The sequence below is a fragment of the Vibrio sp. R78045 genome (genome assembly GCF_042466085.1).
In the GTDB taxonomy this organism is placed as follows: Bacteria; Pseudomonadota; Gammaproteobacteria; order Enterobacterales; family Vibrionaceae; genus Vibrio; species Vibrio cyclitrophicus.
Window position 1 is genome coordinate 288,358 of sequence record NZ_JAXHBS010000013.1, and the last position, 57,671, is coordinate 346,028.

50 protein-coding genes and 2 pseudogenes (2 of these 52 only partly in view) are annotated in these 57,671 nt (G+C 42.7%); 32 read left to right on the forward strand and 20 right to left on the reverse strand.

Annotation, left to right across the window (positions count from 1 at the left end):
- Nucleotides 1–1,716 carry the 3' portion of a bifunctional protein-serine/threonine kinase/phosphatase gene (locus tag SJY39_RS11800; protein ID WP_016793628.1) on the forward strand. Its footprint begins 75 nt before the window's first position, so only the last 1,716 of its 1,791 coding nucleotides appear in the window; the start codon falls outside the window, past its left edge; it ends in the stop codon at nucleotides 1,714–1,716.
- Nucleotides 1,717–1,729: 13 nt separating this feature from the next.
- Here the strand turns inward: SJY39_RS11800 and cra are convergent, their stop codons facing one another.
- Nucleotides 1,730–2,734, reverse strand: coding sequence for a catabolite repressor/activator (gene cra, locus SJY39_RS11805; protein WP_016769191.1), 1,005 nt, complete (start codon nucleotides 2,732–2,734; stop codon nucleotides 1,730–1,732).
- A 393-nt stretch (nucleotides 2,735–3,127) separates the two neighbouring features.
- Here cra and fruB point away from each other — a divergent pair, with 393 nt between their 5' ends.
- Genes fruB through fruA form a run of 3 tightly spaced genes read left to right on the forward strand, consistent with a single transcriptional unit; the run spans nucleotide 3,128 to nucleotide 7,024 of the window.
- Nucleotides 3,128–4,261 carry a fused PTS fructose transporter subunit IIA/HPr protein gene (fruB, locus tag SJY39_RS11810; protein ID WP_016769190.1) on the forward strand — a complete coding sequence of 378 codons (1,134 nt, stop codon included), beginning with the start codon at nucleotides 3,128–3,130 and terminating at the stop codon, nucleotides 4,259–4,261.
- Between the two features lie 9 nt (nucleotides 4,262–4,270).
- Entirely contained in the window at nucleotides 4,271–5,248 is a 978-nt protein-coding gene (gene pfkB, locus SJY39_RS11815; RefSeq protein ID WP_016769189.1) for a 1-phosphofructokinase, read from the forward strand.
- Between the two features lie 15 nt (nucleotides 5,249–5,263).
- Complete coding sequence (gene fruA / locus SJY39_RS11820; protein ID WP_016793627.1) at nucleotides 5,264–7,024, forward strand: PTS fructose transporter subunit IIBC; 1,761 nt, start codon at nucleotides 5,264–5,266, stop codon at nucleotides 7,022–7,024.
- A gap of 167 nt (nucleotides 7,025–7,191) precedes the next feature.
- Here the strand turns inward: fruA and SJY39_RS11825 are convergent, their stop codons facing one another.
- Complete coding sequence (locus SJY39_RS11825; RefSeq protein WP_016793626.1) at nucleotides 7,192–7,515, reverse strand: DOPA 4,5-dioxygenase family protein; 324 nt, start codon at nucleotides 7,513–7,515, stop codon at nucleotides 7,192–7,194.
- A gap of 181 nt (nucleotides 7,516–7,696) precedes the next feature.
- Entirely contained in the window at nucleotides 7,697–8,554 is an 858-nt protein-coding gene (yghU, locus tag SJY39_RS11830) for a glutathione-dependent disulfide-bond oxidoreductase (RefSeq protein ID WP_016785129.1), read from the reverse strand.
- 289 nt (nucleotides 8,555–8,843) lie between these two features.
- Between yghU and SJY39_RS11835 the strand changes: the two genes are divergently transcribed.
- Nucleotides 8,844–9,188, forward strand: a complete 345-nt coding sequence (locus SJY39_RS11835) for a YajD family HNH nuclease (RefSeq protein WP_010428973.1) — start codon at nucleotides 8,844–8,846, stop codon at nucleotides 9,186–9,188.
- Nucleotides 9,189–9,336: 148 nt separating this feature from the next.
- Here SJY39_RS11835 and SJY39_RS11840 read toward each other — a convergent pair whose 3' ends face one another.
- Nucleotides 9,337–9,717, reverse strand: a complete 381-nt coding sequence (locus SJY39_RS11840; RefSeq protein ID WP_016785128.1) for a hypothetical protein — start codon at nucleotides 9,715–9,717, stop codon at nucleotides 9,337–9,339.
- Nucleotides 9,718–10,311: 594 nt separating this feature from the next.
- Between SJY39_RS11840 and SJY39_RS11845 the strand changes: the two genes are divergently transcribed.
- The 3 genes from SJY39_RS11845 to SJY39_RS11855 all read left to right on the forward strand — a co-directional run bounded on the left by SJY39_RS11845 (nucleotide 10,312) and on the right by SJY39_RS11855 (nucleotide 15,783).
- Entirely contained in the window at nucleotides 10,312–11,550 is a 1,239-nt protein-coding gene (locus SJY39_RS11845) for an OFA family MFS transporter (protein ID WP_010428970.1), read from the forward strand.
- Nucleotides 11,551–11,607: 57 nt separating this feature from the next.
- Nucleotides 11,608–13,272, forward strand: a complete 1,665-nt coding sequence (locus SJY39_RS11850; RefSeq protein WP_010428968.1) for a VRR-NUC domain-containing protein — start codon at nucleotides 11,608–11,610, stop codon at nucleotides 13,270–13,272.
- Between the two features lie 156 nt (nucleotides 13,273–13,428).
- Nucleotides 13,429–15,783, forward strand: a complete 2,355-nt coding sequence (locus SJY39_RS11855) for a fatty acid cis/trans isomerase (RefSeq protein WP_016793625.1) — start codon at nucleotides 13,429–13,431, stop codon at nucleotides 15,781–15,783.
- Between the two features lie 131 nt (nucleotides 15,784–15,914).
- Here SJY39_RS11855 and SJY39_RS11860 read toward each other — a convergent pair whose 3' ends face one another.
- Nucleotides 15,915–16,853 carry a LysR family transcriptional regulator gene (locus tag SJY39_RS11860; protein ID WP_010428964.1) on the reverse strand — a complete coding sequence of 313 codons (939 nt, stop codon included), beginning with the start codon at nucleotides 16,851–16,853 and terminating at the stop codon, nucleotides 15,915–15,917.
- Between the two features lie 93 nt (nucleotides 16,854–16,946).
- Here SJY39_RS11860 and SJY39_RS11865 point away from each other — a divergent pair, with 93 nt between their 5' ends.
- The 3 genes from SJY39_RS11865 to SJY39_RS11875 are packed head-to-tail and all read left to right on the forward strand — an operon-like array spanning nucleotide 16,947 to nucleotide 20,987.
- Nucleotides 16,947–18,272, forward strand: coding sequence for a cytosine permease (locus tag SJY39_RS11865; protein ID WP_016793624.1), 1,326 nt, complete (start codon nucleotides 16,947–16,949; stop codon nucleotides 18,270–18,272).
- Between the two features lie 5 nt (nucleotides 18,273–18,277).
- A complete protein-coding gene (locus tag SJY39_RS11870; RefSeq protein WP_016792342.1) occupies nucleotides 18,278–19,402 on the forward strand; it encodes a DUF917 domain-containing protein in 1,125 nt (374 codons plus the stop codon).
- 4 nt (nucleotides 19,403–19,406) lie between these two features.
- Nucleotides 19,407–20,987, forward strand: a complete 1,581-nt coding sequence (locus tag SJY39_RS11875) for a hydantoinase/oxoprolinase N-terminal domain-containing protein (protein ID WP_016792341.1) — start codon at nucleotides 19,407–19,409, stop codon at nucleotides 20,985–20,987.
- Between the two features lie 130 nt (nucleotides 20,988–21,117).
- Here SJY39_RS11875 and torS read toward each other — a convergent pair whose 3' ends face one another.
- Nucleotides 21,118–24,174 carry a TMAO reductase system sensor histidine kinase/response regulator TorS gene (torS, locus tag SJY39_RS11880; protein ID WP_016792340.1) on the reverse strand — a complete coding sequence of 1,019 codons (3,057 nt, stop codon included), beginning with the start codon at nucleotides 24,172–24,174 and terminating at the stop codon, nucleotides 21,118–21,120.
- 92 nt (nucleotides 24,175–24,266) lie between these two features.
- On the opposite strand from torS, the gene torT reads away from it, so the two are divergent.
- Entirely contained in the window at nucleotides 24,267–25,337 is a 1,071-nt protein-coding gene (torT, locus tag SJY39_RS11885; protein WP_016792339.1) for a TMAO reductase system periplasmic protein TorT, read from the forward strand.
- Nucleotides 25,338–25,399: 62 nt separating this feature from the next.
- Nucleotides 25,400–25,855 (forward strand): methylglyoxal synthase, encoded by a 456-nt coding sequence (locus SJY39_RS11890; protein WP_010428948.1) that lies wholly within the window; start codon nucleotides 25,400–25,402, stop codon nucleotides 25,853–25,855.
- Nucleotides 25,856–25,976: 121 nt separating this feature from the next.
- Here SJY39_RS11890 and SJY39_RS11895 read toward each other — a convergent pair whose 3' ends face one another.
- Entirely contained in the window at nucleotides 25,977–26,327 is a 351-nt protein-coding gene (locus SJY39_RS11895) for a VOC family protein (RefSeq protein WP_010428944.1), read from the reverse strand.
- Between the two features lie 88 nt (nucleotides 26,328–26,415).
- A complete protein-coding gene (gene helD / locus SJY39_RS11900) occupies nucleotides 26,416–28,491 on the reverse strand; it encodes a DNA helicase IV (protein ID WP_016792338.1) in 2,076 nt (691 codons plus the stop codon).
- Between the two features lie 176 nt (nucleotides 28,492–28,667).
- Here helD and yccS point away from each other — a divergent pair, with 176 nt between their 5' ends.
- The 5 genes from yccS to SJY39_RS11925 all read left to right on the forward strand — a co-directional run bounded on the left by yccS (nucleotide 28,668) and on the right by SJY39_RS11925 (nucleotide 34,244).
- A complete protein-coding gene (yccS, locus tag SJY39_RS11905; RefSeq protein WP_010428937.1) occupies nucleotides 28,668–30,851 on the forward strand; it encodes a YccS family putative transporter in 2,184 nt (727 codons plus the stop codon).
- A gap of 353 nt (nucleotides 30,852–31,204) precedes the next feature.
- The gene (locus tag SJY39_RS11910; RefSeq protein WP_010428935.1) at nucleotides 31,205–31,390 is read left to right on the forward strand and encodes a hypothetical protein; all 186 of its coding nucleotides are present in this window, start codon (nucleotides 31,205–31,207) and stop codon (nucleotides 31,388–31,390) included.
- Nucleotides 31,391–31,511: 121 nt separating this feature from the next.
- Nucleotides 31,512–31,832 carry a hypothetical protein gene (locus SJY39_RS11915; RefSeq protein WP_010428933.1) on the forward strand — a complete coding sequence of 107 codons (321 nt, stop codon included), beginning with the start codon at nucleotides 31,512–31,514 and terminating at the stop codon, nucleotides 31,830–31,832.
- Nucleotides 31,833–31,994: 162 nt separating this feature from the next.
- Nucleotides 31,995–33,254, forward strand: a complete 1,260-nt coding sequence (locus SJY39_RS11920) for a hydroxymethylglutaryl-CoA reductase (RefSeq protein ID WP_016793623.1) — start codon at nucleotides 31,995–31,997, stop codon at nucleotides 33,252–33,254.
- A 78-nt stretch (nucleotides 33,255–33,332) separates the two neighbouring features.
- Nucleotides 33,333–34,244 carry a LysR family transcriptional regulator gene (locus SJY39_RS11925; protein WP_016793622.1) on the forward strand — a complete coding sequence of 304 codons (912 nt, stop codon included), beginning with the start codon at nucleotides 33,333–33,335 and terminating at the stop codon, nucleotides 34,242–34,244.
- 61 nt (nucleotides 34,245–34,305) lie between these two features.
- Here the strand turns inward: SJY39_RS11925 and SJY39_RS11930 are convergent, their stop codons facing one another.
- From SJY39_RS11930 to SJY39_RS11940, 3 genes are all read right to left on the reverse strand, one after another.
- Complete coding sequence (locus SJY39_RS11930) at nucleotides 34,306–35,202, reverse strand: YjjW family glycine radical enzyme activase (RefSeq protein ID WP_016769177.1); 897 nt, start codon at nucleotides 35,200–35,202, stop codon at nucleotides 34,306–34,308.
- 72 nt (nucleotides 35,203–35,274) lie between these two features.
- Nucleotides 35,275–36,840, reverse strand: a complete 1,566-nt coding sequence (locus tag SJY39_RS11935; protein WP_016785116.1) for a YjjI family glycine radical enzyme — start codon at nucleotides 36,838–36,840, stop codon at nucleotides 35,275–35,277.
- Nucleotides 36,841–37,168: 328 nt separating this feature from the next.
- A complete protein-coding gene (locus tag SJY39_RS11940; RefSeq protein WP_010428918.1) occupies nucleotides 37,169–37,768 on the reverse strand; it encodes a class I SAM-dependent methyltransferase in 600 nt (199 codons plus the stop codon).
- A 161-nt stretch (nucleotides 37,769–37,929) separates the two neighbouring features.
- Between SJY39_RS11940 and SJY39_RS11945 the strand changes: the two genes are divergently transcribed.
- Nucleotides 37,930–38,808 (forward strand): LysR family transcriptional regulator, encoded by an 879-nt coding sequence (locus SJY39_RS11945; protein WP_008218872.1) that lies wholly within the window; start codon nucleotides 37,930–37,932, stop codon nucleotides 38,806–38,808.
- Between the two features lie 60 nt (nucleotides 38,809–38,868).
- On the opposite strand, the gene SJY39_RS11950 is transcribed toward SJY39_RS11945, so the two are convergent.
- Complete coding sequence (locus SJY39_RS11950; RefSeq protein WP_016769174.1) at nucleotides 38,869–39,219, reverse strand: hypothetical protein; 351 nt, start codon at nucleotides 39,217–39,219, stop codon at nucleotides 38,869–38,871.
- Between the two features lie 283 nt (nucleotides 39,220–39,502).
- On the opposite strand from SJY39_RS11950, the gene SJY39_RS11955 reads away from it, so the two are divergent.
- The gene (locus tag SJY39_RS11955; RefSeq protein WP_010428909.1) at nucleotides 39,503–40,399 is read left to right on the forward strand and encodes a cation diffusion facilitator family transporter; all 897 of its coding nucleotides are present in this window, start codon (nucleotides 39,503–39,505) and stop codon (nucleotides 40,397–40,399) included.
- Nucleotides 40,400–40,438: 39 nt separating this feature from the next.
- Here the strand turns inward: SJY39_RS11955 and yddG are convergent, their stop codons facing one another.
- Nucleotides 40,439–41,368 (reverse strand): aromatic amino acid DMT transporter YddG, encoded by a 930-nt coding sequence (gene yddG, locus SJY39_RS11960; RefSeq protein ID WP_010428906.1) that lies wholly within the window; start codon nucleotides 41,366–41,368, stop codon nucleotides 40,439–40,441.
- 190 nt (nucleotides 41,369–41,558) lie between these two features.
- A complete protein-coding gene (gene yjjG / locus SJY39_RS11965) occupies nucleotides 41,559–42,233 on the reverse strand; it encodes a pyrimidine 5'-nucleotidase (protein WP_010428904.1) in 675 nt (224 codons plus the stop codon).
- Between the two features lie 89 nt (nucleotides 42,234–42,322).
- On the opposite strand from yjjG, the gene SJY39_RS11970 reads away from it, so the two are divergent.
- Both SJY39_RS11970 and SJY39_RS11975 read left to right on the forward strand, forming a co-directional pair.
- Nucleotides 42,323–42,610, forward strand: coding sequence for a hypothetical protein (locus tag SJY39_RS11970; protein WP_155759356.1), 288 nt, complete (start codon nucleotides 42,323–42,325; stop codon nucleotides 42,608–42,610).
- A gap of 237 nt (nucleotides 42,611–42,847) precedes the next feature.
- Nucleotides 42,848–43,285: pseudogene (locus SJY39_RS11975) on the forward strand (iron-containing alcohol dehydrogenase); the annotation flags it as partial.
- A 666-nt stretch (nucleotides 43,286–43,951) separates the two neighbouring features.
- Here SJY39_RS11975 and SJY39_RS11980 read toward each other — a convergent pair.
- Nucleotides 43,952–44,983 carry an IS110 family transposase gene (locus tag SJY39_RS11980; protein ID WP_102338956.1) on the reverse strand — a complete coding sequence of 344 codons (1,032 nt, stop codon included), beginning with the start codon at nucleotides 44,981–44,983 and terminating at the stop codon, nucleotides 43,952–43,954.
- A 305-nt stretch (nucleotides 44,984–45,288) separates the two neighbouring features.
- Here SJY39_RS11980 and SJY39_RS11985 point away from each other — a divergent pair, with 305 nt between their 5' ends.
- Nucleotides 45,289–46,026 (forward strand): hypothetical protein, encoded by a 738-nt coding sequence (locus SJY39_RS11985; RefSeq protein ID WP_016793275.1) that lies wholly within the window; start codon nucleotides 45,289–45,291, stop codon nucleotides 46,024–46,026.
- 23 nt (nucleotides 46,027–46,049) lie between these two features.
- Here SJY39_RS11985 and SJY39_RS11990 read toward each other — a convergent pair.
- Nucleotides 46,050–46,417 (reverse strand): annotated as a pseudogene (locus SJY39_RS11990) (regulator).
- 361 nt (nucleotides 46,418–46,778) lie between these two features.
- On the opposite strand from SJY39_RS11990, the gene SJY39_RS11995 reads away from it, so the two are divergent.
- From SJY39_RS11995 to SJY39_RS12010, 4 genes are all read left to right on the forward strand, one after another.
- Nucleotides 46,779–47,339 carry a hypothetical protein gene (locus SJY39_RS11995; RefSeq protein WP_102338682.1) on the forward strand — a complete coding sequence of 187 codons (561 nt, stop codon included), beginning with the start codon at nucleotides 46,779–46,781 and terminating at the stop codon, nucleotides 47,337–47,339.
- A gap of 272 nt (nucleotides 47,340–47,611) precedes the next feature.
- Complete coding sequence (locus tag SJY39_RS12000) at nucleotides 47,612–48,031, forward strand: hypothetical protein (protein ID WP_102338683.1); 420 nt, start codon at nucleotides 47,612–47,614, stop codon at nucleotides 48,029–48,031.
- A 92-nt stretch (nucleotides 48,032–48,123) separates the two neighbouring features.
- Nucleotides 48,124–48,822, forward strand: a complete 699-nt coding sequence (locus SJY39_RS12005) for a DUF2971 domain-containing protein (RefSeq protein WP_102338684.1) — start codon at nucleotides 48,124–48,126, stop codon at nucleotides 48,820–48,822.
- Between the two features lie 327 nt (nucleotides 48,823–49,149).
- Entirely contained in the window at nucleotides 49,150–49,746 is a 597-nt protein-coding gene (locus tag SJY39_RS12010) for a tyrosine-type recombinase/integrase (protein ID WP_016792302.1), read from the forward strand.
- A gap of 164 nt (nucleotides 49,747–49,910) precedes the next feature.
- Here SJY39_RS12010 and SJY39_RS12015 read toward each other — a convergent pair whose 3' ends face one another.
- The 4 genes from SJY39_RS12015 to SJY39_RS12030 are packed head-to-tail and all read right to left on the reverse strand — an operon-like array spanning nucleotide 49,911 to nucleotide 52,802.
- Nucleotides 49,911–50,141: a hypothetical protein gene (locus SJY39_RS12015; protein ID WP_151416982.1), complete on the reverse strand. Its 231-nt coding sequence runs from the start codon at nucleotides 50,139–50,141 to the stop codon at nucleotides 49,911–49,913.
- Nucleotides 50,142–50,507 carry a type II secretion system pilot lipoprotein GspS-beta gene (gspS2, locus tag SJY39_RS12020; RefSeq protein ID WP_390241968.1) on the reverse strand — a complete coding sequence of 122 codons (366 nt, stop codon included), beginning with the start codon at nucleotides 50,505–50,507 and terminating at the stop codon, nucleotides 50,142–50,144. It abuts the gene before it with no gap.
- Nucleotides 50,464–51,600, reverse strand: coding sequence for an alanine/ornithine racemase family PLP-dependent enzyme (locus tag SJY39_RS12025; protein WP_102338687.1), 1,137 nt, complete (start codon nucleotides 51,598–51,600; stop codon nucleotides 50,464–50,466). Before SJY39_RS12025 ends, gspS2 begins: the two co-directional genes overlap by 44 nt.
- Entirely contained in the window at nucleotides 51,597–52,802 is a 1,206-nt protein-coding gene (locus tag SJY39_RS12030) for a DUF1611 domain-containing protein (RefSeq protein WP_102338688.1), read from the reverse strand. Before SJY39_RS12030 ends, SJY39_RS12025 begins: the two co-directional genes overlap by 4 nt.
- A gap of 657 nt (nucleotides 52,803–53,459) precedes the next feature.
- On the opposite strand from SJY39_RS12030, the gene SJY39_RS12035 reads away from it, so the two are divergent.
- From SJY39_RS12035 to SJY39_RS12055, 5 genes are all read left to right on the forward strand, one after another.
- Nucleotides 53,460–54,683 (forward strand): hypothetical protein, encoded by a 1,224-nt coding sequence (locus SJY39_RS12035; RefSeq protein WP_372275678.1) that lies wholly within the window; start codon nucleotides 53,460–53,462, stop codon nucleotides 54,681–54,683.
- 384 nt (nucleotides 54,684–55,067) lie between these two features.
- Nucleotides 55,068–55,580: a GNAT family N-acetyltransferase gene (locus SJY39_RS12040; RefSeq protein ID WP_102338695.1), complete on the forward strand. Its 513-nt coding sequence runs from the start codon at nucleotides 55,068–55,070 to the stop codon at nucleotides 55,578–55,580.
- A gap of 50 nt (nucleotides 55,581–55,630) precedes the next feature.
- Nucleotides 55,631–55,861, forward strand: a complete 231-nt coding sequence (locus SJY39_RS12045; RefSeq protein ID WP_390242497.1) for a magnesium transporter — start codon at nucleotides 55,631–55,633, stop codon at nucleotides 55,859–55,861.
- A 516-nt stretch (nucleotides 55,862–56,377) separates the two neighbouring features.
- Complete coding sequence (locus SJY39_RS12050) at nucleotides 56,378–56,692, forward strand: hypothetical protein (RefSeq protein WP_102338697.1); 315 nt, start codon at nucleotides 56,378–56,380, stop codon at nucleotides 56,690–56,692.
- Nucleotides 56,693–56,695: 3 nt separating this feature from the next.
- Nucleotides 56,696–57,671 carry the 5' portion of a DUF4041 domain-containing protein gene (locus tag SJY39_RS12055; RefSeq protein ID WP_102338698.1) on the forward strand. The gene runs 467 nt beyond the window's last position, so 976 of the gene's 1,443 nt are visible here — the first part of the coding sequence; it begins with the start codon at nucleotides 56,696–56,698; its stop codon lies beyond the right edge, outside the window.

Genomic DNA, 57,671 nt, shown 5'->3' on the forward strand with positions numbered 1-57,671 from the left:
TATTCGAATAAAGGCGTACGTGATGAAAACCAAGATGCAATCATTGTAAAACACCCCAAAACTCGCGCAGAGCAAGAGTTAAAAGGCAGTGTTGCTTGTATAGCGGATGGTGCAAGTTGCAGTGAATACGGTCAAAAAGCCAGCCATACCAGCGTGATGCAATTCATTGATGACTATTACTCAACCCCGCAGAGCTGGAGTATTCAGCGTTCAGCTCAAAAAGTCCTAACCTCGCTCAACTCTTGGCTTTTTAACACTTCAGTCTCAAATATCCACTCCACTCAACAAGTTAACCATAATGCGCTCGTTTCCACTTTTAGCAGTGTGATCCTAAAATCAAACACCGCCCATATATTCCATGTCGGCGACAGTCGTATTTATCTATTGAGAGATGGCGAATTACGTCAGCTTACTCGCGATCATACCCGCAAGAATATGGGACAGAAACACTACCTAACACGAGCTTTAGGTATGGATAACCAACTCAACGTTGATTACCAAACACTACCGATTAAAAAAAATGACTGCTTCATCCTTACATCAGATGGCGTGCATGAGTTTGTTTCCCCTAACACCTTCAAGGAACACATCGACAAACCCGGAGCGGATTTCGAATATGCAGCACAAACCATCTGTAACACCGCTTTAAGCCACAATAGCTCTGATAACGTGAGCTGCTTGATTGTGCAAGTCAGTCATCTACCTAAGCCTTCGCTCATTGAGTTCCATGAAAAGCTCGCTAAACGAGCCATCCCACCCGCTTTAAAGCTCGGGCAAAGCATCGACAACTATATGGTACTCGAAGTCCTATATGCAGGTTCAAGAAGCCATGTATACCGTGTCATGCACAAAGAGACACAAACCGAATTCGTCCTCAAGGTACCTTCGGTTCAGTATCACGACAGCCCAGCACAACTGAGCGCGTTTTTTAACGAGCAATGGGCAGGAATCCTACTGAACAACAAGAAAGTAATGAAGGTCTACCCGACGCCAGAACACTCGCAATTCCTATATCAAATTTGTGAATGGGTAGAAGGCATCACGCTGAGACAGTGGATGTACGACAATCCAAAACCTTCACTCAAACAAGTGCGCGATATACTCGATAAGATCACACAAGGTATCCGAGTGCTACAACGTGCAGATATGGTGCACAGAGACTTAAAACCTGAAAACATCATGATTCAACGTGATGGCGAGATTAAAATAATTGATCTTGGGGCTGTGTTGGTAAGAGGTATTGAAGAAGGAAGTAAATCAGAGCAAGACTCGGTACCATTGGGCGCTGTTAATTACATTGCACCGGAAACCATAAAGCACAATACCGCAACCACAAGTTCGGATCTATTCTCTATTGCAGTCATCGGGTATGAAATGCTCACAGGCGAACTGCCCTACTCTGAGATGTCTGCACAATCGCTCAAGCAATCTCGTCATCATCAATGGGAATACCAATCGCTGACACAAAAGCGTACTGACATACCAGCTTGGGTTGATTTGGTTTTACAAAAAGCGTGTGCCGAATCGCCAAGCGAACGCCATCAAGTGTTAGGGGACTTTGTGGCCGACCTTTACACACCTAACCAAAGCTTGGTAAAAAGCAAAGCCAAGCAACCTTTGATAAACCGAAACCCGATCCAGTTTTGGAAAGTTTTAGCCTTGTTGCTCGGCATTATTGCGATAGTAGAACTAGGTTTGTTGTTAAACCCAAGCTAGATACGTTTACGAATTAGCCTCGCCTAACTAAGCTTCTTGGCACTAATTCAATACCCGCTTGATAACGTTTAGCAGAAGCGTTCAAAGCCAGAGCAAAAGCACTATCCGCAATTACTTCAAACTGCTGCGGAAGTGAATGGACCTTAAAAGGCAAGAAATCGAGCAGTCGGTTATCACCAAAGGTCGCCAACTTCACTTGATTAACCAGTTCTGGCTTTTCGACCATTACATCAAGTACACCCTCTAACAAGGTGTATGACATGGTGACAATCGCATCGGGCACTGCGTCTTTTGCAATCCAACCTTCAAAAATTTCACGCCCAGATTCTCGGTCAAAGTGCTCGCCGTAACCCACAACGATAGGTTTGTTTTCTGACAGCCCGACTTGTTGACCATACGCTTTGTTTGCCGCTTCGAAACCCAACTGACGTTCACGTGAGATGTTCAGATCTGGCAATGCACCTATCAAACCAACACTCTCAATACTGTCATCAAGAATAGAATGCGTCAGCTCAAACGCAGCTTCAAAATCTTCACTGATCACACAAGCAAAATGCTCATCATCTAATGGACGATCAATCGCGATTACGGGGGTGCCTGAGTTTTGCAGCTTCAAGTAAAACTCATTAGCGTCTGGCATAGAGCTCGCCACCAGCAAGGCATCAATACGACGACTCACCAAAGCGTCAGCGACTTTACGTTCGGTTTCAGCATCATCATCTGAACAGCCGATCAGGATTTGATAGCCCACTTTACGTGAGTTCTGCTCTATCAATTTTGCTAAACGCGCGTAACTGCTGTTTTCAAGATCAGGAATAATCAAACCAAATGAACGACTATTACCAGCACGCAGCGACGAAGCAGCATGATCTGGACGGTAGTTGTACTCATCAACGACTGCCATCACTTTCTGCTGAGTCTTTTCGCTGATTCTGTATTTCTGCGCCTTGCCGTTGATCACATAGCTAGCAGTGGTTTTCGACACACCAGCTAGTTTGGCAATTTCATCAAGTGTCATATGGGTGACCTGTATTTTGTGCGTAGGATCATATAACCAATATTCTGATCCTTGGATTAGTTGAATTATATGCTGAATCGATTCAGTATAAAAGCTGAAAGGATTCAGCAAAATCTGAAAAGTGACTTCAATCATCCTTTTGAATGAATTGAGAGCCATTTGTCGTTAATAAGCTTTTCATTATTTACGAATCGCAACCGAAGCAAATTAACGACACGCAGCAAACTATTTTGAAAACCAAAATCGGCTTTGCTGAATTTTTTTACACTAAATGCTGAACCGATTCAGCCAGGGTAAAACAAAGAGCAAGCAAAGAGTAAAGTTCACTAATTCTTGCTCTAAACTGAATCGTAGCGAAACACAAATTCTCAAGCGATACGCTAAAGAGGCACCATGCTTAAATTATCAAAATCTGACATTACTCTAGGCCAAACTGCCGAAGACAAATTCAAAGCAATCCAAAACATTGCTGGCGACTTAACGGCGAAAGGCTTAGTTGAATCTGGCTACGTTGAAGGAATGCTGAACCGTGAAAACCAGAACTCTACGTTCCTAGGTAACGGCATCGCGATTCCTCACGGAACCACTGATACTCGTGGCCTAGTAAAAGAGACAGGCGTTGCGGTACACCACTTCCCTGAAGGTATTGATTGGGCAGATGGCAACCGTGTTTACGTTGCGATTGGTATTGCGGCTAAATCTGACGAGCACTTAGGCATTCTTAAGCAACTGACCAAAGTTCTCGCTGCAGACGGTGTCGAAGAGAAGTTAAAGCAAGCGAAATCAGAAGACGAAATCATCGCTCTACTGAACGGTGAAGTTCAACTTGAAGCCGATCTAGACGCTTCTTTAGTGCAGCTACTGTTCCCTGCAAGCGACATGATTCAAATGTCTGCAGTAGCGGGCGGCCTACTTAAGAATACAGGTTGTACGGACAACGCATTCGTTGCTGACCTCGTAACAAAAACACCGACTCACCTAGGCCAAGGCCTTTGGTTGTTGGGCAGCGACAAAGGCGTAACTCGCACTGGCGTATCGTTCGTTTCAACGGCTAACCATTGTGAGTACGAAGGCACACCCGTTAAAGCATTGGTAGCGTTCGCCGCTTGTAACAGCGCTCACCAATCTATTTTAGCGAACCTAAGCAAAATGATTTTCGAAGGTAAACAGCAACAACTGTTGACTGCTGACATAGCACAAGTCATTGGCCTTCTAAGAGATGAAGCGGTTTCTACAGCGTCTCAAGACGATGACAACTGCGCGGTATTTAAAATCAAAAATGCTCACGGCTTACACGCTCGTCCGGGTGCAATGCTAGTCGCTGAAGCGAAGAAATTCGAGTCAACCATTCGCGTTTCAAACCTAGATGGTGACGGAAAAGAAGTGAATGCGAAGAGCTTGATGAAAGTGATCGCTCTTGGCGTTAAACACGGCCATCAGCTTCAGTTTGTTGCTGAAGGTGAAGATGCAGCACAAGCTCTTGAATCGATTGGCAAAGCTATCGCTTCAGGCCTTGGTGAAGGTTAAGGAATCGATATGTCTGATAAACAAATCAAAGCCGTTACCGTTACGCTAAACCCTGCTCTAGACCTGACTGGCGCTATCGACGCACTTAACGTGGGTTCAGTCAGCCTAGTGAACAAAGGCTCTCTACATGCAGCAGGCAAAGGTGTAAACGTAGCAAAAGTACTTTCAGAGCTTGGCGCGAAGGTTACCGTAACTGGTTTCCTTGGTCGTAATAACGAAGAAGCATTCTGCCAACTGTTCGAACAGATGGGCGCAACTGACCGTTTCATCCGTGTTGATGGCGCGACTCGCATCAACGTGAAATTGGTAGAAAACTCAGGCCAAGTAAGCGACATCAACTTCCCAGGTGTTCCTGTTGATGCTGACGCTATCAAAGCGTTTGAAGAAACCTTGTTAGAGCTTGCTGAAACACACGATTACTTCGTGATTGCAGGCAGCTTGCCACAAGGCGTATCACCAGAGCTTTGCGCTTCTTGGGTACAACGCTTGCGTGACCTAGGTAAAAAGGTGCTGTTCGACAGCAGCCGTGACGCACTTAAAGCCGGTATCAATGCACAGCCTTGGTTGATTAAGCCAAATGATGAAGAGCTGTCTCAGCTTTTCAATGCAGAACTAACCACACGCGACCAATGCCAACACGCAGGCCAAGCCCTCAGTGAAAAAGGCATCGAGAACATCGTGGTGTCACTTGGCGCTGAAGGCGTGATGTGGCTAAACCAAGGTGAATGGCTACATGCTCAACCGCCGCGCATGCAAGTGGTAAGCACGGTTGGCGCAGGCGACACATTAGTCGCTGGCCTATGTTGGGGTCACATGCAACAGATGCCAAAACCAGAACTTATTAAATTCGCAACCGCCTTATCTGCTCTAGCAGTTTCACAGGTAGGCGTGGGCATTACCAGCCAACAAGAGCTGGATTCAGTACTACAAAATATCCAATTACAGTCGCTTAGTGCTCCAACTAACCAGTTAGACACAAGCAAATAGGACAAAAGGTTTATTATGAATATTACCATTATCACGGCTTGCCCTAGTGGCGTAGCAAACAGCATCATCGCAGCAGGCTTGTTAGAGCAAGCAACAAAAGCACTGGGTTGGAACGCCGCTATTGAATGTCAATCAAGCGTGCTACCTGACTCAACCGTATCACAAGACACTATCGACAGCAGCGACGTTGTGGTTATCGCAGCTAACACAAACGTTGATAAAGAACGTTTTGTTGGTAAAAAAGTGTACCAAGCGGCTATCTCTGAATGCACTGCAGATGCAAAAGCATTTCTAGAGAAAGCGGTAGCAGAAGCAACAGTACTAGACGCTTCTCAAGTTGAGACTACAGTGGAAGTGACTGGTACATCAGTAAACTCTTCTACAACGGCAAGCACAGGCAGCAAAAAGATCGTAGCGATTACGGCTTGCCCGACTGGCGTTGCACACACCTTTATGGCAGCTGAAGCGCTTGAAGCAGAAGGTAAACGCCTAGGTCACCAAATTAAAGTGGAAACTCGCGGCTCTGTAGGTGCGAAGAACCAACTGACAGACCAAGAAATCGCAGATGCTGACCTTGTTATCATCGCGGCAGACATCGATGTTCCTTTGGATCGTTTTAACGGCAAAGCGCTATACAAAACGACAACGGGTCCTGCGCTTAAGAAAACAAAGCAAGAGATGGAAAAAGCGTTCGCAGAAGCTAAACCATACCAACACACTGCTTCTTCAAATTCAGCACCTGCTGACGAGAAGAAAGGCGTGTACAAGCACCTAATGACAGGTGTATCGCACATGCTTCCTGTAGTTGTTGCGGGTGGTTTGATCATAGCTCTGTCTTTCGTATTCGGTATCGAAGCGTTTAAAGAAGAAGGCACACTAGCAGCAGCATTGATGACTATCGGTGGTGGTTCTGCATTCGCTCTAATGATTCCTGTTCTTGCTGGTTTCATTGCATTCTCAATTGCTGACCGTCCGGGTCTGGCTCCAGGTCTAATCGGCGGTATGCTGGCTAGCTCAACGGGCGCAGGTTTCCTAGGTGGTATCGCAGCAGGTTTCATTGCCGGTTACGCAGCGAAATTCATTGCCGACAAGGTTCAACTTCCACAATCCATGGAAGCCCTCAAGCCAATCCTGATCATTCCGTTTATCGCGAGTTTGTTCACTGGTTTGGTGATGGTTTACATCGTGGGTGGCCCTGTTTCTGGCGTGATGAGCGCAATGACGACTTTCCTAAACAACATGGGAACGTCTAATGCGATTCTTCTGGGTGTGATTCTAGGCGCAATGATGTGTTTCGACCTTGGTGGCCCTGTAAACAAAGCGGCGTACACATTCGGTGTTGGTCTACTAGCTTCGCAAACTTACGCACCAATGGCGGCTATCATGGCAGCAGGTATGGTTCCAGCTCTAGGTATGGGCCTTGCGACTTTCCTAGTGAAAGACAAGTTTGAAGCAGGCGAGCGTGAAGCAGGTAAAGCATCATTCGTTCTTGGCCTATGTTTCATCTCTGAAGGTGCAATCCCATTCGCAGCGAAAGATCCAATGCGTGTTATCCCAGCTTGTATGGCAGGTGGTGCACTAACTGGCGCACTATCAATGATGTTTGGCGCACAGCTAATGGCTCCACACGGTGGCTTGTTCGTACTACTGATTCCTGGTGCTATCTCTCCAGTGCTTATGTACCTAGTGGCGATTGCAGCAGGTACGGCAGTAACAGGCTTCGGTTACGCCGCTCTTAAAAAGATGAGCAGCGATAAAGTGACAGCAGAGGCTTAATCCCCCTACTCTGTTTAACGGCTAAACCCGATGGACGGAGGCTCTTGATTAAACAGTCCCTTGGTAAAACTGTTCCTTGGTAAAACAAAGGCTCCCATTTGAGGAGCCTTTTTAGTTTGTGAATTGTTCCGTTCAGAAAGAGGTAATAACAACACTTGTATGTTTGATTAACTAGTCAGCGTTTCTTCAAAGACACCCAGTTCACGACCAAGCCATGTCGCTCTTACTGTGTGATCCAAAGTTTCTTCACCACCTGTTACTGGGTGAATTAGAACCGACATATCACCGCGCTCTTGCTCCAACCACTCAACAATACCAGACTCTTTGTTCGCAAAGTGAATCTCAAACATTGGCATCTTATGTGGGCCAACCAAACGCTGTATTAATGGGAAAGTCTCTAACACATCCCTACGTTCTGATAGAATTTTCTGACGCAGTGTTTCTGCCTGCTCTGCAAATCGCAGAGGGAAATAAATATGTGCGTGGTACATGACACCATCCTTTAGAATTATGATGCCGCAAGTTTATACCTAAACCGCCTTTAATAGCTAAATCTAAATAAGTGGACTTACTATGGAAAAATCCGTAGGAACAAAAAACTAGAGTTTGAGTTAACGTTGTTCGCTAAAACAAACTCTAGAAATACTAGTGACGACTATCGTTTAAAAATTACTACGGGCGTAACGTTAAAACTCGATCAATATCTTCAGCTGAATGGCGCTCTGGAACTTGCTCCCACTCTTCGCCAAATGAGCGATTCACCACTCGACCTCGTTGGAAACCTTCACGCGCTTCAAGTTGCTTTGCCCAACGAACGACATTGATGTAAGACTCAACTTGTAGGAACTCAGCTGCATCATACAGTTTGCCTAGTACAAGGTTGCCATACCAAGGCCAAATCGCGATATCAGCGATGCTAAGCTCCTCACCCGCAACAAATGTGTTATTTGCTAACTGTTTGTCTAACACGTCTAGTTGACGCTTAGCTTCCATCGCAAAACGGTTAATTGGGTACTCTTGCTTTTCATCAGCGTAAGCGTAGAAGTGACCAAAGCCACCACCTAAGAATGGCGCTGAACCTTGTGCCCAAAACAACCAGTTAATGGTTTGTGTTCTTGCTGCCCCTTCTTTTGGTAAGAAGTGACCGAATTTTTCAGCTAAGTGCATCAAGATAGATGCCGATTCGAAAACATTAACATCTTCATCACCAGACTTGTCGACAAGTGCTGGTATTTTCGAGTTTGGATTCACGCCAACAAAACCAGAAGAGAATTGATCAGAGTCACCAATGTTGATCAAGTAAGCATCATATTCAGCCTCTTTTACACCTGCTGCCAATAGCTCTTCAAGCATGATAGTGACTTTTTGACCGTTAGGTGTGCCAAGAGAATACAATTGTAAAGCATGTTCACCAACAGCGAGCTCTTTATCAAACCGAGCTCCAGATTCAGGGCTATTGATGTTTGCCCACTTGTTACCACCAGCGGTATCGTTAACCCAAACTTTTGGCGGTGTGTATTGTTCTGACATGATATTTCCTTATTAATATAGGGTCTCACAATCTGATATTAGGTCACATACCCTTGGTTAAAACCCCTGAATACGATTTATTTTCAAACTGTTAAGCATGGCTTATTCCAGAAAGGCATAACCCGCTTTAAAAATTGGCTTGTGTAAAAGATAAGTACCTATTCAAACTTCAATCTAAATAGAGATTAATCCGTAGTACTATTTGGAATCGACATTTACAGACGACATGCCTACAGGTTTAAGAAAGCTGTGATAAAATTGGTGGATTACAATTGATAAGGATTTGGCAATGTCTTCTGATTACACAGGCTCGAGTGCAGCGTACGCTCGCCAAGAGAAAGGCTACCGCGAAAAAGCACTAAAACTGTACCCATGGGTTTGTGGTAAATGTGCACGTGAATTTGTTTACTCAAACTTGAGAGAGCTTACCGTTCACCACGTGGATCACGACCATACAAACAACCCTGAAGATGGCAGTAACTGGGAGCTATTGTGTCTATACTGTCACGATCATGAGCACTCAAAATACACTGACCATGAACGCTATGGTGTGGATGCAAAAGCAAGTTTAGATGATCATCAGTCAGCAACACATAATCCGTTTGCTGATCTCGCTAAGATGATGAAGAAGTAGCACAACTTTAAAGCTGTAGAAACTAAAAAGAATAACAATAAACCCCAGTATGTCAGCATACTGGGGTTTCTTCTATCTGCCTTTAAATTGATAGCTAGACAGGATCAAAAAAGCCTTCCGAGGAAGGCTTTTTAAGAATCAAATCGAATTATGCTGTCGCTTGTTTGCGGGACTCTTCAACCTGCTTGGCGCGTTTTTTCAACGTTAACTTATCGCGGTATGCAAACCAAACGTAAGTAACAACCACTAAGAAAAACAGGTATGACAACGAGAAAATGAACGGTGATTGAATGATATCGTTCGAGATACCCCAAGAAACACCGATAACCGTCACTGCAATTTTCGCGAAGAAGCCACACATTAATAGCATCAAAGCCAACTGTGGGAAGCGTGTGCTGCGGAATGCAAGCCAGTAACAACTACCCACCGCTAACGCAGCGATATAGAAGCCGAATAAGAAAGAGTGAATATGGTCAGCTGCCGCTAAACCACCAGAAATTGACATCAATAGAATTAAAAACAGTTTCATAATACTCGCCTCACCATAAGTTGGAAACGCATCCTTTCAAATTTGGAATCTTTGTTTGCGTACTATTTTCCCACTTTTTACAGACAACACAACCCCTCAAATCGAACAAAATGTAAGCAAAGGTGCTAACAAAAACCAGCCGTAACAACTGGTTAACATTTTGTTTTTAATAGAACTCCGTTACTCCTTGTCTCGTATGGATAAAGCTCCATTTTGATTTATTTTGTTACACAAAATTAACCTTAGAAAAAATTTTAAATAATTCGTAACTCTGTGATATCCGCACGGAATACGCGTCTATTTAGAGAGCATCATCGAAAAACGCCTAAAACAATAAGACAACAGCGCTAAAAAGAACAAAACAGAAAGGTGTTCAAAACAATTTAAAAACCAATAAAAAACAACTCATTAACAAACCGAATTTAATTGACCAAAAATGGAAAAAGAGATTCCAATCACATTTTTATTGGTTATAATCCGCGCTCTTTTGCGCTATCTGTTGATAAACGCAAACTAATTTTGAAGAAACAATCACAATAACCCGTCTTTAGTTAAGTGGCTCTCACCTAACTGATGACAGAACTGAGAATAAAAATGAGCAAGATTGATAAAGCATCACGTATCCTGCTAGCAGGCTTCTGTATCAACCTTTGTCTTGGCATCCTGTATGCTTGGAGTGTATTTAACAAAGCGCTAGTGACAGAAGCTGGTTGGAGTGCTGCTGAAGCATCTTCACCTTACGCTATTGCAACTATCACATTCTCAGTTTGTCTTCTTGTTGCAGGCATCCTACAAGACCGCATGGGTCCACGTAAGATCCTTATTCTGGGTACAGCACTTACTGGCCTAGGTATGATTGCTTCTGGTTTCGCTACTACACCTATGATGCTGAATATGACATTTGGCGTGATGACAGGTGCTGGTATCGGCTTTGGTTACGCATGTCTTTCTCCATCAGCAATGAAGTGGTTCCACTCATCTAAGAAAGGTATGGTTAATGGTTTAATCGCAGCAGGCTTCGGTCTTGCCGCTATTTACCTGGCACCATTAACTTCTGCGCTAATCGATAGCATGGGTATCCAAACAAGCTTTATGATTCTTGGTGTTGGTGTACTTGCAATTGCAGTACCTCTAGCAGCAACAATCAACAACCCACCAGCGGATTACACGCCAGCTGAGCCTAAAGTAAAAGAAGGCCAAGCACCTAGAGCGGTTAAGAAGACTGAAGACCTGACTTGGAAAGTAATGCTGAAGACTCCTCAGTTCTACTCTCTATGGATCATGTACGCATTTGCTGCTTCTGTTGGTCTTATGATCATCGGTAACATCACTACGATTGCTAGCGTTCAAGCGAACCTACCAAACGCAGTTTACTTAGCGTCTATCCTTGCTGTATTTAACTCAGGCGGCCGTGTTGCTGCGGGTATGCTTGCAGATAAAATCGGTGGCGTACGTACTCTACTTCTAGCGTTCATCCTTCAAGGCGCGAACATGGCTCTATTCGCTACGTTCAACTCTGAATTCACGCTAATCATTGGTACGGCTATCGCAGCTGTTGGTTACGGTACGCTTCTAGCAGTATTCCCAACACTAACTGCTGAATTCTACGGCCTGAAAAACTACGGTACTAACTACGGCGTGCTTTACACGGCATGGGGTATCGGCGGTGCTATTGGCGCAGCGGTTGTTGGTTACTCAATGACAAATGGCGAAGGTTACGGCCTAGCTTACACAATCTCTGCAGCTATGATGGCAGTGTGTATTGTGCTAGCAATCATCACGAAGCCTATCTCAGAAGCTAAAGTTTCTGAACTAAAAGCATCTCAAGCTTAATCGTCAGAAAAGATTGAATTTGTTACAGAAGAGCTTAACCTTAAGGTTAGGCTCTTTTTGTATCAAGCGACTAACCCATTGACGATAGAAACCACTCCTCAGCTTTCCCCTACTTATTATCTCGACAACTTTAATCGACTGATTGAACACGCTCAAACTCTCTATCCCGATCTTCTGAGTGACGATGAATGCCGTTGGTTGTCTGAATACAAACGTCTTTCGGTTACAAGCCAGTGTCTAATGGTTCGTTTGCTTTCTCGCAAGGGCTGTTGGTTTAGAAGTGATAAGCTCGACTATGCTGAGATTCCAGATCTGAAAAGCGCCCTACAAGAGCTAAACGCATCGAGCTTCATTACGTTAAGTCACCCAACTGAACAACATAACCTCGTCATTAGTGATCTCGAATTAGGATTGCATCTACTTACTAAACCAGAGCTGTTCAGCGCATTTCCATCTCTTAAAAACAATAAGACAGCGAAGAAAGACGAACTCTTGGCGTTACTTGACCACCAACCTTTTGATCAGTTCCGAAACTTGTCGTTCGATTGTATTTACGTTGTCGAATCTGAAGTGATTGATGTATTGCTGCTGCTCTTCTTTGCCAATACTTATCAAGACCTAAGCCAATTCGTTCTGAGCGACCTTGGACTCAACAACTTCGAAAACTACCCATTAAGCAAACAGCGTCGTTTCTTCACCTCTAGAGAACAGCTCAATCAACTGATCCAAATGCACGATGTACAACGCTTGTATTTTGAGGGGGACCGTAAAGACAGTGAGTTTCTTGAGCAGCTTTTGCTGTCGATACCTACTGAATCGGATCACAGAAGTATTGCCAGAAAACGATCGCGTTTGATCAATGATATTGCTCGCGATCTAGAAAGATTGAACCTAAACGACCAAGCTGTCTTTTGGTTCAAGCAATCTATACTTCCTCCCAGCAGAGAACGACTTGCTCGCATCTATGACAAACAAGGTGAGCTAGACCTAATGTGTGACATTGTCACGGAAATGAAAAGTACGCCATCAGATGTATCAGAGCTAGAGGTCGCGGCTAAGCTTGAACATAGGTTATTCCGTATGCAAGGAAACAAAGTACAACGTAGCGCCAAACCAAGTTACGATCAGATAAAGCTGGAGCTAGATCTCAGTCAAATGCGAGTCGAGCTTGCGGTAAAGCAGCACTTTGAAAGCCAAGGATGGAATGTCTATTTCTCTGAGAACAGTTTTTTATGTGGCTTATTTGGTTTGGCTTTCTGGAATGTGATTTTTGCAGACGTAGATGGCGCCTTTATCAACCAATACCAACATCGACCACTGGATCTGTACCATTCAGATTTCGTAGACAAGAGAGCCGAACAGGTTGAAGCCGTGTTTCAGGCTATATCCAAACATGGGCTAAACCATTTGCGCGACACTTACGATGAAAAACAAGGTATCGCTAATCCCTTTGTTCATTGGAATTATTTCACGAAGGCGCTCATCGAACACAGCTTGGCTTCGATTCCAAATGCCTTAGCTGTTGATCTCTTCAAAGTGATATTGAGTGATTTAAAACTGTTTCGAACTGGGATGCCGGATTTGATTGCGTTCAAAGACGAAGAGTTTCATTGGATTGAAGTCAAAGGGCCTGGAGATAAACTGCAAGACAACCAATGGCGATGGATTAAAGAATTCGAGCGTCTTGAATTGCCGTTCTCAGTTTGTTACGTCAATCAATAACCCGCTACATGCGTGTAATAGTGAGACCCGATTTCAGATAATAAGTGCGAGAGAGTTATTCGATCCTATCCGTATCTTGTCTATAAAATCGTTAGAACATGAGCATTTTCAATCGTTTTCGATATAATTAAAGAAAATGTCTAATATTAAATACGTATGAATTTGAAAAAACTCTTCATTTTAGCTTTTGTTAGCGTCTTCTCAGGTTGTGCTGTCTACGCGGGTTTAAACTTCGACGAGCTGTTTGGTAAACAGCAAGTACGTGATCGCCAAGCCCCTATTCTCTCGGCTCAAGCCCAGCACTTCATTGACGAAGTGAAGCCCATCATTGATAACCGCTGTGTAGTTTGTCACGCGTGTTACGACGCTCCTTGCCAACTCAAAATGTCGTCTGTGGAAGGCATAGACCGAGGTGCGAGCAAAACACTCGTCTACCAAGGCACTCGTTTAACGGCCTCTGCTCCAACTCGTTTATTCGAAGACGCAATCACTACGCAAGAGTGGCGCGATGCAAGCTTCCACCCTGTGCTAAACGAACGTATGCAGAATTCAACCGCAAACCTCGATGCAGGTCTTGTCTCTCGAATGTTGATGCAGAAAGAAAACCACCCTCTCCCCGATCAAATGCAATTAGAAGGGTTCGATTTTTCAACCAATCGCGATCAACAGTGTCCGACTATTGAAGAATATGCTCAATACGAAAGAGATTACCCGACTTGGGGGATGCCTTATGGTATGCCTAACTTAGATAAAACGGAATATGCGACCTTAATGAGTTGGCTGGAAAATGGTGCACTGATGAATGACCATATTCCCCTCAATGACAGTGAACAAGTGTTGGTCGATACCTATGAAAACCTTTTTAATGAAAGTGACCTTAAGAGCCAACTTTCCGCTCGCTACATCTACGAGCACCTATTTTTATCACACCTGTATTTCTCTGACCTATCTCAGCCAACTCGCTTTTTTACGCTTGTCCGCTCTGCCACGCCTCCAGGCGAAGCCGTTCAACGCATTAGCACTCGTCGCCCTTACGACGATCCAAAAGTTGGACGTGTTTACTATCGACTAATACCCGAGCAAGGCACTATTGTCGACAAAACTCACATGCCTTTCGCATTGAATAAAGAACGTCTACAAAACTGGAAAACATGGTTTGTTGATGCGGATTACAAGATAAAACAACTTCCTAGCTATGATATAGACGTGTCAGCTAACCCCATGACGTCTTTCGAAGCGATACCAGTGAACTCGCGCTTCCACTTCATGTTAGACAATGCGCAAAACACCATTATGGCCTTTATTAAAGGACCAGTGTGTCGTGGTCAACTCGCTCTCAACGTAATTAATGACCGCTTTTGGGTATTTTTTATCGATCCAGAGAAAGCCGATTTACCAGAAATAAATGCCTTCTACGCAAGTCAAAAGAAAAACTTAAAGCTACCTAGTGAGCTTACAAGCAACACAGTACCGGTAACGAATTGGGTAAGATACGCGAAGCAACAAGCACGATACCTCAATGCGAAATCAGACTTCACCAACCAATGGTTTGGGAGCGGTGTAAACTTAGATACAAGCATTATTTGGGACGGTAATGGTACTAACCGAAATGCAGCGCTGACCATCTTTAGACATTTTGATAGCGCCTCTGTTGTCCAAGGATTGGTCGGCCCGCAACCTAAAACAGCCTGGATTCTAGATTACGCCTTATTAGAGCGAATCCATTACCTCCTTGTTGCCGGTTTTGATGTTTACGGTAATTTTGGCCACCAACTAATTACACGCATGTTCATGGACTTCTTACGTTTAGAAGGTGAAAGTAACTTCTTAACTCTTCTTCCTAAAGACGTTCGACACATTGAGCATTCAAGCTGGTACAAAAACCAGAGCGTGCAATTAAGTGACTTCCTGCAACGTAACATCGCACCTTTCGAGCAGCCGACAAACGTGGTTTACAAAACAGCCGATCCTAAGCGTGAACTACTCAACATGATTGAAGAAAAACTAGAACCTGTACTCGATAACCGATTCGACATCGTCGAGACAGGCTTTAGTAAAAAAAATGAAGCCTTATTGAGTCAAGTTAATTTGATTCGAGGGGAAGGCTTACGCCATGTACCTCAGCTCATCATGATCATGATTGAAGGCGAGAACGGTAAAGAACAGTTATTTACGCTCATTCACAATAACGCCCACAGCAACATCTCGAGCCTATTTGATGAAGAAGGTAACAGAGATTACGCCAATGATGATTTAACGTTAGTTAGAGGCGTTATAGGAAGCTATCCAGCCGCATATTTATCATTAACAGAAGAGCAAATACCCACTCTCGTATCGGTGTTGCAGAAGATAAATTCAGAAGAAGATTATGTAGCGCTACTTGATAAGTTTGCAGTACGACGCAGCTCTAGCGAGTTTTGGCCGTTCAGTGACCGCGTTCATCGTTGGTATAAGAAAGACCAACCAATTGAATTTGGCCTGTTGGACTACAACCGCTTTGAGAACCGTTAATCGAATTAAGATCAGCAAGCGAGTTAGCCTAGAACTTTAAATGGATAAAAACCCTCTGGGCACCTCACTCGGAGGGTTTTTCTATAAGCGAAGGTAAGTACCTTCAGTATGATTTAGAAACAAAGGAGTCCCTAGTTTGAGTCCGATGTTTCCAGTTGGTGTAACTCATCAAAAAACGCACGCGCGGCAGGGGAAAGGGAATCCACAGGCTGCTTTAGCACCACGTAAAACTGGCTCTTAAGGCTCCATTTCTCAGGCTGAAGTGGAATCAAAGCTTGGTCATAATGGCCACGGTCGATTAAGTGAGACGGTAAAAAACTCAAGTGTGTGCCAGCCAAGGTTAGAATCACCCCCGACTCGACATGCCAACCATCAAAAGGCTTTACAGAATCGTACTGCTCAATATTCAGTAATCGGAACATCTCACCTTTAGCATAACCCCCCATATTGATACGACAACCATCCAATGAGAAGTTCTTGTCCATGATCTTCTCAGCCAGATCTTTGCGCGCATACAGATAACTGTGCTCTTCAAACAATGGGTATTTATGTTGAAACGCTGATTTTTGATGTGACCCTAGAACCACTATCATCATATCAATCTGGTTCTTTGCTAACTTCTCATTCAACTGGGTGAAATCGCCAACATCAACACTCACCTCAACACTATTACTGCGTTGGTAAAACGTCTCGATCGCTTTAGGAAGTGGGTTATAGGGCAAAGTGACGGTGTTATCCAAGCATCCAATTCGAACATGCCCAGAGAGTTCTGTCTGTACACCTCGTAACTTATAAGCGAAGTCGGTTAGGGTTAACTTTAGTTGGTTCGCATATTTATACACTTGCTCACCTTCATGAGTCAGCTTAAAACCCCTTCTTCCACGTTGGCATAATGTTAATTCTAAGCTTTTTTCCAAGGCAATAAGCTGATTACTCAGCACAGGCTGGCTAATCCCGGTGCTTGCGACCGCCTGATTGATGCCTCCTTGCTCAACAATTTCACAAAAAAGCTCTAATCTTCGCAGGTCTCTTTTATCTAACTTATTGTTTGAATTCACTTTGTCACTCATATTTGTTTTTTGTTATGTTTACATCTGATTATATTCATTTATTAACAATAAATACATCAGTATGCTTTATTCACACTTATGGAATAACAATGCATGGATGGCACTATGGCGGCAGAAGCTTACGTGAATAAACCCGAAGCAACACACAGCCACAAAAAGATAGACGACTTCGAATTGGAACCCGTTCCCGAGAAAGCCAAACGATCTTGGTGGGTTATCAGCCTTATTTGGTTGGCTATCGGCATCGATATTTCGGGGTTGTTTCTCGGCTCGATTCTAAGTAGCGGGATTGGTTTTGAAGACGCACTGCTTGCCACGTTTATTGGTTCAGGCTTATTGGCGATCATCGCGATGCTGTGTGCCAACATTGGCTTTCAAGCTGGCGTGTCTACCCCGCTGGTGAGCAGCGCGGTGTTTGGTCGTAACGGCGGTAAAATTCTTGGCTTCATCAACGGCATCTCATTAGTCGGCTGGTTCGCATTCCAGGCTGATTTCTTCGCTTTCATCATGGTCGATGCACTGGCGAAATACGACATCATAATTTCACACCTCACCGCTCTTATTGGCGGCAGTGTATTAATGATGATGACGGCCATCTACGGTGTTCGTGCCCTAGGTAAACTCAGCACCTATTCAGTACCTTTAATGGTGACGCTGATTACCATCGGTTTGTTTATGGCCGCTGATTATCAAGGTGGCGCAGCGCCATCCATTGAAGATCCTTTGACGCTTGGCCAAGCTATCTCCTTTGTTATGTCTATCTGGATTCTAGCTGCGGTTGCCGCGCCTGATATTGCTCGCTACGCCAAAACGCGTCGTGATGCGATTCTAGGAGCGGGTATCGGTTTCCTCGTCGGCAACAGTGCCATTATTATTATCGCGTTGATCCTGACCAAAATGACAGGCACCGACGACCTAGTAGAAGTCTTCTTCACACTTGGTTTAGGTATGGCGGCTATTATCGTACTGGTGTTCGCACAATGGACCACCAACAGTAGCAACCTGACCTCTGGCGGCTTATGCATGTCGATGGTTCTACCGAAGATTCCGCGCCCTGTTTTGGTTGTGATCATGACCATCGTCGGTATTGGCATTGCTCAACTCGGCATGGTGAACAAGTTTACTGACTTCTTAATGCTCCTCAGCGTAACCATTGCGCCTGCGGCAGGTGTCTACATCGTTCAATATTATGTTTTAGATTCGACAAAAATGAGCTTTGAGAACATCCAACAAGTTCCAGCTTGGATGTTTAAAGGCTTGGCTTCTTGGGCATTTGGTACTGCATTCAGCGCTTGTACTGCGCCAGAGTTTTTCAACCTATTTTCGTTAACCAGTATCTCAGCGTTAGACGGCATTCTTGCCGCTGGTGTGATTTACCTCGCCCTAATGAAGCTTTCTCCTTCAAGTGATAAGGAATAGTAGTTGTGATTATTACTGAACAAATGATTGATGATATCGCGCTTGGTGCGACGGTATTAGGTACTGGCGGCGGTGGTGACCCATACAGCGGAGCATTGATGGCGAAAGTAGCCATTGCAACAGCAAAGCACCCTGTACGCATGATCCCTCTAGAAGACGTACAAGACGATTGGATGACAGTGCCCTCTTCAATGATTGGCGCACCAACCGTCGCAGTAGAGAAACTCAATTCGAAAGATCAAATGTTGATTGCTTTCGAAGCGATGGAAAAAGCGCTCGGCACTGAAGTAGCGGCAACGTTTCCTATCGAAGTGGGCGGTTTTAATTCGCTGATTCCAATCCTTGTTGCAGCACAAAAGAACATCCCTGTAATTGACTGTGATGCAATGGGCCGTGCGTTCCCAGAAGCTCAGATGGTGACTTTCTTTCTTGATGGCCTCCCTTCTGCTCCGAACACATTGGCTGATGAGCGTGGTAATGTCGTCACACTTTATCCAATTGACGGGATTTGGTCTGAAAAGTTCGCGCGACCAATTACTGAACAAATGGGCGGCTCTGCGGCAATGTGCGATTACCCAATGAACGGTAAGAACCTAAAACGTAGCGCACTGCCTGCAACACTGACCCAAGCAATGAAGATTGGTGAAGCGATTAGATTGGCGAACGACAACAATCAGAGTGGCACACAGGCCGTACTAAACATTGTTGGTGGCCATACCATCATCAGTGGCAAGATTGTTGATATTCAACGTGAAACCGATGGTGGCTTTGCAACTGGCGGTGTCGTGATTGAAAAGCTGGCTCAGTTTGAAGATACCGGCATCGATAACGTATTTGTACAGTTCCAAAACGAATTACTTCTCGCGCACAAAGGCACAAGCCGCGCAGACATGAACCAAGATAACCTGCTGGCATCAACACCAGATCTTATTTCGATCTTGGATCATGAAACCGGAAAGCCAATCACAACAGAACAACTTCGTTACGGGCAGCGCATTGACCTTATCGCCTACCCTTGCGACCCAAAATGGCGCACTGACAAAGGCATCGAAGTCGCGGGCCCGGGTTACTTTGGCTACACCGTCGAGTATCAAACCATTGAACAACTAAAGTCTGCATTGAAGAGGTAGTAGCATGACAAACATTACGCTTGATTACTGCCGCCTTGGCATTGACGTAGGTGGTACCAATACCGACGGTGTGCTGCTCGACGCAGACTTGAATGTGATTGCCAAAGTAAAAACCGCAACCACACATGATATTTCAACAGGGATCGACAACGCGATTTCTGCGCTATTAAACCAAGCAAACATTGATGGTCAGCAAGTGAAACACGCGATGCTTGGCACCACTCAATGCACCAACGCAATTGTTGAACGAAAAGGTTTAGACAGAGTCGGCATGATTCGCTTAGCGCTTCCAAGTGGTGATAGCGTCCCGCCACTTTGTGGTTGGAGTAAAGCGTGGCAAAACTTGCTTGGTGAACACTTCTACCAAGCGCACGGCGGCTATGAATACGACGGCCAGTTGATCGCTAACATTCAAGAGTCTGAGATCCGCGAGCTTTGTCAGAAAATGAAAGGCCATGTGGATTCCATTGCTATCTGCGGGGTGTTCTCTCCCGTCAACGGCGACCAAGAGCTTCGAGCAGCAGAGTGGATTCAGCAAGAACTTCCGGGCGTGAACCTATCGCTTTCCCATAAAGTAGGCAGCTTAGGGCTTCTAGAACGTGAGAACGCGACTATCCTCAACGCGGCTCTGCAAGGCACAGCAAAACGATTCGTTGACGGTTTTTGCAGTGCACTCATCAATCATGAAATCCACACCACGCCTTATTTCGGTCAGAACGATGGAACATTAATGTCGCAACAGTTCGCGTTGATGTACCCGATTCTCACCGTGGCTTGTGGCCCAACAAACTCGATTCGTGGTGCGAGCCATCTAACCAAGCTTAAAGACGCGATTGTAGTCGATGTAGGCGGCACAACGTCGGATATTGGTGTGCTTACTCACGGCTACCCAAGAGAATCGAGCCTCGCGGTAGAAATTGGTGAAGTCAGAACCAACTTCCGTATGCCTGATATTTTGGCATTAGCGATTGGTGGTGGTACCAAGGTTCGCTTTGAACAACAGCGTATAGAGCTTGGCCCAGAAAGTGTTGGCCATACCTTAACGCAGGCCGCTCGTAGCTTTGGCGGTGATGAACTTACGCTAACCGATATTGCACTCAAAACAGGTCAAATGCAGTGGCAGGCAGAGCATCAATTGAGTGATGAGATTGGTATATCGAGCGAACAAGCCAGTCAGGTATACCAACAAATGGTCACGGATGTTGAAGAAGGAATCGACAAAATGAAGACGTCAGCTGCGAGCGTCCCCGTGATCATGGTTGGCGGCGGCAGTGCCCTATTCCCAGATCATTTTGAAGGTGTAAGCCAAGTGGTTCGACCAGATCACTTTGAAGTAGCGAATGCCATTGGTGTTGCGCTGGGTGAAATATCTGGTCAGTTCGATAAGATCGTTCCGATTGAGCCCGCTTCTCGAGAGGAAACCTTAAAAGGCTTGGAAGAACAATCAAAGCAACTGGCGATTGAAGCTGGCGCTTGCAGCGATAATGTCGCGATCATTGAACGCAGCGAGATTCCATTAAGCTACCTACAAGGCAATATGGTTCACATCAAAATAAAAGCTGCAGGACATATCAAGACGGCTTAGAGCCGTTTTTAAAATGTCTAATTTAAAGTCTTTTTCGACAATGGAAAAAGCAGGCTGTTTCTTTATATTCAAATAAAGAAACAGCCTGCTTTTTTACTTTTAGTCTCGGAATTTCAGTTCAACAACCACTTTATAGTTGTAATCGTAGTTCAGCTAGCGAGTCTTTCGTCAATTGAATCAGAGACTCACTGCAATCTCGGTACTGCTTCAACGGATCATCGCTTGCTTCAATGCTCTGACATAAATTCAATAACGCAGATAAACCTAAACTACCCGCAGAACCTTTTAACTTATGAGCCAGAGATTTTACTTCTCGCCCATTGGCTGCTTCACTTGCTTGAACCAATTCATTCAACGTTTGCTGGCTACTCTCTTCAAATAACCCAACAATTTGTTTCATTTTCTCCAAACCAAGAATAGACAAGTCGCCTTCTATTACTTTTCGATCAATCAGTGTCACTGTCGTTTCTCCTACGCCTGACTTCTGAGCGCTCATTTCCGAGATTGAATCAACTATTACACCAGCCATATAAGGGGGCTCTTGATGTTCTTCGTTGGTTCGGCTCAATCTATCCGTTTTGTTGGGCCTATCAATTTTATTTAGCCTTGCAGCCTCTTTACATATAGCATCGTCTGGGCCTGGCTGCGGAAGCAACAAGGATTTACCATCAAGCTGAGTCACAATGAGTTGTGACAGTGCTTCTTTTTCTAACGGCTTAGGTAAAAACCCATCAAAACCCGATGATAAATAACCTTCGACTTCTTCATTGAATACGTGTGCAGACACAGCCACCATTGGTGGAACATGTTGAGTATTGGCATATAAAGTCTGGACTCGCTGGGTGTCATAACTGCTTTTTAACTGCTGAATCAATTCAACACCATCGCAGTCTGGTAAGTTAATATCCACCAGCGCAATATCAAACGCTTGTTCAGTAAAAAGGACTCGAGCTTCTTGACCTGTTGTAGCAATCACAACTTCATGGCCCAAGTTATGTAAGAAACCTTCGGCAACAATACAGTTCACTGGGTTATCTTCAATCAAAAGCACTTTCGCACGAATACAGGTTTCGACTACTGCCGTTTTCGTCTCTATTTTCTCGCCTATTTCAAGCGGAACAGAGAACCAGAATTGGCTACCTTCGCCTTCTTCTGAATGGACGCCAATTTCGCCGTTCATCGCCAGCATAATACTCTTACTAATGGCTAAGCCTAAACCGGTACCACCTGTTTTATTCCGACCACTATCCGTTTGGCTAAATGCATCAAACAAACATGTCTGTTCACTTGCATCAATACCAACACCCGTATCTGATACTTCGAACATCACCCGATTTTCATCTTCCACATCTAGGCTAATAAAGATATCGACCGAGCCGCTTTCGGTAAATTTAATCGCATTGCCAACTAAGTTATTCAATATCTGGCTAATACGAGTCGCATCTCCGCGCCAATAGCGTTTCACGTCACTTTCAATATGGAAGTCAAAATTTAGCTTCTTCTCTGCAGCGCGCCCTTCCATCAACTGATATGTATCTTGAACCATCTGGTGAAGGTCAAAAGAAGCCACTCGGATTTCTAGGTGACCAGCTTCAATCTTCGAATAATCAAGAACGTCATTCAAAATCGCTAATAAGTTCTTACCACTGCGGTTGATGATATCGGCATAACCAGACTGTAGTGGATCTAACCCTGTGTCTTTGAGTAGCCTAGCCGTACCTAAAACCCCGTTCATTGGTGTTCTTATTTCGTGACTCATGGTCGCTAAGAAAGCGGATTTCGCGCGGCTCGCTTGTTCAGCAGCATTACGAGCTTTTGCGTGATTACCAACCTCGACATTCAGTTTTTCGTTGGTTTGTTGTAGTTGATAAGTACGTTCAGTGATCAACTCTTCAAGATGTTCCTTATGCTCTTCTAATTCGCGTTTTGCTTTCGCTTCGCCCACTGCCACCACTTGCAACGCTTGCGCTGTATTTCTCGCCGTAATAATGGCTTCCCCCATGTGAGCGAGTTCATCATTACCTTTGACTGAAATATCAATATTAAGTCGCCCCTGTGCGATCAACATTAACGCTGAAGAATACTCGGTCAGACGTTTCACCACTGATACATAAACAACACGCCACACGATAAAGGCAACAATAACAAGGCCGATAATCGAGATGACAGAGAGCGACCATTGAGCCAAGCTTAGCGTAGATGTCAGTTCATCTACCGCTTTCTTTGTACTCAAATTTGAGTCATCAATAAGTTGGTTGACGGTGGTATTCAATTGAGAAAACAACTGCAACGTATTTTGCATCAGAAACTCTGACTTCTTGGTGTTTTCATATTGCTCTAGCGATATATCAAACACGACTTGGCGTTTTCTTAACTCTTCAAGAAGCTGAGACATCTGTGCTGAACGGGTAGGATCTTCTACCGCTTTTACACGGCGAACCATAATTCTGAGATTAGATTCGAATTCAGTTTGGATTTGATGAATACGTTCAACATTGGTTACCGTCTGAGTTTCTTCAATTTGGTTGAGCATCTTAAATGCGAGGAGATGCAATTCGTGCAGACGTTCAGATAGGTCGAGATCAACTTCGACAAGCGCATCTAGCGCTTGATAGGCTTTATCAGTTTCTTGTGACTCTAGCAGGTCATAGATATGTGTGACATTAGCAACCGCGATAGTGGCAGTATTCAGAACTTGCGTTCGAGTGAGTTGCTCAAGCTCTTCGGCAAGCAAACGCATCTCTTCGACACGAGATGACAGCTCTTTAGTTAGCCATAACTTACGTTCAACAGAAACACCCAGCTCAGCCAGCGTATTGATAACACTTTGCACGTTGTTTTCGAGTTTATTCAGAAGCTCAGAGTCAAAGCTATCAACACCCAACTCTTTGATATGTTGGAGCAGCGCCTCAAGTTGATCGAATAAGACGGTTCCCGCTTCTTTTCTCTCGGCTTCATTTCGAGCATTCGAGAGGGTTTGCACTGACGAAATAATACGATTACTCAATTCAGAAACCTGACGAGCTTCAATCATCGCAGGTAATGCCGAATCGACGACGTTTCTCTCTGTTTTTGCTACAAAGCTAAACCCAGAAACACCAATCAATGCAGACAAAAGAACGAGCATCGCCATCACTAAAAATGAGGCCAGCAGCTTGCGTCCAATACTTGCTGAAGCTAACAACATAAAACCTAAACCTTAAAACGTTCTTCTTTACCCATGCAGAATACGCTATATTTTGCAGTGTTTCTTATCTAATACCAATAAAACGGCAATTCATGCTCTCTAAAACCTTTGCTTCAAAACTTCTTATCTCTTTGCTTGCGATAACGAGCGCTTCGACAAATGCGAGTGAATCTTTAAGTGATTCTGAAAAGCCCCTAAGTCAGGCTAGCGAACCTTTGAGCCCTATAAAACCGGCAACCGCTACATCACAGAAAGAGAAGATTTGCGCTATTTATCCTCACCTTAAGGATTCATATTGGTTATCGGTCAATTACGGCATGGTTTCCGAAGCAGAGAAGCAACAAGTAGAATTCAGAGTTTTGGAAGCTGGCGGTTACCCCAACGTTGCCAAACAAGCTTCTCAATTAGTGCTTTGCACAAAATGGGGAGCTGACGCCATTATTCTAGGCACGGTTTCACCTGACGCTTATCACGATAATCTTACCGACTGGGTAGGCTCAACGCCGGTTTTTGCTACGGTTAACGAATTAACAGTGAGTGAAGAGCAACAAAAAGTATTGAAAGGAACTGTGGGGGTTGATTGGTATCAAATGGGCTTTCAAGTCGGTGAATACTTAGCAAAACTACATCCTAAAGGCTCAGGCAAAACCCCTATTGCTCTATTACTTGGACCACAATCCAGTGGCGGCACCAAACCCGTAGCATTAGGTTTCTACGACGCGATTAAATCCAGTGATGTGACAATCGCGATCAGCTACTGGGCAGATAACGATAAAGAGCTACAAAGAAACCTTGTCCAACAAGTCATCGAACAACCTGATATCAAATACATTGTGGGCAGTGCGGTCGCAATTGAAGCAGCGATCAGTGAACTCCGAGCGGCAGGCAAAACCAAAGAAATTGGGTTAATTTCAAGTTATTTGAGTCACGGAATCTACCGAGGCTTATTGCGGAATAAGGTACTTTTTGCACCAACAGATAAAATGGTCGAGCAAGGTCGTTTATCCGTAAAACAAGCCGTCAGCTACTTGCGTGGGCAGCCTTATGAGGTGCACAGTGCACCAACAATAGAAGCGCTCACCCCTGCAACATTAAAAGATCAAATTATTGCCGACTCTTTGTCACCTTCTGAGTTTCGGCCGGTATTCAGTGTGAATCCATAGTGTTATATTGAGTTAAGTAGTCAATAACAATAAAAATACGAACAATAATTTAGGGAACATTCATGCAAAAAACAACGCGTACAATGCCAACGCACAAACATATTGCTTTAGTTGCTCATGACCATTTTAAGCCAGAGCTACTAAGATGGGTTAAGGAAAATAAAGAAAAGCTACAGAGCCATTTCCTATATGCGACAGGCACAACGGGTTCACTACTAAGCAAAGAAACAGGCTTGGCAATCAAGAGCATGATCAGCGGTCCAATGGGCGGAGACCAACAACTAGGCGCACTTATCTCTGAAGGAAAAATCGATATGCTGATTTTCTTTTGGGATCCATTGAATGCGGTACCTCATGACCCAGACGTAAAAGCGTTGCTTCGTATTGCAAGTGTTTGGAACATTCCTGTTGCCACTAACCGCGCAACTGCAAACTTCTTGTTTAATTCTTCTCTGTTGGATCAAGAAGTGATCATCGAGATTCCAGATTATGAAGCGTATCTAGCTGAGCGCACTTAACTGTATTCACTCTTGGATTGGATATAGATGCGGCAATACGCGAGAACTAAAAAGCCTGCTTTATCGCAGGCTTAATTATTTGTAACGCTTGGTAAAAGTAACTCTATGCTTCGGAACGAAGCTAGTTATCGCTCCACACCGCCATCTCATTACCACTCGGTTCTTTAAAATGGAAACGTCGTCCGCCAGGAAAGCTAAAAATCTCTCGGTTTATATGCCCACCAGCATCAATCACATCACGCTCGGTTTGCTCAAGATCTTGGCTATAAAAAACCATCAGCGCCGCGCCACTTTCAGCATCAGAAGCTAACTCTGCCAAATAGAACCCTCCCATCAAACCTTTACCTTCAAAAGCAGAATATTCAGGACCGTAATCTTCAAACTTCCAACCAAACACTTGGCTAAAAAATACCTTTGTTGCTGTGATGTCTCGTGCAGCAAATTCGATGTAGTTAATAGAACCATGTTCCATAGCGGATTCCTTGTGCTTTATGCCGTTGCCTTATTGATAATAAAGCGAGCCTTGGAGACCTAATCTTAGACCATCACATCAAGTCACATTACCTTTTTCGAACCACTGGATAATCAGAGCCATGAAGTTCTTGTACGAAGCCAGAACCATCACCGCTGTGCGTAATCCAAACTTTCTCTTTAGCTCGCGTCATTGCCACGTAAAACAGGCGACGCTCTTCAGCGTAAGGGAAAACATCGGACGATTCAGTCAATGCTCCATCAATGTGTAGCTGCTTCTTTTTAGCCGGGAACTGTCCTTCATCAACACAAAGGATAATCACGAAGTCGGCTTCTTTACCTTTACTCGCATGGCAGGTCATAAAATTGATATCAATCGAAGTGTAGATTTTTTTCCAATCTTCTAACAATTCAGGCTTGTGGTAATGATTACGACCAAGCAACAAGACAGATTTTTTGGTTTTACCTTTCGATTGTCGATTCAATTGATCGAGGATCTTCTCCACTTCTTTACTTGGCGCACTATAGACCGCCTTCTGCTTTTGTTGCTTAAAGCTGTTCAGCTCTTTCGGCAACTGAATCGGGTTTTCTTGTACAAAGCGATTGGCAACCGCACCTAACTGATTATTAAAGCGATAAGTTGTATCTAGATGATGAATAGTCGAGCTCTCAAAACGATCCTTAAAGCCCGTAGTTAGATCAACATCTGCACCTGCAAACTGGTAGATAGACTGCCAGTCATCACCGACTGCAAAGATAGAAGCTTGGTGTTGAACCTTCGACTGATTACAAAGCGCTTCAACCAGAGCAAGACGATCAGGTGAGATATCTTGGTATTCATCGATCATGATGAACTTCCAAGGCGAGACAAACTTGCCCTTCTCCACGTATTGAGTCGCACGACTAATCATGGTCGAGAAGTCGATATGATTCTCTTCTTTTAGCGCTTTCTGCCATGCGATGACACACGGCCAGCACAATGAAAGTTCACTGTTTAAGCGCGTGTAATCCCGATGGTCGATTAACTGTTGCTGGACTTCTTTCTTCGATAAGCCCGACGCGTTTAACTGCTCAAGTTGTTTTTCGAGCCAACCGATTAACTTAAGGTTCGATACATGGCTACCAAGTTCATCATCTCCGGTCAAATACGCGATTGGCCATTTAGACAGGTGTTTTTGCCAACGCTTGAAGTTGGTCGGCGTCATCCAGTGCTTCTTCAACCAATCAATGCACCATGCTTGGCGTTGATTATTGTCTAGCGCGAGAGGAGAAATAACAACGCGTTCGGTTTCTACTTGATTCAGTATCTTCAAACCTAATTGATGGAAAGTGCTGACTTGAACTTTTTCAGCTGATAAGCCAATTTTGCTATCGAGACGCTGTTTCATTTCGTCAGCCGCTTCTCGACCAAATGCAAGCAATAGAATCTCTTCAGCTTGAGCCTGATGGCTTTGCAATAAATAAGCAACACGAGCCGTCAGAACGCTAGTTTTACCTGACCCTGCACCAGCAAGAATGAGGTTATGGTCGTCGTTCATCAAAACCGCGTATTGCTGAGACAAATTCAACGGTGATGACTCACATTGTGCAAACAGCACTTCCCAGTTCTTCCTTTCAGTTTCTAGCCACTGTTGATTTCGTTCAGCTTGTTTAATCTCGGTTTCTAACAACCATGGCTGCATACGAGCAAATCGGTTTGGCATACGCTGAGCCGCTTCTTCTAGCGTCATCGTCATATTTTCTAAACTTGAATTGACCATTTCAACCCAAGTATTGACCTTGGAATGCGGCAAGAAAGCAGGAAGTTGCTCCAAACGAGTTAATTCAGCTTCCCATTGAGGGACGTGTTCCGCGAGTTGTTCACATTGAGTGTCATGCCATTTTTGATAAGCGGCAACGGAGGCTCGAGCAAACTGACGACACTGATCCCAAGGTAGCCCTTGCACTAACCAGCTGCGCTGTTTGCCATCTTGTTGGTTAGCAAAAAACTGCAACGATCCCCAAAACAAGCCGCGCTTTATCGCGATCTTGCCACTCCAAATAGTAAACGGGATACGTTCTTCACTACCCACTGAAGACAACAGTAGGCGTGGACCATCAAGTTCGACCTGATGATACTCATTTTGAATAAAAAACTGTGCAGTCTTGTTAGCGCTTAGCTGCATTGGAGCGTGCTCTTAATTGGGAATATTGAATTTATATCATGATGCAATCAGAATTAATAATATCTCATATCTTATCGACGCTTTCATGACCATCTAGGGACAATTATGGATAAGTATCAAATTCTTGTGCTTGATTTCTGTTAGGATTATGGTTTTAGTGTGTCAAGTGAGCGACTGTGGACTTTTCTGCCAAATTACGCCTCTATTGGGCGAATAAAACCATAAATTACAGCGTATTAATTCTCATCACCCTACTCGGTGTTGTGGTGCCTGCTTGGTATTATGGACAAAACACACTCATCACCCCACTTATTTTAGGCGTCATTGCTGCTGCTCTAGCGGAAAGTGATGACAGCTTTACTGGTCGATTGAAAGCACTCACGTTGACCTTTATCTGTTTCGCTGTTGCAGCCTTCTCTATTGAGATTCTTTTCGATACACCTTGGCTGTTCGCGATAGGGCTTTTCGTTTCAACCTTCTCTTTCATCATACTCGGAGCGATTGGCCCTAAATACGCCAGCATCGCGTTTGGCTCGCTGTTGGTCGCTATCTACACCATGCTTGGCGCTCACGAAAGTACCAACCTATGGTTTCAGCCTTTGCTGCTATTAACAGGGGCAGCTTGGTACTACTTCATGTCAATGATTTGGCAAATTGTATGGCCAATGCAACCCGTGCAACAGAACCTTGCTACCGTATTTGATCAAATTGGCACCTATATGGGATCAAAGGCGGAGCTATTCTATCCTGTGTCTGACCTTATCCCACAGCCACACCGTATAATTGAAGCTAAGTTGAATGCCAGCACCGTTAATGCACTAAACATGTGCAAAGCAACGTTGCTTAACCGTTCCAAGCGAGGGCACATTGATGGCCCAAGTGACCGGTTCCTAAACACCTATTTCATCGCGCAAGATATTCATGAACGTGTCAGTTCAAGCCACTATCGCTATCAAGAGCTAGCTAAACATTTCGAACGTTCTGATGTTCTGTTTCGCTTCAAATACCTGCTCGAAGCTCAAGCTGCGGCCTGTAAAGAAGTTGCGGCGTCATTAAAAGTTGGTGCTGAATATCAACATGGCGACAAATCTGTACTGGCACTTGATGAATTGATGTCTTCACTGAATCATTTACAGCAACAGAACAAGCCAGAATGGAAGCCACTGTTAAACCAATTGAATTATCTATTCAACAACCTAGCTACCGTTGAAAAACAGCTATCGAATATCAGTAATCCAGATGCCGAAAAACTAGAAGAAGGTGTGTTAGACGATACGAACCCACATACTTTGACAGCAATGTGGCAAAAGATCAGAGCCAATCTGCATACCGACTCCATGCTATTTCGCCACGCAATCCGCATGGCTATTACGCTCACACTCGGTTACGGAATCATCCAAGGTTTTAATATTGAACGTGGTTATTGGATTCTACTCACGACGCTGTTCGTTTGTCAGCCAAACTACAGCGCAACTCGACAAAAACTGACCGCCCGTGTCATTGGCACGGTAGCAGGTTTACTCATTGGGGTTCCGTTACTGACTTTCTTCCCTTCCCAAGAGAGCCAATTGGTTTTCATTGTCATTAGTGGCGTGATGTTCTTTGCATTCCGCATTAATAACTATGGCTTCGCAACGGGCTTCATTACCTTATTGGTATTATTCTGTTTTAATCAACTTGGAGAAGGCTTCGCCGTTGTACTTCCAAGATTAGCTGACACCTTTATAGGTTGTGCTCTCGCCGTACTCGCTGTGATCTACGTATTACCAGACTGGCAATCAAAGCGATTACATAAAGTCATGGCAGACGCCCTCGCTTCAAATAAAAACTACCTGGCTCAAATCATTGGTCAGTACCGTGTAGGTAAAAAAGACACGCTAAATTACCGTATTGCACGTCGCAGCGCACACAATAACGATGCGAACCTAACAGTGGCCATCAGCAGCATGTTGGTTGAGCCCGGCAAATATCGCACCTCAGAAGATGAGAGCTTTCGATTCCTTACGCTCAATCATGCTTTACTAAGCTATATTTCAGCACTCGGTGCCCATCGGACTCGTATCGATGACGAAGCCACACACAAACTGGTATTGGACGCACACCGTGTCATACATGAGCATCTCAACGCTCTCAATGATCAGCTCTATTCTCATCAAGAACAGTGTGAAGTGAAAAATTCTTACGACCCTGAGCTTGATCAGCGTTTAAGTGAATGGCGAGAAGAAGATGAAAGCTCTGTCAGAATGGTCTTACAACAGCTTCATTTGATTTATCGAATGCTTCCAGAACTCCATACCTTAGCGACCAAATTTGCGGTAAAAGTTAAGATTGATAAGTCGCTCGACACAGGCGCGTCTTGAGAAATAAACAAAATACTGTAAAAACAAAAAGATAGCCAAGATCGAGCAATTATTAACCACCCTTTTATTTGTACATTGTTCTATCAATAGCAAAAACTCACTCTACCCATACCGATAAGGAGGCAAGACAAACTATTACGCGACCTTATGCAATAAGGGCTGAGGAGATTTTTACATTGTGGGAATTTTCTGACATTGATTGACCAAGCCATAACTTTGCCTAACATTTCTCGGACAAAAAATGACCAAAGCAATTTATAGTTGTCTTAGTTTTGGGAACTATCAAACTTCATTTAATATTCACTTAATCTTGTTTGATTTTCCGAATCAGTAGGCTATGCTCCATAGAGCATATGGATTTGAACAAAGGTCACACTATGAATACACAACAATTTGAAGCGTTTAAGGAGCAAATACAGCTTCTCAATCCTCAACAACTTAAAGCGCTTCAAGGCGAGATCGACGGAAGTCTTGAGCTGGATAAGCCATCTCTTCTGACTGATGAAGAGCTAAACGCGCTAAATGACCTGTTCAATTAGTAGACACCCGTCACTATTTTAGCTTAAGTTCATCGTTTCATAGTAAGTTTTATCAAATCATCATTGCGCTCAATATATCGTCCACCTAGACTTAGTCCGTATGTCAATTAAAGGTTCTGCTATGTCGATATCGGGAATTCAATCTGGTTATGCCATCATTCAGCAGTCAACCAATATGGCTGAAGAAGCAGCGCTCGAACTCAACCAAGCCTCTCAACACACATCCAACCCCGACGACCAAATCCAAGGTAGCGACTTGAGCTTTAATCAAGTAGAACCTGACCAATCCATTTCTTTTAAAGAGAAAGAAGCTGATCCCATTACCTCGTCAAACGATGCAATCTTAAAACTGACACAAAGTGCAAATTACAACCGTGTGGGAGCCAGCGTGATTGACCGTCAAAATGAAGCCATCGGTAGTCTTCTCGACATCCATATTTAGAATAACGTCTCAAAGGCCATTTTTTGAGCCATCATTAGCTCCTTTTTGTCATCACAACCACACAAACTGTAACTCATTATATCAGATGCTTGTTTCTGGCTTATTACTCGGTAGAATCAGCGCAAATCAATTTTGCTGCGCAAACTTTACTTCATACTATTTATGCCAAAACTAAATCTGCATCGCCGTGACTATGTTTCTATTTTAGGGGGCGACATCTCCGCAGACGAATTAGAAAAAAAGCTTCAACCTCATTTTGAAAAGCCAGTGAATAAACTGACTCCGAGCCCGTACCTGACAGAAAAGAATCTAACGCGCCGTTGGGGTGCTCTCAATAATTCAGAATCACAACAAGAGCTACTCGACCCGCATACGCAAAGTCAATTCCAAGCCTACGAAAAAAACATCGAGCACTTTATTGGAACAGTGAAAATCCCTGTTGGTATATCTGGTCCACTAAGAGTCAATGGCTTATTCGCTGAGGGTGACTACCTGGTACCGCTAGCAACAACTGAAGCTGCACTTGTTGCATCTTATAACCGTGGCTCAAAGCTGATTACCGCTTGTGGTGGCGCAAGTGCAATGTTGTTAAACGAAGGCGTCACTCGTACCCCAGGCTTTGCATTCCAAGGGTTAGTTGAAGCCGGGCAGTTTGTGGCTTGGGCCGTGACTCAATATGACCAATTTAAAACCTTGGCGGAATCGACAACCTCACACGGCAAACTTACCGACATCAATATCAACATCGAGGGTAACCATGTTTACTTGGTGTTTGAATTTCTAACTGGAGATGCCTCTGGTCAAAATATGGTGACTATCGCGACCAATGCCGTATTTGAGTACATCATAGAAAATACGCCAGTTAAGCCTGATCATGCCTTTCTCGATGGCAATTTATCAGGCGACAAGAAAGCCAATACACAAACCTTACGAAGCGTTCGTGGCAAAAAAGTCACCGCTGAGGTGAATATATCCCCAGAATTGGTTGCTAAGTACCTACATACCACGCCACAGAAGATGGTTCAGTTTGGCCAGATGACCACTGTCGGCGGTGCTTTGAGCGGCACTATCGGCATTAATGCCCATTATGCCAATGCACTAGCTGCTCTCTACATTGCTTGTGGCCAAGACGCAGCGTGTGTTGCTGAATCAGCAATAGGCATGACTCGTATGGAAATCAACAAAGAAGGCGGTTTGTACGCGAGCGTAACACTGCCTAATTTAATGTTAGGAACAGTGGGCGGCGGTACTGGCCTGCCAAGTCAAAAGGCGTGTCTCGATTTACTTGGTCTTCACGGCAATGGTAAATCACAAGCCCTCGCTGAGGTATGTGCTGCACTGTGTCTGGCGGGTGAGCTATCGATTGTCGGTGCGTTTTGCGCTGGCCACTTTTCACGAGCTCACAATAAATTAGCTCGTTAATAACCTTTATCTAATTTGGCTTGTGTAATTGTGTGGATTAAGCAAAATCACAAGCCATTCTTAATGCGTGAGTCATAAATGGATTATTTACACTTATCTAGAGTGAGCCTTAAGCACCTCACTGCGCTTCATATTATGCTAAATACCCACAGCGTCACGCAAACCTCAGAGCAACTCTGTGTAAGCCCTTCGAGTGTAAGCAAAACCTTATCTCAACTACGCGACATTCTAAATGACGAACTGTTTTACCGAGATGGCACCAAGCTGATCCCGACACCATTTGCATTGCAGATAGCTCCGACTGTTCACGCGATCCTTTCAAGTATGAATGGATTGCTTCATCAAAAAAGTTTTTCACCTCAAAAATACCAAGGTAGCTTTTCGCTGTCGATGCGTGAAAGTACCTTTGAAGTTTTCGCCTCTAAGATCAGCAAAATCACCACCGAACTCGCCCCCAAGGCTAAGCTCAATATCTACTCCAAGCAACAACTCGGCTTCGATGCTCTGCTTAGTGGCAAGGTAAACTTGATCTTGTTACCTCATGATATTTCCCAGTCCCCAACAGATAACAAAGAACTGGTTTGGGAAACAATTCTTCCAGACGAAATGGTATGTTTAATGGGCGCACACCACCCTCTCGCTCAGCGGGACCTGACCGTTGAAGGTTATTTAGATTATAAGCATATTGGGATCTTAGATAATGAACTCTCCAAGCCTTACTTTGAGCAAAACCTGGTTCAATGCCATAAACCACGAGAGATGGCGATATCGGTAGCAGATTTTGGTGCTGCGGCTGTGCTGTGCCATCACACACCTTTCTTGTTCACTTGTTCTAAGCAGTGGGCTGAACAAGCTAAACAAGCTCAAGGTTTAGTGAGCAAGCCCTTGCCTTTTGATTACGGTAAGGTGGCGTATAGCTTGGTATGGAACAAACCCAACATGAATGACCAAGCGATCAAATGGTTGTGTGACTTGTTCTTAGAAGCCTAGGTATTAACTGGAAGCAACTCTAACAAGCTAACTCCTTTTGTGAAAGCGGGCTTCAAAAGAATTAGGTATATACCCCAGGGGTTTGTATCGGCCTTTGAACTATGGTGTAGAGCTTATCGTGAAAGCTCTGCATCTGTTGTTCGGTGCATGTCGGCCAATCTAACGCTTCGCCAATCACGCCATGATGTTGAAACGCATTCAGTCGAATTCCAACATCACTAGGCAGCACCTTCAAGTAACATCCCACCTGTTCAATTTCATCTTCGAGATCGCTTTTATTTGGGATATGCAACAACCTAACTTCATGCAGTTTGCCTTTCTCAGCAAGGTAGTTAATGGCTTTGAAGACTCGATGGTTGCCTCTTCCGACAAGCCATTGATGCGTTTCCGATTGCCATGATTTTAAGTCAATCATCGCACCATCAAGGTATGGTAATACTCTTTCCCAACCTTGTATTGGTAACGAACCATTACTATCAATAAAGCACGTAAGGTGTGCTAATTGCTGATCACTTTTAATTGCTTGGAACAGCTCGATAATAAACGGCAGTTGCATCGTCGCCTCACCGCCAGAGACAGTGATACCGCTCAGAAAGAATGCGTTATGTTTAACGAGAGTAAGAATCTCAGAGACCGTCATTGTGGTAATTTTCGGACTCGACTTATGAGCGCAGATATCGATGCACTGATCGCAATTTGTACAGGCTGCCAGGTCCCACACAACTTTACCTTTAGTCAAAAATAGTGCGCCACTTGGGCAGCCACTAACGCAGCCTCCACAATGGTTGCAATGATTGATGGTGTGTGGATTATGACAAGTAATACAATCAAAATTACAACCTTGCAGAAACAGCACCAAGCGATTTCCCGGTCCGTCAACACAAGAAAAGGTCAGCACACGGCTGACCTTCGCTTGTTTTTCTGTCTTATTATTTTTAACCCTAGCCATTTGAGTCATTAGATCAGAAACTTTTATTATTCATAGTATTAATACGATACTTAAGCTCACTGTCATACGTACGCTTAAGTATTAAGCGTACGTCGGTGACATCTCTAAACTCGCTACTCGTGGTTTGCGCTCAAGAATGCCCGTGTTTTTAGCCGCTTCAGCACCTAAGAATGTGGTATTGGTACGTGAACCTTGCTCATCATATTTTGCAATATCAGATAGCTTGACCATATAACCTGTCACGCGAACCAGATCATTTGACGCGACGTTAGCCGTAAACTCACGGTAACCCGCTTGAATCGCCCCTTTGCACAAATTGAACATCGCTTCGGGATTAGATTTCACTGTTTCGTCGATGGTAAGAATGTCACTGATACCCGAGGTGTAGAACTTATGGTGACCCGCGGTAGCGCGAACGTAAGAGACTGGGTCAGGTTCGGTGCCATAAGGAATACGCACACCCGGAGTCACATCTTCATCTAAACTAATACCGCCTTGAGCATGCAGCAAAGCTTTACCCTCAAGCCCATACTTCACTTCAGAGCTTTCAACGATCTCAGCCAGCTTTTCAGAAATGCGGTGACCAAGTTGATTAGCTTGTTCATCGTGACCATAGCGCCCTGCTTTACCTTCTTTTTCCAACAGAATGTTTACCGCTTCAGCCATGCCATAAATGCCAAACATTGGCGCAAATCGGTCTTCTTCAATAAGGCCTTCTTTGGCCAGGAAGCCTTTAAAAAAGTGAGACTCTTCATGCAAGAAGCGGCTACGTGCGTTCATCAGTTCAACCATTTTGCCACTGTAATTCGGCAATACTTGTCGTAAGAAATCAGCACTATCCTCAGACTTCAACGCCACTTGCTTAAGGTTCATACGCACCAAGGTGTTTGAACCACCCGCTAGAGGCAAAGAGTTATAGCAGCTCACAATACCAAAACGCTTGTCGCCGTAAGCCTCGGCATGCGCTGGATAGTTTGCGATATGTGGTTTACCGCACTCGCAGATATTGCTTGCCGCATGACGAAGTAGATCATCAGGGGTCACAGCAGGGTCGTACATAAAGGTTAGGTTTGGTGCGATCTGCTTCAGTTCAGCATCTACGCGCAAAATCGTACGGCACACAACGTTGTCTGTTGGACCGATATTAACGTGCATGAACGCATCAGGAAGCGTGCGATCCAACATGATCCAGAACAGCTTAAGTTTTTGATATACCTGTTCATCGGTTAGGTCACCAACAAAAGGCATCAATACATCATCCAGCTGTCCTAGGTAGACCGGAATCGACGTCACAGATGGAACGTGATGGTAGATAATGGTAAGCATGTTCAACGCTTCATCAAAATTGGTTGCCGCGCTAAGCTCTAAATACTCTGAGCCTTGATGTAAGTATTTAGAATAGTCTGGAAGTACATAGCGCGGCTTAAATGGAGCGTGGCCTTCAAACATGTCACATAGCACACCTTGTTGTAAGGCTTCCTCTACTTCGTTACTTACCGGCATATACGGCAGGCTGGCTTCGGCTTCTAAAGCAAGATAGCTCGACTTCTGTTTTGGAGACAGGTTGGCATCTGAAATGATATTGCTAAAGCGTTGTTGTTGTTCTGAAAGTGGTGAAGAAGTAGATGACGCAGATTGGTGGCTCATGATGAAACCCTTAAACTTATTATGGGTTTATTTTATATCTCACAGCCACATTTCCACTAATGAAATGTAGTCAACGATACATTTCCAAAATGGAAACTACCAATTTATTACTTGCCGGTAACTAATTTATCTATGATCAAAATGGGAAAGAGGAAATCAGTATTGCCGTTAGTAGTGGTAATGAAGATATTAAAAAGCACTCACTAGCTCGCCTGTTTGGAACACAAACGACTAAAAATAGAAAACCCACATCACTGACCTTAAGTCGTTAATGTGGGTTTAGTGTTTGAAGGAGTACTCTGAATGCTAGCTCAAGATGTATTCTCTATTACAGATGAGGAAGTACTTGTTTTCGTCCAACACCCATCAATACTTTCAAAGTACCTTGTGGCGTATCAATCGAGAACGGTGTTGATACTTCGACAACTGAAAAACCGGCTGCACTTAATACGTTTTCAGAGCGCTGTTGGCTAACGCCATAATCATCACTGTCATTGTCTAAGTACCAATCCCAGTGTACAAACGTGCCATCGTTTTCAAGCAACGTGTAAATAAGACTGACTGTGTCTTGTAAGTTAGGGATAAAACCACACACCGAAGAAGCTACCACTACGTCAAACTGGTTTCTGAATGCTGGATGCTGCGCTGCAAGTCCGCGCGATAAAAGATCAACAACAGGTTCAACGTTGGGTAACTCTTTCTTATCTAACTCTTCAATCATCCCTTCGGAGATATCAAGTGCGATGATCTCTTTTGCTAAAGGAGATATTTTCTGGCTGAGTAGTCCTGTACCACAACCAAAATCAAGGACACGGGTTCCGTTCAAATTAACGAGCTGTGTTAACTGGTCAAATACGGACTGTGCGAATACTGCGGTCGCGGGATCTTTATCCCAATCAACGGCGTATTCGTCCCATTGTTTCGCCATCATGGCCTCCATCTTTACTTCTTGTAGGTTCGGAACTTCTCCAGAGTAAACCAAATTAGTCAATTCGTCATAGAGTTATCATGCAAAGATGGACTATTTCTAAGATAGTCAGCACAATATTCAGATAATATGCACCGACACCCGCTCAATATGGAAATGAAATGAACCTTTCTCAAGTCCAAGCCTTTTGTTCTGTTGCTGATTTAGGGTCAGTATCTGAAGCAGCGCGACATCTTGAATGCAACCGAACCAAACTCAGTATGTCGATTAAAGCCTTGGAAAAAGAGTTAGATGTCGAACTGTTCGTGCGCAGCGGAAACCACGTTGAACTCTCTGAAGCAGGTAAAGCCATCTACAAAGACTGCGAAGGCATGTTAGTAACGGCTGCGCGTATTAAACAAACCTGCCTGCATGTCTCGGGCGAATTCAACGCAGAGATTTGGATTGCACGAGATGATTCCCTACCCGATGAGATGTGGCAGGACTTATCTCATACCTTAAACAACAAGTACCCGTCGACTTCATTCAACTTCGTTCTCGCGTCGAGCGGCGACTTAGCTAACCTCGTTGAAACCCAACAAGTCGACTTCGCATTTGGTGTCGATTACGAACGTGTTGACGATCCAAGGATTATCTACAATCCACTCGGTAAAATTCGAATGATGTCTGTGTGTAAGAAAGGGCATGATCTGAGTGCGATGCGACGTGTTTCTGATGAAGTATTGAGAAATTCAATGCAAGCGACCATGGTTTACCTTAACGAAAAGGATAATCCTGAGCTTGAGCCATTCTCTCGCCGTTACATCGGCTTCTCTAGCTTTGACTTTATGCTAGATACAATCTTACGAGAAGAAGCTTGGGGCGTAATGCCTGAACCATTAATTCGTCATTTATTGCGCGAGCAGGAATTAGCGGTGATCAAGCACACTTACGGCTTGACGCAAGAGGATTACTGCATGTTTACAGCAGCAGGGATGGCTGAACATCCAGGAATGAATTGGTTAGCCGACCAGCTCAGCGACTACTTGTTTGATTTCTAACGGTTAATATCTAAACAGGTGATTTCCAAATCGATGCAAAACGATCATAGACTTCCTAGATTAGAAAACCATCACATGGTCTACCAAGTAGCGACCGTCTTCTTCTACCAGCACCATTTCAGCCACAAATTCGCCTCTAGCAATCGTGTATGCTTGCTTCCAAACAAAGGCAATTGAATCGGAACGTCTAAACAGCGCGACAGGCTCACGCTCAGCAAAAAAGCCATTGCTATGTTGATAATGATGGCACACCTTTTCTAAGTAATCTGGCGTAACAATATCTTTCATTCGCTGAGTAAAGTCCCTGCAATGCAGATCATGGTCAATTTTGGTTGAACCTTCCATCAGATTATCCATGATCGGGTTAGCAATCACCCACAACTCGTTATCACTGATATCGTCAAACTTCATATGCACCTACTCCTTGGTAATAGCAGTTCAAATTCACACATCTATAAAATGCACAACAACAGATATATTTAACTAATGATAAACCATCCTATTTCGCTTGCACACTTTACCCCAAAAACAGTCATCGTCAATTTTAGTGACACCTAAAAATAAAACTAAATATATGAATATTATAGATTTATTTATTAAAATTAAATAATGCATGTAACCATCATCAGATAAAGTTTGTAAAGCCAACTCAATATTAGAACAATGAAGTTATCAAAAACATCTGGAAAATATTATGTGTGACAGGAAAAGCCAAAACGAAAACGGAGTACTCTTGTTCTCAGCCCTTTTAGCATCAGGCTTCGCCACCGGTGGACTGGTATTAGGCCTTCTCGTCGGCTCTCTAGTCATAGTATTTGACGGTGTCTATTCTCTCATTAGCTTACTGTTAACTTTATTGTCACTAGCTGCCTCAAAATACATTAATCGCCCTTCAGACACAGAGTTCCCGTTTGGTCGAGCGATCATCGAACCGATTGTTATCGCAATTAAAGCCATTGTTATTCTGCTTGTGGTTGGTTACTCATTGTATTCAGCGATCGGTGCTTTGATGACAGGTGGTCGTGAAGTCGATGCTTCTATCGCGACTCTGTTTGGTATTTTCAACGTATTGGGTTGTGGTTACGCTTGGTGGTACATCGCCAATAAAAGTAAGCGTATTTCTTCTGGTCTGATTCAAGCTGAATCTAAGCAGTGGCAAATGGATACACTGTTGAGTGTAGCGGTAACGGCAGGTTTCGTGGCGGCTTGGTTAATTACTTTTTCTCCGCTAGCAGAGTACGCAGTATATGCTGATCCAACGATGATGTTGCTGATGTCTTTCTACTTCATCAAAGTACCTTTCGATATGCTAAGAGAAGCAATGCGTGAACTGCTTATGATGTCGGCAACCAAAGATATTTGTGACACGGTAGATAAAAACGTTATCGCTGTAGACAAAGATGCAGAGCAAGATTTAGAGCTAATCGGTGTAACAAAGGTTGGGCCGGAGCTAAGAATTAACGTTGATATCCATACCAACAACCAACAAGCCATTGCGGTCGATGATATAGAACGTACGCGCCGCCAACTTAAGCGACGCTTATCTAAAATGCCTTATGAGCTGCAACTGAACCTCAATGTCGCGAGCTAAGCTTTCACCTAGCAAATGACGCTGGGACATAAGCGCAAATTAAGACTGAGATTGAACCTTTTTAGAAGCCGACGCCTTTGCCGTCGGTTTTTCTCTTGTTACCCACCAGCAAGCTAAAGAGCCAATCGTTACCATACATACGCCCTGCCAAAACGTCATAGTCAATGACAAGCCCAAAATCACCGAGGAAAGTAGCGTCGCGAAGATTGGCGTAAAGTACGACATGGTTGCCAAAAACACCATGTTGCCACCAAGAATCGCCGTGTTCCAAAGTGCATAGCCTGCGCCCATACAAGCGCCAGCTAATGCTAAATCAATTGCAGCACTGGTTGTCATTACCATACCGGTTTCATCACTCAGTGCGTATTTAATCCACAGAGTGACCGCCGTAGCGATAAAGAACAGCACAATCGCATTCTGCCCTTTCGCAACGCGCTGGGTGTAATTACAATAAACAGCCCAAATAATCGCACCAAAGAACGCCATTGAATAAGTTTTTGGGTTGGTCGCAATGTTGGCTGCAATTTGGTCGACAGAAAGACCTTGATCACCACTGATGCTCCAAGCCACCCCAAAAAATGCCAAGAAGATACTTGGATAAACCAACCAGTTAATCTTCTTATCGCTCAGTAGCACCGCAAATAACACCGTCAGTGCTGGCCATAAATAGTTGATAACGGCCATTTCTATTGCCTGATGTCGACTGTTCGCCATTCCCAAAGCAAGAGCCAAGAAAATCTCATAGCAAACAAACAGCGCGCCACCGATCAGTAGATAAGACTTAGAGAAGCGTGACAGTTTTGGTAACCCCATCACACACACTAACAACAGCGCACTCACAGTGTAGAGACTGGCGGCACCACCAACTGGACCAAGCTGTTCTGACACACTACGAGACAGAGCAATCAAGCAGCTCCACAATAAAATGGCGATAATACCGTAGCAGCTATAACGATGAGATTTCAGCACGCCTCTTCCTTTATCTGTTTGTGGTCATCACTCTGTAAGCTAAACCAAGTTTAAAATATTTGGCCGAGTACATTTTCGTACTCGGCCATCGGTTATTAATTTGCGAAAACTTAAGCGACTTCCGAATATTGAGCAATTTACGAAATAAACTATTTGTTATTGCGTATTCGTTGGTGCTAGTTGTTATTGCCTAAGCCAATAAAAGCGCTTGTAAGTCAGCCAGTGACTTAACTTGATAATGAGGGTTGATACCCGCAGGTATTGCCTTTTCTTGGCTGTTTAACCAACAAGTCTCGATACCAAAATCTAGCCCACCTAGAATATCTGAATGCGGGTTATCTCCAACCATCAACACTCTTTGCTTGGATGGAAATCCCACCAGCTTATGTGCATATTCAAAAATCTGGGCGTCCGGTTTGGCTACCCCAACCTCTTCAGAAATAATCACGTGATCAAAGTAATCTGTCATTCCGGTGCGCTCTAAACGGATTGACTGCAGCTCTGTAAAACCGTTAGTAATGATGCCCATATTCACTTTGCCTTTTAAAGACTCCATCAACTCTTGTGCACCCGGTAATAATGAACAGATGTCTGCCATCGCTGTTAAAAATGCACTGTTTAAAGCAGCCGTTGTTGTTTCTAGTTTCTCGGCCCAGCTTTCGAAGCGGGTGTGTTTCAGTTGGTCTGCGGTAATACGACCATCTTGGTAATCAACCCAAAGTGGTAAATTAACCTTTTGGTAAGCCGAATAATCTTGCTCGCTGAAATCCACCCCAAAACGAGAAAACATCAGCTTCATTCCTTGATAAGCATCAAAATGGAACAAGGTTTCATCTGCATCAAAGAATATCCAATCGTACTTCATTATCTGTCCTATTATTCGCGCTATCTAGCCGTGTTATTTTTGTTCTTTCTTAGCCTCAAAGGCTAAGTGTTCATTCTACTACCATTTTTGTGAGCCTGAATATAGTTCTAAGAATTTATAGAAAACAAGCAACAAGTCATGATGTATCGCAAATTTTGCCACATATTAAACCAATACCATACAAGAAATACACTCAAATACCCGGAGGTATTATGAAGCACTTCTTACCGTCATCTATCATGCTTACTCCTTTTCTTGTTAAATACTATGATAAAGAGCCAGAAGAAAATGAAATTTCAGAAGCAGAACCTACACACAGTCTAACCCAGCCTGAACTTGAAATAATCCTTTCTAACGAAGATGAACCAAGACGATAATGTGTATTTTTCGCCACATTATTCATCAATATCCCTGCATATCTACCAAAATTCAGCTTTTCGATGTTGATAATAAACACACAATAAAACCATAAAAACGATTGCTATATGAGCCCTATCACACCACATAATTACAAAGTGGTAGTTCGGGCTCAAACTTATCTCAGATCAAAAGACTCCCTTCTGATTACCGACAACATAAAAGAAACCAAAAATCATAATTAACGGAGTTTTCCAATGTCTAGTGCATTCTACATCCCTACAATCAACTTCATGGGCACAGGCTGTTTGAAAGATGCTGCTGATAGCATTCAGTCTCAAGGCTTTAAAAAAGGGCTTATTGTTACCGATAAAATCCTGAACCAAATTGGTGTGGTAAAGCAGGTCCAAGATCTTCTTAACCAACGTGGTGTTGAAGCTGTTGTCTTCGATGGCACTCAACCAAACCCTACCATCACCAACGTTAATGATGGCCTTGAACTGCTTACAGACAATGATTGTGATTTTGTTGTGTCTCTTGGTGGTGGCTCTCCGCATGACTGCGCAAAAGGTATCGCACTGGTTGCTTCTAATGGTGGCAAGATTGCTGATTACGAAGGCGTTGATCAGTCTGAAAAGCCAATGATGCCGTTGATTGCGATTAATACCACGGCAGGAACAGCGTCTGAGATGACCTACGGTGGGCTAAAAAGTTGGACGTAAAGTGGTGGGCTAAAAGTTGGACATTTTGTTTTCATCAATTCCTCTCTATGCCATAAAGATATAACAACATTCCCCCTCCCCCCAGAGAACGTCAACCCACTAATTTACTTATGCTTTATCAAGGCGGCTAGATTTTGATTGTGGCTCTATGGATAAGCGGCAGAATTTAAAGCCACTGAACTGTGAAGGCTTCCTAATTGATCCAGAATTTTACTTCCTATCAATCTCGAAGGAATGATTTAGTCTCAGAAACTAAAAAATAAACTAGTCGGATTAGAATTTATTTACCACTAATCATCATTAGCTCTGTTCAGCTTTTGTTTGGTTTTTGGTCTTAATAGTATATTTGTTTTAGTTCGGGTCTAGAGCCTGAGTGCTACAACTCTAAAACGTTTGTGCCCCAAAATCTATATGGAATCCACGTATTTACAAAGTGATTTTGGCAATAAAAGTTAAGATGCGGTCGTATATTCGGCTTCTTATTGAAGGCGCTACCTTCTAGCCTTTGATGTTTTGCGCACCTACTGTCCTCATCGAGTTATCAGCCTCTTAAAGCGTCACATTTTGGTCAGGTTTTCAGTAGGTTGGTCTTACCTTTTATGCATCATCATTTTGTAAAATTTTAGAATTTGTTAGTGCTTAATTAGTGAGTAATACTGGTTTATATTCAGTCTCATACCGAAGCATCGCCCATGCAGTCCGTACCACTTTGTTAGCCAGTGCAATGCAGGCCTTCTTGAAGCCGATACGATCTATGATGCTCCTCAACCAAGCGTCCTTCTGAGTCTTCGGTTTTTCGGGTAGTCGTCCAACGTAAGACATTGCGCCAAGATAAAGAAGCGAGCGTAGCTCCTTCACATCACCGCATTTATCGCTCCCAATCATAAAAACTTTGCCACCTGAGCTGTGCTGTTTAGGTGTAAGACCAACAAACGCTGAAGCTTGTCTTCCATTCTTGAACTGCTTTCCATCACCAAGAGTTGTATAGAGCATCGCAGCAGTTGTTTCACCAACACCTTCAATGTCCATTAATCGTTGGCACGGTTCTATCTGACGGGTTAAAGCATTTTTCTCTTTTCCGAATGCGATGAGTTTTGCTTTAAGTTCTTTATATTGCTCCCACAGCATCGACAGAACGGATACGACATTGGCGGGTATTGATGTATCGCCATCAAGCACTGTTTGAACCGACGCTTTTAAGCCTTTTTCACCTCTAGGGTTTGCTATCCCGTAGCCCAAAATTGTCCCTCTAATGTGAAGCGCTAGGGAAACAACACTACGAGATAAGAATCTACGGCTAGTTTCTAAAGAATGCATCGATTGTTGTTTAAGTGACTTGGGGCGACTGAACTTAATTCCTATCTGGATAGCTGCATTAGCAATTGCTAGTGCATCATTATGATCGGTTTTATGACCCTCTAAGTAACCTTTTACTTTCTTTGGGTTAATGGTCCGCACTTCATGTCCGTACTTTTCTGCCAGTTGTCCCCAATAATGGCAACCACAACATCCCTCCATAGCAACAATTGAGGGCTTTGCTTTAGCAAGAAACTCTTTCATTTTTTGCCGACTAAGAGGTCTATTAGACAGCATTTCACCATGAATACTGATATGACACACTTGAAGAACATTTTTTGCTAAATCGATAGCGATAACATTATTCGTCAACATATTGGAACCCTCGAATTTTCGTGACTCTGCTAAGTGTAGATTTGCAGAGAGGGAGTGGATTCCATACATCAAGTCAGAGTAAATACTCATTCATATCCTGTTAATTGGGTTTTGCCTTACTAAAAGTTATCCACTCTTCTAATGCTGTTAGTTGTGAATCCCCGTGTTGTATCATGGGGGTAAATTCGTCCAAACTATCAACGTTTGATCTTCTTAGCGCTTTAGTATTTTAATCTTTCGATTTATTGCAGGAACTTTTGAAAGGAGTAAAATCAACATCTTTACAAACTCGATGATTAAACTTGATGGAAAGTTTTTTTGAAAAATTTAGTGTCGCCTTTTGTGTTATATCTCTTTTGCTTGTTGGTACTCTAATTGGATCATTTTTCGAAACCTCTCTTTTTAATTGGTTATCTCTAGCATCAAATATCTCTACAATTCTAGCTTTCTGGCTTGCAGGAAAAGCTTATTATTACTGGGTTCGTAAGGACACAATTGGCACTCAAAAACAAACGATAAGAGAAATCTTAGTTGAGTTAGTCGAATTAGACGATAATCTACACGAAGCTTTTGCTCGCGTAGCCTTACAAGATTATCAAAAGAACCCGAAAGCACCTCAAGAGAATGATGCAAACAATCCGGTCTTCCCAAACGAAAAAGAGCGTATTTTTATTCAAAAGTCCTCACTCACAATGAAACGAATTAAAGTTCTAATGAAAAAGTATTACGTTTTTGAGCTGAACAATTCTAATTCACCTGAAGTATCTAGAAGCTTAAAGACCTCTTTTAAGTTCGAAGGAGATATTTTCTCAGACTTGAAAGATCTTTTATTTAAGTGTAATAGGCTAAATCATCTTATTGATGAAGGAAGTACTCTTCAATTTGATAACTTGATACTTAAGTCTACACACCCTTACGAAATTAATTCGACTATAAACCAAGCTACTACTCTATACTGTCAAACTAATTTTTTCGGTATTGCTTTTGAGTTTGGCAAGCACATTCAAGAAATTGAGCAGAAACTGATACTGGAAATTTCATAAGGCTCCTCTCAGAGCCTTTTTGATTACTTTTTTATCCTTGCGATGGCTCTAGCAACTCCAAGTAAATACGTTGAGGTCTTAATCTCTAGCTCAGCTTGACCCCCCAAAAGCGCAATTCCTGCTAGTATTTGTTGTGGTCTCACCACTTGGCCAGTCGGCAGCTCCATCCTGTCGTATAACATTTTGAGCTGTACCCAATCTTCACTAATGCTTAGTTCCCGACCTTTGTCATTCTCATAAGCCTTTTGCACTCGGGTGGAATAGGATTCTTCTCATCCCAACCTGTGACAGTTCTCACCGATTTAAAACACAGTTCAGCAACCTCTTCTTTGGTCATTTGGCACTCTAACTCTCGAAAAATGTAATTCTTACTCATTTCGCGATAATTCAATGATAAAACTTCTAAATACAAGAGGTTGCATTGCATTTATAATATATGCGCCATTAAATATAATCAGACAATGTGCGTACTGTACGAAGAAGTACTAATTGGCAAATTTGTCTTATAAAAAGTTATTCATTAATCGCTAATGTTAGAATTCCTGAAACACATTTATGTCCAGAGGCTTCATAGACCTGAAGTTTTACTTATGGCACTTTTATAAAAAGTGCCAGCTAGCTAAGATCTGCCCCATTTCTTCTTTGAGGCGATTAACCACTCACTTCACCAAAGCGTCATTTGACTTACTTTTCGTAATGCAAGTAATCTGTCTAACTGCTTGGGAAAACATCAGTTAGGTAAAGGAGAGGTAATGAGAGTTGCACGTATGTCTGATTCGCATGTTGTTGAATTTTGTTCATCGTTAGGTGAGTCTCTGCCAATCGAAGTTGTAAGCGAGCCTCAGTACCAAGAAAGCGAAAATGAATGCTTTCAATTAGTCCAAAATAAAATTGATAAATTTGGTGGTTCACTGATTTCTGGGTGGGCAATCTGGGAAAAAGTAGGTGTATTTATAGAAGCTGAATTTCATGCTGTTTGGCTAAAATCTGATGGGGAATACTTAGACCTTAATCCTCGAAGAAATATTTCAAACTGTAGGAGTATTTTATTTGTCCCAGATAGTAATACTGAGTATAAGAATCAGCAAATTAACAATATTCGAAAGCCCCTAATAAACGATCCTATCGTTAATAGATTTTTGCACTTGAACAATAAACTATTTGAGTTTATGAATCGAGGAGAGCGAGCGTACCAGCATGGAGAAATCGAACTGTCAAAGCGAGAGCAAAAAGAATATAAAAAACTAATTCAGGAGCTTGGAAGGTTAGAGGGAAAAATTGACAGTAAGTACGAAGTAAAGATTGCACAGTGATTAGTTTCAGGGCAGAGCATTGTATCGCAGGTCTGCCCCTTTCCTTGTCAGGCCTTTACTCATTCATATCTTATTAATCTGAAATTGCTCTACTCAAATTTATCCGATTGAGTTGATAACTTAGCGAGCCCATTTTTAGGTGACATTTTGTCACCTAGTATTCCTTTGAGTGCTAATTGAAGTAATATGACTAAGAGTGCATTATGTAAGAGAAAAAGACGACAATTTGTCGGCTAATAAGCGTTATATTTTTTAGTTGATAGGGGCGACATATGGCTGATATAGCAACAATTTCCGCTGTTTTATCAAGTGTGAAAACGGCCTCTGACATTGCTAAGCTGATTAAAGATAGTAATTCTACTTTGGAGGCTGCGGAGTTTAAGCTCCACATAGCTGAGTTGCTGAGTAGTCTAGCTGATGTAAAAGTAGAACTCACCGACTTACAAGATGAACTTCGAGCCAAAGATCGAAAAATTGAAGAGCTAACATCTAAGTTACAACAAAAACAAAACCTGACCTTTGACGGTTTTCTATATTGGGCTGAATTCGATAAGACTCCATTTTGTACTCGATGCGTTGAAGGAATACAGCAACACTATCATTTGTTTTACATCGAAGAAGGTATGCTCGATGACCAATATGTGTCAACACAGTGGCGATGTCGTGTTTGTGATAGCTCTTACTTATTGTAGATAGACGTGACCCCAAATATACAAGCGTTTAAGTTCAGTGGAGGCGTTGCTACTACTTAACTCAGCTAAGTTTGGTTTCAAAGGTAGTTCAAGTGAAAAAAAATACATTTTACAAATACAAATCATTAAATAATTTTGAGTTCGTATTGGATATATTGCTTCGAGAAAGGTTGTATGCAAGTAAGTATAGTGAGCTTAATGACCCCATGGAGGGAGTCATTAAGGTTGATGGTACAATCCCCGATGACCTAGAAGAAACTTGGAAGAACATACTCGAAGAGCTTCGAGTATGTTGTTTTACTCCAGACGACTCAAACACATTAATGTGGGCACATTATGCAGATGGTGGGCGTGGTTGTGCTATTGAGTTTGAACTGCTACCAATTTCGGAAGTTGTTAAAGTTTCCTATCGCAACAAGCCGAAAGTTTCTAAAAATCAATTAACAACAGATAAAGCTAGAGAAATTCTAAAATATAAGGATTCGAGCTGGAAATATGAGAAAGAGTTCCGTTGCATCACATTGGACACATATGTACCGATTGCCGTGACAAAATTGATACTCGGACCTAAAGTACAAGCCTCAACAGTAAATCTATTGCAAGGGATTCTTAACTGCTGTAAGCCTGATTTACAAGTTGTTCAGCTTAAAGGTAAGGGGGACAGCATTGTTGAACGTCTGCAAATGACCATAGGAAGCAAAAGAGTCTATTACCGTGAAAGCGAAGAATGCTCAAAATGCTCAAAATGCTTGGAGATAGACCATTATAGAGAACAGTTTGTCCATCGGTAAAAGAAACTTAGCAAATAAGGATTAAGCGTTGTGCAGCCAACAGTTAATCCCGAGTGTTGAACAAGCCCGAAGCCACTTTCATTAAGTAAATTATTCGATGATGATCGAGGGGCATTGCACCTTGAGCTGGTCCATTCACGCTGGACACCAAGTTAATGACTTTCCATACCTGTAGTTATTCATGAATTACTAATTTAGCAAAGTCACTGGCTCGGAAATGTCCAAGAGTTTCTTTGGTTGAATTTCTACCCATGGCACTTTCTAGCTCGAAAGTGTCCATTTCCTTCCAACTACAATCGTGATGACCAAATTAAAAAGGAGGTCATCATGGTAGTTTTCAACAAAACGAAACGAAGTGGCGTCAAAAAGCCTTTTCGGCTTGAGGAAATTTGGCGGATCAGAACCAGATTAGAAATTGAAAATAATTTGATGCAGCTTGCGTTGCTCAACTTAGCTATTGATAGCAAACTTAGAGCAAGTGATTTGCTCGTTCTCAGAGTTTGCGATGTATCTTCGCAAGATAGGATATTTAACCGCGTTAAGCATATCCAGCGCAAAACAGATATTGAAGTTCAATTTGAGATAACGACAAGAACTCAACAGAGTCTAATGAAATGGATTTTGATGGCTTCGCTACATGACAGCAATTTTATTTTCCCAAGCCAAAGGCGAAAGCAACAACCGATTAGCTATTCGTACTATCGATACTTAGTGAGGAGATGGGCTTCTAATCTGGGGTTGGATCCTAACTTGTATGGCACTCACTCGATGAGGCGAACAAAAGCGACGTTAGTCTACGCAAAAACGAAAAATATCCGAGCGGTGCAGCTACTACTTGGTCATACCAAGGTAGATAATACAATCCGCTATCTTGGGGTTGAATTAGAAGATGCATTGTTGCTTTCAGAAGGTACTGAGTGTTAATCGAAAAGGAACCTAAATACTTAGGTGTTTCAATTGCTATTACGCTGAAAGTTGTTACCCATTCACCGCTACACTTGATTATTTTCAATACGTTAAGTGCAAATACTACTAATCTGTCCAAGGTTTAGAGGACCTTGAACAGGTTAGGTATACACAAGCTTAAATTAAACGTTGGAACGCGCGTTTTTCTTCTTTGATCTATAGGCTTTCATTGAAATTTTTAAAGCAAGCTGTTTTTGTTTAATTGAAATGAGTTGTCTAGTTACGACCTTATGGTGTAACTCCGTGATAAAGTTTTTTTCCCAAGGCGTAAGACGGTCAAACTTCAATAAAATAATGTCATTAAGTATATTGAACAACTCGTATTGGCTTTTATCCATTCGAGTACAACACATTTAATTAGGGCACTGTGTTAGAGAAATGACGTTAAGGCTTTCTACTTTATCATTTTTTCCTAAGGTAATGATTCGATAAGAGATCCCGCTGTCTAATAGTGGTCTTATTTCGATGTTGTCACAAAAACTAACGGCGACTTTTTCTACTAATCGGTCCATATTCAAAGTTTTCTTTTTTATGAAAACAAGAGTGACACTATTGCCCTCTGACTGAGCATTTACGATTGTGATTGAGCCTAACTCTTGTGGCAGTTGGCTTGAGATAACCGTCGCTCTATAATCGGCAAGCCCACTAGATTTCATTGGGCTTATCTGACAACCGTTAAGCATGACACTGACGGAAATAATTACTGCTGTTCGTAGCATTATGCGTTCCTTCTTGCTTTCTTCTCCCTTTAGGTGCCTTAAAATATTTCTGGATATAACGTGAAGACATAGAAGATAAGAGCGCACTGTAATCTAAACCGAATGTGACTTTTTCCCCTACAAATAGTGGTTTTTGTGAGGATTCAAGGACAAGATGATCACTGGTTGAAGACATGATCTTAATCCCATTCGGAGCCTTAAGCCCGCTGACACAAACATCTTGGCGGCCTAATGCTAGAATAGCTTGTGAGACCTCCCCTCTATCTTGAAGGCTTTCTTTTTCACCAAAAGCATTTAACCCCCGACTCCCCCAAGGCAAAGTCGGTTTAGTCTTGGATTCAATCACTTCAGCGGTCAAAGAAACCGCATTCGTATGTAAGCCTTTGATATTTTCGTGCTCTAAAGGCTCACAGCCTAAAAAAATTGCTTCTCCTATACGAAGGTTATTTACTCGAGTTAAGCCTGTTCTCTGAAGAGCCCAGTTAACTGAAGCAGAATTACCCCCTGAAATAATTTCTAGACTGATCCCAAATGTAGCTTCAATTCCATCGGCAAGCTCAGAAAGAATATTCATATTTTGATCATCTGGAGCGACACCATACCGACAGGCCAAATTCGTACCAATTCCTTTTATCGTGATGTTTGGTAAAGAAATAACTTCTCGGATAAAATCAATAATATGATGGGGCATCACACCTTCTCTGAGATCGCCAAGCTCAACCATAATAATGATACCGTGACGGCAATTTTGTTGTTCCGCTGCATGTGAAAGCCTCTGAATCACTTCAACTTCAGAGTTTAAACTCATATCACTGTATTTTATTACGCTCGCCACTTGACTTAGCATGGGTGTACGTATCAGCATTTTAGGGATAGCAATGCCAGATTCAGTCATCTTTTGAAGATTTTCGATTCTTGAATCGGCTAACATTGTTGCGCCAGCATCAATAAGAACTTGTGCGATGATAGGGTGGCCGAGGAAGGCTTTTGTTACAGGTGTAACGGATATATTTTTTAGTGAGAGCTGAGTAATCAGGAACTGAGCGTTATGGTGAATCTTCCCACAATCAATGTCTAATCTAGGGTAGTTCACCCTTTTGCGGCCAGTTTTCTTGCTATCATAGGGAAGGCTGACGTTACGATGTGCAGTAGATGTTCGACAGGCTGTGATAATGCATCAGTAACCGGTATACCAAATTCGGTAGTGTAGCTGTCTATCACACAGCGTGTTTCATCTAAAGACATATCTTCATGATTCAGTGTTAGTCCAATAACATCGGTATTAGAAAACGTTTCGATAAGATTGATTTCTGAGGCAATCGAAGGCATTGGGCAATCAGGAAAATCACTACGATATAAACGTTTAGGAGCATGTTGCAATATCACACCCGCTGGACAACTGCCACGTAAGATAAATGCGCTGGTTGAAAACGCAGGGTGACTCAAGGCTCCTTGCCCTTCAATAATAATCAGGTCCGGATTTTCTTTTTCATAGGCCTGTACAATGACAGATTCCAACTCACCGGCACAAAATTGTGAAGGGACAGCATCGAGTGCAACGCAGTATTGTGCGCCTTGCATAATACCTGTTTGACCAGTGGCAATCAGAACGACGTTAAGGCCTTTTCTAGTCAGTTCATTCGCCAATATTGTTGCTGTTGTTCGTTTTCCTAGCGCGCAATCCGTCCCCATTACAGCAATTCTCGGACATTTAACGTTGTGTATTTTGCCGCTAAACGTTTTCAGATCGCCTTTACTTTTGGGTTTGCGAGTATCGAATATTCGAACGTTATTCTTTAAGCTAGCTTCTAAAAATAGAGGATCATCAGTTAGGAATTCATGCAAGCCATTTACGATGTTCATTCCTAGTGACATGGCATTTAAAATGATGCTTTTATCTAAGTCAGATAAAAAACCACTTGATGGCGCAATGCCAAAAATGAAGTAATCGGGAATGCTTTCCGCGTGAATGATAGCTTCTTCAGCATTGGCAAGGATCGGTATTCCATTGGCTTTGTTATCAAGTACTTCTCCAGCATCTAAGCCGGCAGATACACTATCAATAACCGATAGAATACGATAGCTTAATGAATGCCTCACTAACCCATTAGCGGTTTTACCATCAATTTCACCGAAATTACCTTCGCAATATATAATTGCCGAAGGGATGACAGGATTTACTTTCTGAGCAAGTGGTAACCAAGGTGCGGAATGGGGTACGTCGTTGTTGATTTCTACATTTTTAATTCTAGTGAGTTTGAAGATGTTTCTTAACTTTTGGGTTGAAATGGACATAATTAAAGCCTGCGGTGAGGCTTAGGAGGGCAACTAAGGAGTGCCGAGATGCGAGTTCGGAAAAGAAAAGAAGTCCCCACTAAGCGGTAGGGATAACAACCAAGGTAACACACTCGCCAGACTTTTGTTGGTTATTATTAATACGCTTTCTAAGTCTATCACTTTCAGGCTTCACTCATACTAACGTGACTGATTAGAGATCTAAGATTCATTGTTCAACGTCGCCGTATCAACCTCTCAGCTTTAAGGTTTCAAGATACTTTTTCTAATATCAGTTAAGTGAGTTAGAGTTTTTGATCTAACGCGTTTCTGTCCAGAGACGTGTTATGCCGCCATGCTTTGGGACAAGAACGCCTTAGTGCTACAACTCTAAAACGTTTGTGCCCCAAAGCAATTCAGAGCAAAGCTCTTGCTTAATTCGAACCTAGTAATTTCCCCTAACAAAAGTTATCCGAAGGAGTTTGAAGTGCTCCATTTTTAAAAAATGGCATCATGCAATCTAATCTCTATCAACTTTCATTAACCTGTTGATTACACGTTGATGTGGTATTAAAAAGGTTGCATTATAAGAGGATGAAGAGCCATTTTTAGCCGACCAATAAACGTTAAATGCCTCTAAGTTAGATGAAATTCAAATAATTCAAGGTGTTAGTTAAAGTGAAATGGCTTAAAAACAATAAACCAACGTCTTTAATTGAAATTGTCAAAGGTAGTATGCGAATTACTACCGATGATACAGTTAGTTTTAGACCAAACTTTGATATTTTGATTGATGTATTAGCTGACAAAATAGAACACAGTTACGATTTTGACCAAAACGTATTTTATGATTTGTTTAAAGAGGCTGTGATTGCACAATTCAAGAAAGATCAGCTAAAGAATGAGAAAAATCTACTGCCTTCTTTTAAATATCTATGTGATAAACATTCAATTAATGAACATAAATACATTTTGTTGACGTCAATTAATTTAAGTCCCAAGTATAAGTTAAGTTCTAGACTAATTAATGGTCAGAAAGTGTCGTTTTATAGTTGCATTCCAAAGAAATATATTAAAGAAAGAGTTCGGTTATTTGAGAAATTTAAAGAAGAGTATGAGTTAACAGAAAGAGGTGATTATCAGTATTGCACGGTCTCGGTGACAGCTCCTGATCCAGTTACTGCTTTTTCCAAGGCTTTGGAATCACTTGATATTATTCGCTCGTTAATGCAAGTAGGTTTTGAAAGGAATAGAAACATATTAGCGTCTGACAAAGAAGGTGAATACCCAACCCAAAGTATCATTACGTTAGGAAAATTTCATTCTTTGCATCTTCATTCTGGTAAAGCTGCGATAGATTCAATATGGTATGAAAACACACATAATGCAAGGAAACCTACCACGATTAGGAACTTTTCTACTACTCAAAGCTATCTACATGAGCAGATTACTCGCCTAAAAAAAACTGAATTTAAAGAACATGTCTCAGAGGCTTTAGTCGCTTATATTGAGGCTCTTGATAAAGAGGATGCTAGTGTTCGCTTTTTGAAACTATGGTCAGTTCTTGAGCAGCTTGTTCATTCGGATGATACTAAAGCAATTATACAAAGAGTTTCTTTTTTCTACGAAAGTACAGAAGAAAATAAAAGTGTTTTAGAATCTCTTAGACGCGCAAGAAATATTCATGTTCATAAAGGTAGTATGCCAAGAAACATAGAGATTAAGAATTTTTTGCTATGCGAGTACATAGAGTTGTTAATAAATTTCTTTTTGCGAAATCCATTTAGACATACTGACCTTAATTCTGCGATCGACTTTATATCTACGTCAACAGATGTTGATAAGATAGATAAACAAATTAAAAAGTTGCAAGATGTCCGAACTTTTATCGGTGCAAACTAGTAGGACTTTAATGTCATTGAACATTAAAGTCGAAATTCGACAATAAAGGCTAGAGCTATGACAACAAAGTTCGAAACATTTCGATGCTTTTTGTCGCAGTCTGTCTTTTGTTCTGAGAAGGTTTTGCCCCAAAGCATCTTAGAGTAAAAGCTAATAATATGCTTGTTAACGTGAGTTTCCCCTACCAAAAATTATCCGAACGAGCTGATAAATTAACGCCACCCTGATTAAGCTCATCTTGCAGACTAATGTTCGTTCACCTGACTTAACCTATTGACTATTAATTAAACCATATGAGAAAAACTGCATTTTAAGGAGGTGAAAACACAGTTAGGCGGCTAATAAGCGTTATATCACTCCTCTACTGTCTTCATCTGTAATTAGATGGTTGAACTTCCTACAAATGTCGGTATTCTCCGTGAGATAATGTTACTTGCTGATAGGAATTCAAAAATGCAAGAGTTTTCTTTAAGAATTGCAGAGCCAAAAGATGTGCAAGCGCTAGTCAATGCTTTGTCTGCCTCAAGTAAAGGTGATGTTAGCCTTGAAGCAATGAATAGATTAAGAAACAGAGTGTTAAATGAAATAAATGGACTTATTCCTAACAGCAAAACTTACATAATAGAATACCTTGGTGAGAGCGTCGGCCGACTCCGTTTGGTCGAAGAAGAGAACGAGTTGTTCCTAGGTGGTATACAATTACTGCCAGAGCATCAAGGCATAGGATTGGGTAGTTTGATACTTCGGCATCTTATTAATTATTCAAAAAGTGAAAACAAGTGCTTACGACTTGAAGTTGAAAGAAATAACCCGAAAGCGAAAAAATTATATGTAAGTTTGGGCTTTGTAGTTGAGCAGAGCTTTGAAGACAAAGAGTTCATGGTTAGAGCTATATAACAAACGGATTTAAAGTGGGAGTGCTGAATGGTGTACTTTAGGCTATTGTCATTGGCGTTATCACGGGTCTTTGGTTTGACAGTATGATGTTGGGGATCGTCATCGGTATGGCCATTGTGATAAACACAATAAGTGCTTCACTCGCTGGTATCTTTATCCCTGTTATTTTAGATAAGCTAAAAACCGACCCTGCATTATCAGGTTCTGTCATATTGACTCCAGTAACGGATGTGTTTGGCTTCGTCGCATTTTTAGGCTTAGGTACACTATTTTTAATATAAATCCTCGCGTACAACGTTAGTTATTTTCGGGGGGTGATCTTACGTTGAAAAAATAGGTGTTGCCAACAGCGGACACCTATTTAGGGGGACGGAGTTAGTTGTGTAGTGGCTCACAGGATTTGGCTTCCTAATTAGAGACTCCCATGACAGTTCTCTGTGCTGATCCATATGTGAACCATACTGATTCTAATGTGCATTGTAATTTTTAGAACTTAAGCTCTAACGCGTTTTTGTCCAATTTTTACAGTCTGACTTTTAACCCGTGGCACTTTTTACCTCAGAAGTACCTGACTCCTTGGTTCAACTCGTCAGCGCTCTTCTACAAAATAGGACTATTAGTTCAATTTTTGCAATGCAACAAAGCTAAGTTATAGGGTCGCAAGAACGATTTAATCTTCAGTTGGATCTGAAAATAGGAACATATTATTCAACCTGTTTGATATGGGTAACAAACCAGTCAAATTGATTATGCTACTATCGCCAGCTCGGTATTGGCTTACTCAAAGGAGGCAGACATTGGCTAGAAGAGGTAGTGGCTTAAGAACCGTTGTGAAGGTTGCTAAGGCAATAGATCGAGCAAGCAAGCAAGCTGCTCGTGACGCTCAGCGCAGAGATAAAGCTCGCCAACGTGCTGAAGCCCAAGCACTTAGAGAACATGAAAGATCTGTACGTGAAGCTCAGCGAGAACTAAAGAAACAAGTGAAATTACAAAAGTCAGCGGCAAAGCAAGCTTTCAAAGATGCCTTGGTAGGTGCAAATGAAGAATACCTAGAGCGTTGCGAAGATCGAGCAGCCCTTAGAAAGCAATTTATACAAGAGGTCTTAAGATAAACAATGGATAACAATATACTGCTATTGGCGGGAATCTCTTTCGTGGCGATTTTGCTCACCTACTTCTTTACAAAACGATCAGCAGACAAAAAGGTTAATCTGTATAAGTCGCTCGATGAAGCGTTAACAAAAGCTAAGAAAGAACTTGAAGCACTGACAGAAGCTAATGAGTTGGTAAAACAATCCACTAAGAACGCAAAACAAGAGCTTTCTGATGTTAGTGCTGAGACTTCTGAATTGCAGGCTTTAAAAGGACAAGATGAATCGCTTCAGCTTAATATCGTAGAGCAGCAAGCGTCCCTTGAAGCTATTAAGGGCAGCTTAGGTGAGCTTAATAGTAAGATTGACAAGGGTGAGCTTGACCTTAATGAGCTGATGGGGAGTATAGATTTGTATTCACGCCTTGATGAATACACTGCTCATGGCCACTTTGAGATGCCAAAATATCTATACGAAACATCAGTTCGATATGCTGAAGAAATTAAAGATATCAGACAGCAACAGAAAGATATGATCAAAGATAAGACAGCAATTACCTTCCCAGAAACAACTGTTATTTCAAGTGACAATGCATTCAACAAGAAAATTCTTAATGGTCAGGTTAAGCTGATGCTCACAGCTTTCAACATTGAATGTGACATGTTAATTGGCAAGGTGTCACCTAGCTCATTCGGTCGAACGCTAGAGCGGATCGAGAAACTAGCAAATACCTTGGAAAAGTCGGCAGCAACACTTGAGTGTGGCTTTGACATCGACTATATCGAGCTTAAGTTCGAAGAATGTAAGCTTCAGTACCAATACACACTGAAGAAGCAGGAAGAAGTCGCGGAACAGAAACTGATCAAAGAACAAATTCGGGAAGAGCAGAGAGCAATTAAAGAGTTTGAAAAAGCAGTAGCTGATGCAGAGAAAGAAGAAAAGATGTATCGAAACCTTCTCAACAAAGCTCAGGAAGAGCTTGCCAAAGCAACTGATCAAG

Coding starts and splice junctions, on each gene's coding strand:
- yghU (WP_016785129.1), bottom strand. CDS start 8,554: ATGTCAGAACAATACACACCGCCAAAAGTTTGGGTTAACGATACCGCT.
- yjjG (WP_010428904.1), bottom strand. CDS start 42,233: ATGAAGTACGATTGGATATTCTTTGATGCAGATGAAACCTTGTTCCAT.
- SJY39_RS11895 (WP_010428944.1), bottom strand. CDS start 26,327: ATGGAACATGGTTCTATTAACTACATCGAATTTGCTGCACGAGACATC.
- SJY39_RS12040 (WP_102338695.1), top strand. CDS start 55,068: ATGGTTGAACTTCCTACAAATGTCGGTATTCTCCGTGAGATAATGTTA.
- SJY39_RS12015 (WP_151416982.1), bottom strand. CDS start 50,141: ATGTGTTGTACTCGAATGGATAAAAGCCAATACGAGTTGTTCAATATA.
- SJY39_RS11865 (WP_016793624.1), top strand. CDS start 16,947: ATGGATGGCACTATGGCGGCAGAAGCTTACGTGAATAAACCCGAAGCA.
- SJY39_RS11835 (WP_010428973.1), top strand. CDS start 8,844: ATGTCTTCTGATTACACAGGCTCGAGTGCAGCGTACGCTCGCCAAGAG.
- SJY39_RS11920 (WP_016793623.1), top strand. CDS start 31,995: ATGCCAAAACTAAATCTGCATCGCCGTGACTATGTTTCTATTTTAGGG.
- SJY39_RS12030 (WP_102338688.1), bottom strand. CDS start 52,802: ATGTCCATTTCAACCCAAAAGTTAAGAAACATCTTCAAACTCACTAGA.
- SJY39_RS11825 (WP_016793626.1), bottom strand. CDS start 7,515: ATGTACCACGCACATATTTATTTCCCTCTGCGATTTGCAGAGCAGGCA.
- SJY39_RS11840 (WP_016785128.1), bottom strand. CDS start 9,717: ATGAAACTGTTTTTAATTCTATTGATGTCAATTTCTGGTGGTTTAGCG.
- SJY39_RS11980 (WP_102338956.1), bottom strand. CDS start 44,983: ATGTTGACGAATAATGTTATCGCTATCGATTTAGCAAAAAATGTTCTT.
- SJY39_RS11930 (WP_016769177.1), bottom strand. CDS start 35,202: ATGACTCAAATGGCTAGGGTTAAAAATAATAAGACAGAAAAACAAGCG.
- SJY39_RS11950 (WP_016769174.1), bottom strand. CDS start 39,219: ATGAAGTTTGACGATATCAGTGATAACGAGTTGTGGGTGATTGCTAAC.
- SJY39_RS11875 (WP_016792341.1), top strand. CDS start 19,407: ATGACAAACATTACGCTTGATTACTGCCGCCTTGGCATTGACGTAGGT.
- SJY39_RS11935 (WP_016785116.1), bottom strand. CDS start 36,840: ATGAGCCACCAATCTGCGTCATCTACTTCTTCACCACTTTCAGAACAA.
- gspS2 (WP_390241968.1), bottom strand. CDS start 50,507: ATGCTACGAACAGCAGTAATTATTTCCGTCAGTGTCATGCTTAACGGT.
- SJY39_RS12010 (WP_016792302.1), top strand. CDS start 49,150: ATGGTAGTTTTCAACAAAACGAAACGAAGTGGCGTCAAAAAGCCTTTT.
- SJY39_RS11925 (WP_016793622.1), top strand. CDS start 33,333: ATGGATTATTTACACTTATCTAGAGTGAGCCTTAAGCACCTCACTGCG.
- SJY39_RS11945 (WP_008218872.1), top strand. CDS start 37,930: ATGAACCTTTCTCAAGTCCAAGCCTTTTGTTCTGTTGCTGATTTAGGG.
- fruA (WP_016793627.1), top strand. CDS start 5,264: ATGAATATTACCATTATCACGGCTTGCCCTAGTGGCGTAGCAAACAGC.
- torS (WP_016792340.1), bottom strand. CDS start 24,174: ATGTTGTTAGCTTCAGCAAGTATTGGACGCAAGCTGCTGGCCTCATTT.
- torT (WP_016792339.1), top strand. CDS start 24,267: ATGCTCTCTAAAACCTTTGCTTCAAAACTTCTTATCTCTTTGCTTGCG.
- SJY39_RS11860 (WP_010428964.1), bottom strand. CDS start 16,853: ATGAGTGACAAAGTGAATTCAAACAATAAGTTAGATAAAAGAGACCTG.
- SJY39_RS12000 (WP_102338683.1), top strand. CDS start 47,612: ATGGCTGATATAGCAACAATTTCCGCTGTTTTATCAAGTGTGAAAACG.
- pfkB (WP_016769189.1), top strand. CDS start 4,271: ATGTCTGATAAACAAATCAAAGCCGTTACCGTTACGCTAAACCCTGCT.
- SJY39_RS11915 (WP_010428933.1), top strand. CDS start 31,512: ATGTCGATATCGGGAATTCAATCTGGTTATGCCATCATTCAGCAGTCA.
- SJY39_RS11890 (WP_010428948.1), top strand. CDS start 25,400: ATGCAAAAAACAACGCGTACAATGCCAACGCACAAACATATTGCTTTA.
- SJY39_RS11985 (WP_016793275.1), top strand. CDS start 45,289: ATGGAAAGTTTTTTTGAAAAATTTAGTGTCGCCTTTTGTGTTATATCT.
- SJY39_RS11995 (WP_102338682.1), top strand. CDS start 46,779: ATGAGAGTTGCACGTATGTCTGATTCGCATGTTGTTGAATTTTGTTCA.
- SJY39_RS11910 (WP_010428935.1), top strand. CDS start 31,205: ATGGATTTGAACAAAGGTCACACTATGAATACACAACAATTTGAAGCG.
- SJY39_RS11855 (WP_016793625.1), top strand. CDS start 13,429: ATGAATTTGAAAAAACTCTTCATTTTAGCTTTTGTTAGCGTCTTCTCA.
- SJY39_RS11845 (WP_010428970.1), top strand. CDS start 10,312: ATGAGCAAGATTGATAAAGCATCACGTATCCTGCTAGCAGGCTTCTGT.
- SJY39_RS11955 (WP_010428909.1), top strand. CDS start 39,503: ATGTGTGACAGGAAAAGCCAAAACGAAAACGGAGTACTCTTGTTCTCA.
- cra (WP_016769191.1), bottom strand. CDS start 2,734: ATGACACTTGATGAAATTGCCAAACTAGCTGGTGTGTCGAAAACCACT.
- fruB (WP_016769190.1), top strand. CDS start 3,128: ATGCTTAAATTATCAAAATCTGACATTACTCTAGGCCAAACTGCCGAA.
- helD (WP_016792338.1), bottom strand. CDS start 28,491: ATGCAGCTAAGCGCTAACAAGACTGCACAGTTTTTTATTCAAAATGAG.
- SJY39_RS11940 (WP_010428918.1), bottom strand. CDS start 37,768: ATGGCGAAACAATGGGACGAATACGCCGTTGATTGGGATAAAGATCCC.